Source organism: Pseudomonas sp. TH31 (assembly GCF_016650815.1).
Classification (GTDB): domain Bacteria; phylum Pseudomonadota; class Gammaproteobacteria; order Pseudomonadales; family Pseudomonadaceae; genus Aquipseudomonas.
The window spans coordinates 343,997-401,667 of record NZ_JAEKEZ010000014.1; the positions used below are offsets into that span (position 1 = coordinate 343,997).

Below are 57,671 nucleotides of genomic sequence, written 5' to 3' on the forward strand. Positions count from 1 at the left end.
TCGCCTCATATTGCCCGCCGCCCTCCCGGCCTTCATGGCCGGTGTACGCCTGGCGCTGGCCGCCGGCTGGACCTCATTGCTGGCCGTCGAGCTGCTGGCATCCAGCGAGGGCATCGGTTACCTGATGGTCTGGGCCCGGCAGTTGTTCATGCTCGATATCGTCTTCGTGGTGATCGTGGTCATCGGTTTGATCGGCGTGGCGATGGATCGCAGCATCGGCTTGCTGGATAAAAAACTGGTGCACTGGCCGCACCCGGCCACTGCCGAAATCCGCCGTGGGCCGAAGTATCAAGGCTGGCAACGCCTGCAACCGTGGCTGCTGCCCTTGGCGCTGCTGGCGTTGTGGCAACTGACCACGGATCAGCAGTGGATCGACGCAAACATCCTTGTCAGCCCTTTGGCGGTACTGGAAACCACCTGGCATGGCCTGCTCGACGGCACGTTGATCAGCGGCATGGCCCTGAGCCTGGGCCGCACCCTCGGCGGTTTGCTGCTCGGCGGTGGCCTCGGATTTTTGCTGGGCTTGCTACTGGGGCTTTCGCACACCAGCGAACGCCTCCTCGGCCCGACCCTCGCCGCCATTCGCCAGATTGCGATTTTCGCCTGGGTACCGCTGCTCACCGCATGGTTCGGTTTGGGGAGTTGGCCAAGTGGGTGTTCGTCGCCCTCGCCGCGTTTTTTCCGCTGTTCATCGCCACCCAGCGCAGCGTCGCCAACCTCTCGCCGCAACTCAATGAAGCCGCTCAGGTGCTGCGTCTGAATCTCGGCCAACGCCTGCGTCGCCTGGTCTTGCCGGGCGCGGCGCCGGGGATCTTCGCCGGCCTGCGCCTTAGCTTGATCTACGCCTGGCTTGGCACCATCGGCGCCGAATATTTCATGCCGTCCAATGGCGGCATCGGCAGCCAGATGATCGGTGCCCAGCAACTGCTGCGCATGGACCTGATCATGGCCGGCATGTTGCTGGTGGGCCTGACCGGCGCCCTGCTCAACCTCATTGGCCAACGCCTGGAAATCCGCGCTACCCGCTGGAGACACGCATGAACGCACCGATTGTCAGCTTCAACCATGTCGGCAAATCCTTCGACGTCGACGGCTTCGAGCTGGAAGCGATTCGCGAATTCAACCTGGAGATTGCCGAGGGTGAGTTTGTCGCCATCGTCGGCTCCAGCGGCTGTGGCAAATCGACTTTGTTGCGACTGCTGGTGGGGCTCGATACGCAGTTTCGCGGGCAGATCACCGTGGACGGTAAAGCGGTGACCGGCATCGGCAGCGAACGCGGAATTGTCTTTCAGGAACACCGCTTGTTTCCGTGGCTGAGCGTGGCCGACAACATCGGCCTGGGCCTGGTCAACGAACCGCTGAGCGCTGTGCAAAAGCAAAAGCGCGTGGACGACTTCATCGAGTTGGTCGGCCTCAGCGACTTCACTCGCGCCTATCCACACCAACTCTCCGGCGGCATGGCGCAACGGGTCGCAATCGCCCGCGGCCTGGTCGCCAGCCCGCGGATTCTGCTGCTGGACGAACCTTTTGGCGCCCTCGATGCGCTGACCCGGCAGCAGATGCAGGACGAGCTGCTGGCGATCCGCGCCCAGGCCAAAATCACCACCATTCTGGTGACCCACGATGTGGAAGAAGCGATCTTCCTCGCCGACCGCGTGGTGGTGATGGAACCGCGCCCCGGACGGATCAAGCAAGTGGTCGACATCGCCCTGCCCCATCCGCGCCAACGCAGCAGTTTCGACTTCCACCAGTTGCGTGAAGAGCTGCTGCACGAACTCACCAGAAACGACCACTACCAACCGCTCGTGCCGGTACAAATCCGCGATCTGCCACTGTCCTTCATTGCCTGCTGAACAGGAGACTTTTGATGCCGCAACGTCCCAACTTTCTGGTGATCCTGGCCGATGACCTGGGCTTTTCCGATATCGGCGCGTTCGGCGGCGAAATCGCCACGCCGAACCTCGATGCGTTGGCCAGCAACGGCCTGCGCCTGACCGATTTCCACAGCGCACCGACCTGCTCGCCGACCCGGTCGATGCTGCTCACCGGCACCGACCATCACATTGCCGGCATCGGCACCATGGCCGAAGCGCTGACCCCGGAACTGATCGGAAAACCGGGTTACGAGGGTCACCTCAACGACCGCGTGGTGGCGTTGCCGGAGCTGCTGCGCGAGGCCGGTTACCAGACGCTGATGAGTGGCAAGTGGCACCTGGGCCTGACCGCCGAACTGGCCCCCCACGCCCGGGGTTTCGAGCGTTCGTTCTCGCTGCTGCCGGGCGCCGCCAACCATTACGGTTTTGAACCGACTTACGATGAGCAGACGCCGGGCCTGCTCAAATCGACCCCGGCGCTGTACATCGAGGACGACCAATTCATCGATGAGTTAGCGAAGGATTTCTATTCCTCCGACGCCTTCGGCGACAAGCTTTTGCAGTATCTGAAGGAACGCGATCAAACCCGACCGTTCTTCGCCTATCTGCCGTTTTCTGCACCGCACTGGCCGTTGCAGGCACCGGCCGACGTGGTCGAAAAATACCGTGGTCGCTACGACGCCGGCCCCGAAGTGCTGCGACTTGAGCGTCTGGAAAAACTCAAATCCCTGGGGTTGATCGATGCCGATGTCGAACCGCATCCGCTGATCCAGCTCAACGCACAATGGGACGCCTTGAGCGACGAACAACGGCAGGTTTCCGCGCGGGCCATGGAGGTTTACGCAGCGATGGTCGAGCGCATGGACTGGAACATCGGTCGTGTCGTCGACTACCTGCGCAATCAGGGACAACTGGACAACACCTTCATCCTGTTCATGTCGGACAACGGTGCCGAAGGCGCGCTGCTGGAAGCCTTCCCGAAATTCGGCCCGGAGCTGCTGACGTATCTGAACCAGCATTACGACAACAGCCTGGACAACATCGGCCGCGCCAACTCCTACGTCTGGTACGGGCCGAGCTGGGCGCAGGTGGCGACTGCGCCGTCACGGCTGTTCAAGGCGTTCACCACTGAAGGCGGGATTCGGGTGCCGGCGCTGGTGCATTACCCGCAATTGTCGCTCAAGGGGCAAATCAGCCACGGGTTTGGCACGGTGATGGACGTCACGCCGACGATTCTCGATCTGGCCGGCGTGCGGCATCCGGGCAAGCAGTGGCGCGGCAAGCCGGTGGCGCAGTTGCGCGGGAAGTCGTGGCTGGGGTTTCTGTCGGGTGAAACGGCTCAGGTGCATGACGAGCACACGGTGACCGGGTGGGAGTTGTTTGGCCGGCGGGCGATTCGGCAGGGGCAGTGGAAGGCGGTTTACATTCCTGGACCGGTGGGGCCGGCGACCTGGCAGCTGTATGACTTGGGGAGTGATCCGGGGGAGATTCATGATTTGGCGGTTAGTCAGCCAGAGAAGCTCAGCACGTTGATCGAACATTGGCAGACTTATGTGGATGAGACCGGGGTGATTTTGAGTGAGTCGCCGTTTCAGTCGGATTGATGTTGCCTGAGCGACTGCTTTCGCGAGCAAGCCCGCTCCCACATTTGATCTTCGGCGACCACAAAATCTGTGAACAACCGAGATCCCCTGTGGGAGCGGGCTTGCTCGCGAAGAGGCCCTCAACCACACCCAATCAAGCCCTGGCTGTGCGCACCTCATCCCCCACCACCTCGTCCTTGCGCACAAACCGGTTCGCCCGGCCAAACGTCCCGAAATCATTAAACCGAACCCCCATCTCGTGCATCACCTTATGCGCCACCGGCACGGTCATCTGGCGGATGTAAAACGGTTCCTTCACCACAAAATGGTGAATCCCGTGACTGCTGCCGAAGTTGAAGCAGAACGCTTGCAAAGGCCACATCCACCAAGGGTTCAGCACCTGGGTCTGTTGAATCACATTCCCCAGTTCCACATCACCGTAGTAATGCATGTTCGAACTGACAAAGTGCAGGCAGAAGGTGCGCAACACGTTCGGTCCGATGATCACCACCGCCGCGATGTCGATCACCTGCATCACCGACAACGTGGTCGCCGACCATGCAATCGGTGCACCGAGCAAATGCGCGATGCCATTGGCCGCATGAAAGCCGAGAAACACATACCACGCGCCCCAATGCACCAGCGCCAGCGGCGCGTAGACCTTCAAGGTGCGCTTGATGATGCTGAATTTGTGCGCCCAGGTCTTGGCCCGCAACAGGCGGATAAACGCCGACATCACGTTGTCGCCAACCATCAACAACCGGGCAATGCCCCAAGGCTCGCCGTTGGTGATCGCTCGTTCTTCCATGTCGGTTTCCGTGCCGGAGACCTTGTGGTGGTTGAGGTGCAGATGGCGGCGAATCCACGGGTTGATCGTGCTCGGCCGCGCCAGCCAGACCAGGCCCATCATCAGGTTGTGCGGCAGGCGTTGCTTGCGAAAGTACAGGCTGTGGATCAGGTCGTGCTCCAGTTCGTGGGTCAACGAGGCAAAAAAGGCGTTGAGCAACAGGCACGCCCACCAGGCCATGTGGCCCGTGATGTAGAGCGCTGCCGAACCGATCATTCCGGCCAGCGCAAAGGCCAGAATGCCCGCGCCCAAGGCGTCCTGATGGTTGAGAATCGGGTAGCGTTTTCGAAGCTCAACGCCTTTAGCCAGCACCACTTCGCGAATATGTGCTGATCGCTGGGCTGCATTCAGTCGCTGGGGACTTGCAGAAGTACCGTCCATGCTTCCATCCTCTGGTTATTGATGTTCACATCCTGCCTTGTGATGCCTCACAAGATGGTAGCCGTGAACGCCAACCTGTTGACCGGAAGCGCCAATCACCATGAGTGAACCGACCTCCCTCGCCAGCTGGACCCGCGCCCTGCGCAAGCAACTCGATGCGTTGGGCCTCGACAGCACCGCCCTGTGCCAACAGGCGGGGCTTGACCCGCAGTTGATGGACGACCCGAACGCCCGTTACCCGTTGTCCAGCACCACGCGCCTGTGGGAAATCGCCGTGCAGGTCAGCGGCGACCCGGCGATTGGCTTGCGGGTGTCGCGCTTCGTCAGCCCGACCACGTTCCACGCGCTCGGTTATGCGCTGGTAGCCAGCGGCAGTCTGCGGGAAGTCTTTGAGCGCATCGTGCGTTATCACCAGGTGGTCAGCGATGCCTTGGAACTGGAATTGACCCGCGCAGACGACCGCTACCGTTTCCGCCTGAAAGTCCCGCCCGGCAGCCCGGCCCCGGCCTTCGAAGCCATCGATGCCTTCGCGGCGATTTACGTGCGCACCTGCCGCAATCGCCTGGGCCGCGAGTACGCCCCGCTGGCGGTGTACCTGCGCCGCCCCGAACCGGCGGACCCACACCAATGGCACAAGGTGTTCCGTTCGCCAGTGCACTTCGGCGCCGACGAAGATCGACTGGAATTCTCGCTGGTGGATTTCGACAGCCATCTGGACGACGCCAACCCGGAACTGGCCGAACACAATGAAACCGTGCTCAAACGCACCCTGGCCCAGCTCAAACCGCTGACCTGGGAGCGCAAGGTGCGCGACGCCATTGAAGAACAACTGCCCGAAGGCGAACCCAGCGCCGAACGCATCGCCCAGGCCCTGCACCTGAGCTTGCGCAGCCTGCAACGGCACCTGGCGGATGAAGGTTGCCGCTTCGACACGCTGCTCAACGAAAGCCGCGAGAATTTGGCGCTGCTGCACCTGCGCGATCCGCAGTGTTCATTGAGTGAGGTCAGCTATTTGCTGGGGTTTGCCGATACGAGCAGTTTTAGCCGAGCGTTCAAGCGTTGGACGGGGATGACCCGGGGGCAGTTTCGGGATGGGTTGCGGTGACGGATCCAGAAGGTGTGTTAAATGGACGGGCCTCTTCGCGAGCAAGCCCGCTCCCACATTTGATCTTCAGTGAACACAAAATCCACCAACAACACAAAACCACTGTGGGAGCGGGCTTGCTCGCGAAGGCGATCCTCAGTTCACCACAGTTTCCACTTGGCCGATTTGCATCGCATACGATGCAAATTTATCCAAATCATGGAAATGCATTGTATTTAGTGCATTTCGAAACGAAGAGTTGGCCAATTCTGGCCTGACTTCCAGTCATCAACGCCCCCGATCACGCCGCAACAACTTGCGCACCCGCGCCACCAGTTCGCTCACGGCAAACGGCTTGAGCAGGTAGTCATCTTCATGCAGCTCCAAACCGCGCAGCCGATCCTCGATGCCGTCCCTGGTGGTGAGGAACAGCACCGGGGTTTCGCCGAGCTTGCGGATCTGTTGCAGCAACTGCCAGCCGTTGAGGCCCGGCAGCATGACGTCGAGAATGATCAGCTCGTATTCGCCAGACTCGATAAAGCGCCGGCCGTCCATGCCGTTGAGTGCCACATCGACTGAATAGCTCGCCTCATTCAGGCCGTTGGCCAGGAGTTTGGCGGTTTCAGGTTCGTCTTCCACTAACAGGACACGCATGGCACACCTCGATTATTCAGGAGTACAGGCTAGGCGCGTTCGGGCGCAAAGCCCATCAATTACCGCCAGATTTTAAAAGATCGTCCGAAGGCTCGGGCCGCGTTCGGACGATCTTTTGCTTTAAACCACCGCCAATGCCCGCAACCGCTCGGCGTCCAGAATCTCGATCTCGCCATAGCCCAGGCCGATAATCCCTGGCCCTGTAATTCCTTGAGCAGTTGGTTGGTGGTCTGGCGCGACAACGAGAGCATCGACGCCAATTGCTCCTGGGGCAGTTGCAGCACCCGTCGCGGCGGGTCGATTTCGCCATAGCCCTCGGCGATCATCAGCAAGCGGTGGGCCAGGCGGGCCGGGGCCGGCAGCAGGCTCAACTGTTCGAGGTTGATGAAGGTCAGGCGTAGTTTGTGGCTCATCAGCAACGCCAATTGCCGCCAGTACAGCGGGTGTTCGTCGAGCAATTTCAGCAATGCCGTTTGCGGGATATGCAACAGGCTGCATTGGCCCACGCCATAGGCATCGTGGGTCCGGGGCTGGCCATCGAACAGACAGATTTCGCCGAACCAGTGCGGCGGCTCGACCAGACTCAGCAGCGCTTCTTTGCCCTGCTCGCTCACCGCCCCGATGCGGATCGAGCCTTCGAGTACTGCGTACAGACCGCACGGCGGATCGCCACGCTTGAACAGCCGCTGCCCCGCCGTCAACCGCCGCACCCGGGCAGCCGCCAGCAGACTATCCTGAAAGGAAACGGGTAGATGACTGAACCACTGCCCACTCATCAGGCGTGGACGCCAGACCTGCATATCCATGAAGACTCCTAGAGATTGTCGCCTGGCTGACAGAGCGAGCGCCGAACCCGGGGCATGATCAGTCACCCTACAGGAGGAATAACAATGAAAAGCCTCGTTGACCATCTCAGTCAATACGCCGCCTACCACCGTGACCCGCGCAATATCGCCAGCCACTTTATCGGCATTCCACTGATCGTGGTGGCTGTGGCGGTTTTGCTGTCGCGGCCGCAATGGGTCGACGGCTGGGTTTCACCGGCGGTGCTACTGGCGTTGTTCTCGGCGTGGTTTTACCTGCGCCTGGAACTGCGTCTTGGGGGGCTGATGACGGTGTTGCTGGGCTTGTCGGTTTGGCTGGGGCATGTGTTGGCGCAGCAAGGCACGATGCTCTGGTTGAGCAGCGGCGTGGCGATGTTCGTGATTGGCTGGGCGATTCAGTTTGTCGGCCATCACTATGAAGGGCGCAAACCGGCGTTTGTCGATGATGTGACGGGGTTGATTGTCGGGCCGTTGTTTGTGGTAGCGGAGTTGGCGTTTTTGCTGGGGATGCGGCATGACCTCAAGGAGCAGATCGAGGCGCGGGTGGGTGGTGTTCGGGTCAATCCGAAAAACGCGGCGGCTTAGGCCGCTTTAAAGATCGCAGCCTTCGGCAGCTCCTACGGGGATGTATGTCGGCCACAAATTCGTGCTCAACCGAAATCCCTGTAGGAGCTGGCGAAGCCTGCGATCTTTTGATCTTGGAGGTTAGGCTTTCTGCCAGACCTTGGGCTTGAAGAACAACGTCTCACCCTTGGCCAATCCGACCAGACTGTCGTGATCCTTCACCACTTCTGCCTCGATCAACTCGCTCTGCCCTTCGACCTTCAACGTCACCCGTGTGGTGGCGCCCAATGGCCGGATATCGCGCACTTGCGCCGCGTGGTGATCCTCCAGCTCGTGCCGCGACAGCGATACTTCGTGCGGGCGGAACAACACGTGATTGTCGTCACCCAAGTGCAGACGGTTCGAATCACCGAGGAAGTGATAAACGAAATCGCTGGCCGGGTTTTCGTAGACGTCGCCCGGTGAACCGATCTGCTCGATCACCCCCTTGTTCATCACCACGATGCGATCCGCGACTTCCATCGCTTCTTCCTGGTCGTGGGTCACGAACACGGAGGTCAGGTTGATGTCTTCATGCAGCCGCGCCAGCCAGCGACGCAGTTCTTTACGAACCTTGGCATCCAGGGCGCCGAAGGGTTCGTCGAGCAACAGAACTTTCGGCTCCACCGCCAATGCGCGGGCCAGGGCAATACGCTGGCGCTGACCGCCGGACAGTTGCTCCGGGTAGCGATCCGACAACCAGTCCAGTTGCACCATGTTCAGCAGTTCGTGAACTTTGACCGCGATCTGGCTTTCGCTCGGGCGCTGGTTTTTCGGTTTCATGCGCAGGCCGAACGCGACGTTGTCGAACACCGTCATGTGGCGAAACAAGGCGTAGTGCTGGAACACGAACCCGACGTTGCGATCACGCACGTCGTGGCCGGAGACGTCTTCACCGTGGAACACGATGTTGCCCTGATCCGGGGTTTCCAGGCCGGCGATGATCCGCAGCAGCGTAGTCTTGCCGCAGCCGGACGGACCGAGCAGCGCCACGAGTTCGCCGCTCTGGATGTCCAGGCTGATGTTGTCCAGCGCCTTGAACGCGTTGAAATTCTTGCTGACGTTACGCACTTCGATCGACATGACTTATTCCTCCGCGGCGCTGGCGCGCAGGCGGTTAATACGGTTTTCGCTCCACTGCTTCAGCAGCAGGATGAAGAGCGCCATGATCAGCAACAGGCTCGCTACAGCGAACGCGGCCACGTGGTTGTATTCGTTGTAGAGGATCTCGACGTGCAGCGGCAGGGTGTTGGTCACCCCGCGAATGTGCCCGGAAACCACCGACACCGCACCAAACTCACCCATCGCCCGCGCCGTACACAGCACCACGCCGTAGATCAGGCCCCATTTGATGTTGGGAACGGTGACGTGCCAGAACATCTGCCAGCCATTGGCGCCGAGCAGGCGCGCGGCTTCTTCCTCCTGGGTGCCTTGTTCCTGCATCAGCGGAATCAGTTCACGCGCTACAAACGGCACGGTGACAAAAATTGTCGCCAGTACGATGCCCGGCAAGGCGAAGACGATCTGGATGTCGTGATCCTGCAACCACGGGCCGAACAGGCCCTGAGCACCGAACATCAGTACGTAGACCAAACCGGCGATCACTGGAGAGACCGAGAACGGCAAGTCGATCAACGTGACCAACATACTTTTTCCACGGAACGAATATTTACTCACGCACCACGCGGCGCTGACGCCAAACACCACGTTCAGCGGCACCGAAATCAGCACGGCGATCACCGTGAGTTTCAACGCCGACAAGGCGTCCGGTTCAAAGATCGCGGTGAAGAACGCGCCGAGGCCAAGCTTCAAGCCCTGGGACACAACGATAAACAGCGGCAACAGCAGAAACAGCGCAAAGATCAACCAGCCGAGGCCGATCAGGACGAGCCGCGACGTCGCACTGCCACGGCGGGCGGCGTTGGCCGAAGAGGCGGCCGCAATAGACGATTGGGACATGGTTCGCGCCTCCTTATGGGGTTTCGATGCGCCGCTGCAGCAAGTTGATCAGCAGCAACAGGACGAAGGAAACCACCAGCATCAACACGCCAATGGAGGTAGCACCGGTGTAATCGTATTGGTCGAGCTTGACCATGATCAGCAGCGGCAGGATTTCGGTTTTCATCGGCATGTTGCCAGCGATGAAAATCACCGAACCGTACTCCCCGACGCCACGGGCAAACGCCAGGGCGAAACCGGTCAGCCAGGCGGGTAGCAGCGCCGGCACGAGGATATAGCGGAACACCTGCAACGGCTTGGCGCCGAGGCACGCGGCAGCTTCTTCGATTTCACGCGGGATGTCGGCCAATACCGGCTGCACCGTGCGCACCACGAACGGCAACGTGACGAAGGTCAGCGCCAGGGTGATGCCGAGTGGGGTGTAGGCGATCTTGAAGCCCATGTCCGCCGCGAACTGCCCGACCAGACCGGTCGGCGTGTACAGCGCAGTCAGCGCGATACCGGCGACGGCAGTGGGCAAGGCGAACGGCAGGTCGATCATCGCGTCGATGATCTTGCGGCCCGGGAAGGTGTAGCGCACCAGCACCCAGGCGAGCAACGTGCCGATGATGCCGTTGATGATCGCGGCGTACAGCGCCGTGCCGAAGCTCAGCTTCAACGCCGCCAGCACGCGAGGCGCGGTGACGATGGCGTAGAACTGATCCCAGGTGAGTTGGGCGGCGTGCACGAACATCGCCGCCAGTGGAATAAGCACAATCAGGCTGAGGTACACCAAGGTGTAGCCCAGCGTCAGCCCGAAGCCGGGTATGACGGGGGAGATACGACGCGACATAAAAGTCCCTGGTTGAAAATTTCGATCCGCTAAACGCCTTCATGTGGGAGCGGGCTTGCTCGCGAAAGCGGTGTGTCAGTCAGCATTTCTGTCGACTGACACTCCTTCTTCGCGAGCAAGCCCGCTCCCACATGTTATGCGCCTGAGCTTGAGGCTCGTTGTGTAGCTCGAATCAAGTTACTGCGCCTGGTAAATCTGGTCGAACACGCCACCGTCATTGAAGAATTTCGGTTGGGCAGTTTTCCAGCCGCCGAAGTCTTTGTCGATGGTCACCAGGTCCAGTTTCGGGAACTGCCTGGCGTACTTGGCCGCTACGTCCTTGTCACGTGGGCGGTAGAAGTTTTTCGCCGCGATTTCCTGGCCGGCCGGGCTGTACAGGTGTTTGAGGTAGGCTTCAGCGATCTCGGTATTGCCCTTTTTCTCGGCGTTCTTGTCGACCAGGGCCACCGGTGGCTCGGCGAGGATCGACAGCGAAGGCACGACGATCTCGAACTTGTCGGCGCCGCCGTCTTCTTTCAGCGCCAGGAACGCTTCGTTTTCCCAGGCCAGCAACACGTCGCCCTGACCGTTGTTGACGAAGGTAATGGTCGAACCGCGAGCGCCGGTGTCCAGCACAGGCACGTGCTTGAACAGGGTTTGAATGTAATCTTTGGCCTTGGCTTCGTCACCGCCGTTGGCTTTCAGGCCATAGGCCCAGGCCGCGAGGAAGTTCCAGCGTGCACCGCCAGAGGTTTTCGGGTTCGGAGTGATGACCGACACGTCGTTCTTGACCAGATCACCCCAGTCCTTGATGCCTTTAGGGTTGCCCTTGCGCACCAGGAACACGATGGTCGACGTGTAAGGCGTGCTCGCATCCGGTAGACGCTTCTGCCAGTCGGCCGGCAGGGTCTTGCCGAGTTTGGCGATTTCGTCGATGTCACCGGCCAGGGCCAGGGTCACCACGTCGGCCCGCAGACCGTCGATCACCGCCCGGCCTTGTTTGCCCGAACCACCGTGGGATTGCTGGATCTTCACGTTGTCGCCAGCGTGGTCTTTCTTCCAGAAGTTGATGAATTCGGCGTTGTAGTCCTGATACAGCTCACGGGTCGGGTCGTACGACACGTTGAGCAGCTCGTAATCCTTGGCAACCGCGGAGCCCGCAAAAAGGGCGCTGGCCAGCGCGGCCAAAGCGAAATGACGAATCGACGACATGGTGAAAGCTCCTGGAGTTCTGGTTGTGTTGGCTTTTCTTATGATTTCTGGAATCGCGGTTGCCGGTTGGAAAAGATCGCAGCCTTCGGCAGCTCCTACGCGCCTGTGGGCGCCGCCGAAGGCTGCGATCTTTTGAACTTTCTTTTGATTTTCGCTTCAGCTCGGTTTGCTAACCGGGTTCTGCAAGCGGAATTTCTCTTTGCGTTCGATCTGGACCACCTGGGCGTTGTGCACGGTGATTTCCACTGCGCCGAAACGCAGATCGCGCAGGGCGCTCTGGATCTCGCGCAAAATGGTTGCTTCGTCCTGGCCGTCAACGCTACGTAGGGATGCGCTCATGGTGCTGCTCCTTAGTCTGAGAGGTTGCCTGGCAGTGTCGGCACTGCTTGCGGCGTGAGGGCAATAGTAGATAGGCGCGGATATTCTTAAAAAGACTATTTAAGAATGTTTATATAACCAGAAGGTATTATTTGCTGGGACAAGGGCTTGCGGCGCGGTTGGCCGTCTCAAGATCAAAAGATCGTCCGAACGCGGCCCGAGCCTTCGGCAGCTCCTACAGGGGTTGATGTACAACCGGATATTCACCGCCCCTGTAGGAGCTGCCGAAGGCTGCGATCTTTTCAGCATTCAACCAATCACCGGAGCCGAGCCCAATCCAGTTGCTCAGCCGGCACCGGCCTGCCAAACCAGTAACCCTGCCCCAGATCACAAGCGTGTTCGAGCAGGAATGCCGCTTGCTCCACTTGCTCGATCCCTTCGGCATGCACCTGCATCCCCATGCTGTTGGCCAGCGCGATGATCACCCGCACAATCGCACCGTCATCCTCGTCCCACGGCAACCCGGCGACAAAACCCTGATCGATCTTGAGCTTCTGCACCGGCAAACGCTTGAGCCGCAGCAGCGACGAATACCCGGTGCCAAAATCGTCGATGGCCAGCCGAACACCCAGCTCACGCAAGCGGTGCATTTGCTCCAGCGCCACTTCCGGATCGTCCATCACCGCACTTTCGGTGACTTCCAGTTCCAGATACGCCGGATCCAGCCCGGTTTCGTGCAGCACCTGCGCCACCTGTTGATACAACTCGCGGCGGGCAAACAACCGTGAAGACACATTCACCGCGACAAACGACAGCACCACACCTGCCTGCTGCCATTGGCACATCTGCTGACAGGCTTGGCGCATGACCCAGGCATCAATCTCGGAAATCAGCCCGGTACGTTCGGCGACCGGGATGAACTCGGCCGGCGATATCAACCCACGCTGCGGATGCTCCCAGCGCACCAGTGCCTCGACGCCGATCAGGTGACTGGTTTTGAGGTCATGGACCGGCTGGTAGTAAACCCGCAGCTCCTTCAGTTCCAGCGCGCGGCGCAGTTCGAAGGCGATCTCGACCCGCTGCTGGGCATGGGCGGTCAACTCTTCGGTGTAGAGCGCGTAACCATCACGGCCGGCGCTCTTGGCCTTGAACAGCGCCGAGTCGGCATTGCGCAGCAGTTGCTCGGCACTCAAGGCATCGCCGGGGAACAGGCTGATGCCGATGCTGGTGTTGATGAACAACTGATGCCCATCGATCTCGAACGGCTGCTTGATGCCATCGATGATCCGTTGCGCCAGCGCCGCCGCTTGTACCAGTTGCGGACAGTTTTCGGCGAGTACCGCGAACTCGTCACCGCCCAGCCGCGCCAGAGTGATGCCCGGTACGAACAGGCCTTTGAAACGCACGGCCACGGCCTTGAGCAGTTGGTCGCCGATGTTGTGCCCGAGGCTGTCGTTGATCATCTTGAAATGATCCAGGTCGATCATCAGCAACGCGCAACCACGCTTGTGCAGTTGCGCCGAGGTCAGCGCCTGTTCGACGCGATCGGTGAACAGCAAACGGTTGGGCAAGTCGGTCAACGGGTCGTGGTGGGCCAGGTGGGTCAGTTCGTGCTCTGAGTTCTTGATCGCGCTGATGTCGGAAAATACCGCCACGTAATGACTGAGCCGGCCCAGATCGTCATGAATGATACGGATGGTCTGCCATTGCGGGTAGATTTCGCCACTCTTGCGCCGGTTCCAGATCTCCCCGCTCCACTCGCCGCCGCTACCGAGCATGGCGAACATCGCCTGATAGAAGGCCGGCGGGTGGTGACCGGACTTGAACAGACTCGGCCGTTGGCCCATGACTTCCTCACGCCGATAACCGGTGATCTGCATGAATGCGCGATTCACATGCACGATCAGGCCGTTGCTGTCGGTCACCAGCACCCCTTCGCGGGTGCAATCGAACACGGCGGCGGCCTGGCGCAGACGTTCCCGGTCTTCATTGCGCTCACGCAATTTGGCACCGATCCCCAGGCAGCGGAACAATTTGGCCCGGGCGAGGAAGATTAATCCGGCGCTGAGCAGCACCCAGGCGTAACCGTTGATCAGTTGCCATCGCAACAATTCGGTGGAGCTATCGAAGAAACTGTTCAATAAATAACCACTGAACTGGAGCCAGACGACTGAAAGCACCAGGTAGAGCAGCGCTGCACGCAAGGCATCGCGATATGTTGCAGTCATTCGGCCATCCATGTCCCTACAAAAGGGTTGGAATTATAGGTGAAAGAAACATCCGGCCACTCTTATCTGAAAGGGCGACTGGTTTTATCTGTGGGCTTAGTGATAATGCAACGGCTGTTTTTTTATTTATCGAGGGCCCTATAGCCTATGTGGTACGAAGGTTTTCTCGGCTTGTCGCCCTGGTCACTGGTGGCAGTCACCCTGCTGATGACCCATGTGACCATTGTTGGTGTCACGGTCTATCTGCATCGCTATTCAGCCCATCGCTCCCTGGAGCTCAATGCCGGCCTGAAACATTTCTTCCGTTTCTGGCTGTGGCTGACCACGGCGCAGAACACCCGTGAGTGGACCGCCATCCACCGCAAGCATCACGCCAAATGCGAAACTGTCGATGACCCGCACAGCCCGGTCATCAAGGGCCTTTCTACTGTTTTGCGCAAGGGCGCCGAGTTGTACCGCGCCGAAGCGCAAAACCCGGAGACCCTGCGTATCTACGGCAAGAACTGTCCCGAAGACTGGATCGAACGTAACCTCTACAGCCGTTTCCCGTTGTTGGGCGTGGCGATCATGGGCGTCATCGACCTGCTGCTGTTCGGCACCATCGGCATCACCATCTGGGCCATCCAGATGATGTGGATCCCGGTCTGGGCCGCCGGCGTGGTCAATGGCCTGGGCCATGCCATCGGCTACCGCAACTTCGAATGCCGTGACGCGGCAACCAATCTGGTACCTTGGGGCATCCTGATCGGCGGCGAAGAACTGCATAACAACCATCACACCTACCCTAACTCGGCAAAATTGTCGGTGAAAAAGTGGGAGTTCGACCTCGGTTGGGCCTGGATCCAGGTCTTCAGTTTCTTCCGTCTGGCCAAGGTTCAGCGCGTTGCGCCGATCGCCCACCGGGTCGAAGGCAAGGGCAATCTGGACATGGACACCGCCATGGCCATCCTCAACAACCGCTTCCAGATCATGGCGCAGTACCGCAAGCTGGTGATCGCGCCGCTGGTCAAGCAGGAGTTGGAAAAGGTCGATCACTCGGTCCGGCACCAGTTCCACCGGGCCAAGCGTTTGCTCTCGCGCGAAACCAGCCTGCTGGATGACAAGCACCATATCCGCATCCAGAACATGCTCGAGCACAGCCAGGCGCTGAAGGTAATTTACGAGAAACGCCTGGCCTTGCAGCAGATCTGGGTCAAGACCAGCTCAAATGGTCACGATATGCTTGCCGCTATCAAGGATTGGGTACACGAAGCCGAAGCCAGCGGGATTCAATCCCTGCGCGACTTCGCCGACCAGCTGAAAACCTACTCCCTGCGCCCTGCTGCTGTCTGACGCCGTTGATCGGTGCGCCCCGTTCGCGGGCGCACCCGTCGGAACTAAGCTCCAAATCCCCTATCTCAAAGACACTTCGCCATCCAGGCGGGCCGGGACCTGTTATCAATTCTTTCCCACACCAAGCGTGATGCGCCTGCTGTGGCACAAGAAATAATCGATAAAAGGCTCACGTTGTGGCCGCTTTCGAACCTCCGAGCGGCGCACGCCCTTTGAGATTTGTGCCGATGGTCACTAAAAACCTACAAGACTCATCCCACCCGCAGTGGCCCGAAGCCGCGCAAACGCTGATGGCGCTGATGCATGCCCAAGGTGAAGTCGCACGCTTGAGCGAACGCGAACAATTGTTCAGTTCCCTGCTGGTCAGCGTCAACGCGGTGCTTTGGGCATTCAACTGGGAAACCCGTCAGGTGATCTACGTCAGCCCTGCCTATGAACGGATTTTCGGACGTTCCGCCGGCTTGTTACTGGCCGACTACAACCAGTGGCGCGACAGCATTTACCCCGACGACCTGGACTACGCCGAGCGCAGCCTGGCCGAAGTGCTGGTCAAAGGTGCCGTCGAAGACCGCGAGTACCGCATCATCGCGGCCGATGGCCAGGTGCGCTGGCTCAGCGACAAGTGCTTCATCAACCGTCAGGCAGAGCCAGGGCAGCCGGTGATCATCGTCGGCATTGCCGAGGACATCACCGAAAAGAAGCAAATGGAAGCCGAGCTGCAACGCTTGGCGACCACCGATGTACTCACCCAAAGCAGCAACCGCCGACACTTCTTCGAATGTGCCCATCGCGAGTTCGAACAGGCACGGCTGCAAGGCGCGCCGCTGGCATTCCTGCTGCTGGACATTGATGACTTCAAGAAGGTCAACGACACCTACGGCCACCCGGCAGGCGACACTGTGCTGCAACGTATCGCCGAGAGCGGTCGCGCGACATTGCGCCGGGGTGATCTGTTCGGGCGAATCGGCGGGGAAGAGTTCGCGGCGCTATTCCCAGGTTGCGCGCCGGACATGGCCATGCAAGTGGCCGAGCGCCTGCAACGGGAGATCCAGCGGTTGAGTTTCAGCCATGATGAGCAGACCTTCGGCATCACCGTCAGCCAGGGCCTGACCCGCCTTACCTGCGACGACCAAAGCCTCGACAGCCTGTTCGCCCGCGCCGATGCGGCGATGTATGAAGCCAAGCGCCAGGGCAAGAACCGGATTATCTGCGCCTGACAGGCCCGACACAAAACCCCATGTGGGAGCGGGCTGGCTCGCGAAGGGATCGTGTCAGTAGACTTCAATATTGCCTGATACGACGCCTTCGCGAGCAAGCCCGCTCCCACAGGTTTTGCGGTGACCTTACTTTTTGCGCAAACGCATCAATTCCGGCAATCCGATCTTAAGCAGCCGCGCCGTCCGGCTCTTCGACAGTTCCTCAATGCCCTCGTGCTCGGTCAGGCGCGCCAGTTGCGCGGCCATGTTCATCACCAGCGCTTCACGCGAATAAACCCCGCCACCGAGATGGTAGACCGCTGCAATCAGCTCTCGCAGCTCCAGCGGCAGACGCCAGCGCGTGCGCAGCGCCGAACCGTAGCCCGCGCCGAATTCGGCCAATGCGTCGCCGACCTCTTCCCATTCATCCAGCTCGCCGCCGGCCTGCTTCCATTCCTGCAAACAGCGCAGCAACGCCAGATCGCCGAGGCGATGCAACATCCCCGCGCAATAACAACGCTCCTGGTCCAGGTCCAGCAAACGCGCGAGGGTCCGGCCATATTCGGCCGTGCGTAGCGACAAACCCCAATAACGCTCGGCATAGTCCGCCAGCAGCGGATCACTGAGCCGCGCGCAGCGCTTGAGGGCCAGGCCCAGAATCAGGTTCATGCTTTGTGCGGTGCCCAACCGATGCAGCGCCTGGGACAGGGTTTGCACCGCCGCGCCATGATGCTGGGCCGCACTGTTGGCGGCGGCGATCAGCACCGCAGTGATTTGCGGATCATTGCGCACCTCAGCTTCCAGCAGCGTCAGATCGAGGCCATTGGGGTTAAGGCTGCGTTTGACCGCCAGTTGCACATCGGTCATCAACGGCGCGCCGTCCGTCTGCTCACGTCGACGTTCCAGGTACACCGACAAGGTCATGCCCGGCGCCAGCGTCGGTGCCTCGCAGGACACTTCTTCCCCGGCGTTCAGCAGCAGTTCCTGCAGTCGGTGAGTCAGGTTTTCCATGTCCAGGGGTTTGGTCAGATACGCGGTGGGTGCCAGAGGCAAGGCTTCACGCACACTGGCACTGTCGTTGCGGCTGCTCATCAGAATGAACGGCAACGGCGGATTGCGTTTGCGCTGACGCACGCTACGCAAGACGTTCAAGCCATCGACACCGGGCAATTCCCAGTCGACGATCACCAGATCGTAAGGCACGGTCGCCAGCAGCTCCATCGCCTGCTGGCCGTCGGCACACAGATCCAGCCGTGCGTCGCAGCGCACATTCAACAACACCTGCTTGAGCAGGTCGCGGGACCAGGGGTCGGCCTCGGCAATCAGCACACGCGGTACAGCGGGTAAAACCACAGCGGTCATTCGCACACTCCAACGGCAATGCATGAACCTTAGTCAATGCTGGCCATTCGATACAACGCATTTATCCCTGATGTGTTTCAAGACCATCAAAAAACCCGCCGAAGCGGGTTTTTTGTCGATCGGGTCACACTTAGAGTTCGGAGAAACACTCTTCGATGATCGCCAGACCTTTGTCCAGTTGCTCGTCCGGCGAAGTCAGCGGTACCAGGACGCGCAGAACGTTACCGTAGGTGCCACAGGACAGCAGGATCAGACCCTTGTCACGCGCCTTGGCCACAACCGCTGCCACTGCAGGTGCGTTCGGCTTGTGGCTATCGCCGTCGACGAACAGTTCGACCGCGATCATTGCGCCCAGGGCACGGACTTCGCCGATCACCGGGTACTTGGCCTGGATGGCCTTGAGGCCAGTCACCAGACGCTCGCCGACAGCCTTGCAGCGATCCAGCAGGTGTTCTTCTTCGAACACTTCCATCACGGCCAGGGCCGCGGCGCAGGCGATCGGGCTACCCGCATAAGTGCCGCCCAGGCCGCCTGGAGCAATCGCGTCCATGTATTCGGCCTTGCCGCACACACCGGCCAACGGGAAGCCGCCAGCGATGGATTTGGCGAAGGTGGTCAGATCGGCAGCAACGCCCATCTGTTCCATGGCGAAGAACGTGCCGGTACGGCCGGCGCCAGTCTGCACTTCGTCAGCGATCAACAGAATGCCGTGCTGGTCGCACAATTCACGCAGACGCTTCATGAACGCTTTAGGCGCGACGTAGAAACCGCCTTCGCCCTGAACCGGCTCGATGATGATGGCAGCGATGTCACGCGGCTCGGCGTCGTTCTTGAAGATGCGTTCGATGCTGGCGATCGAATCATCGACGCTCACACCGTGCAGTTCATTCGGGTACAGCGCGCGGAAGATGCCGCCTGGCATCAGGCCCATGCCGGCCGAGTAAGGCACGACTTTACCGGTCAGGCCCAGGGTCATCATGGTGCGACCGTGGTAAGCGCCGGTGAACGCAATCACGCCGGCACGGCCAGTGGCGGCACGGGCGATTTTCACAGCGTTCTCTACCGCTTCGGAACCGGTGGTCACCAGCAGGGTTTTCTTGGCGAAATCACCAGGCACCTTGGCGTTGATTTTTTCGCACAGTTCTACGTACGGTTCGTAAGCCAGCACCTGGAAGCAGGTGTGAGTCAGCTTGTTCAACTGCGCGGTCACGGCGGCGATGATTTTCGGGTGCAGGTGACCGGTGTTCAGCACGGCGATACCGCCGGCGAAGTCGATGAACTCGCGACCTTCAACGTCGGTCACGGTGGCGTTCTTCGCCGACTCGGCGAAAATCGGGTGAATCTGGCCAACACCGCGTGGTACAGCGGCTTCACGGCGTTTCATCAGGGATGCGTTAGTCTTGCTCATAAAGTCCTCATTCACCGCTCATCGGGCGGCGTGGTTCAAGGAAAATGCGGCGGGGAGGCAACTACGGCAGCATGCGATGATCGACTGCCACAGCTTTCCCGGCCACAGAGAAAATTCCGTTTGAAGCACGCAAAGGGACAGCGCTCTCGTGCCCTTTGCGTTTGAAGCAATGCCTGGCCGAGCTTAGATGCCCAGGCAGAGGTATTTGATTTCCAGGTAATCTTCGATGCCGTACTTGGAGCCTTCGCGGCCCAGGCCCGACGCCTTGATGCCGCCGAACGGCGCGACTTCGTTGGAGATCAACCCGGTGTTGACGCCGACCATGCCGTATTCCAGGGCTTCAGCCACACGGAACACACGGCCCAGGTCACGGGCATAGAAGTACGAAGCCAGACCGAACTCGGTGTCGTTGGACATCGCGATCACTTCGGCTTCATCTTTGAAGCGGAACAGCGGCGCGAGTGGGCCGAAGGTTTCTTCCTTGGCCACGGCAGCGTTCTTCGGCACGTTGACCAGAATGGTCGGTTCGAAGAAGTTGCCTTCCATCACCTTGCCACCGGCCAGAACGGTTGCGCCTTTGCTGATCGCGTCAGCAATGTGCTCTTGAACCTTGGCCACGGCTTTTTCGTCGATCAGCGGGCCCGTGGTAGTGCCTTCTTCCAGACCGTTACCGATCTTGAGCTTGGCCACGGCCACTTTCAGCTTCTCGGCGAACGCGTCGTAGACCGAATCCTGAATGTACAGACGGTTGGCGCAGACACAGGTCTGGCCGTTGTTGCGGTACTTGGAAATGATCGCGCCTTCGACGGCCTTATCCAGGTCCGCGTCGTCGAACACGATGAACGGCGCGTTGCCACCCAATTCCAGGGACACTTTCTTGATGTCCTTGGCGCATTCCGCCATCAACTGACGACCGATTTCAGTCGAGCCAGTGAAGGACAACTTACGCACGATCGGGTTGCTGGTCAGCTCGCTGCCGATGTCGCCGGCGCTGCCGGAAACAACACTGAACACACCGGCAGGGATGCCGGCACGCTGGGCCAGTTCAGCCAGGGCGAATGCGGAAAACGGAGTTTGCGAAGCAGGCTTGAGCACCATCGTGCAACCGGCGGCCAGGGCCGGACCGGCTTTACGGGTGATCATCGCGGCCGGGAAGTTCCACGGGGTGATTGCAGCGGTCACGCCGATTGGCTGCTTGATCACGATCAGGCGCTTGTCTGGCTGGTGGCCCGGAATCACGTCACCGTAGATGCGCTTGGCTTCTTCGGCGAACCACTCGATAAAGGAAGCGGCGTAAACGATTTCGCCCTTGGCTTCGGCCAATGGCTTGCCTTGTTCGAGGGTCATCAGGCGAGCCAGGTCGTCCTGGTTTTCGATGATCAGTTCGAACCAGCGACGCAGCTTGTTCGCACGGTCCTTGGCGGTCAGGGCACGCCAGGCCGGCAGCGCTTTGTCAGCGGCTTCGATTGCACGGCGGGTTTCGGCCGCGCCCATTTTCGGCACAGTACCCAGAATTTCGCCCGTTGCCGGGTTGTTGACCTTGATCGTCTGACCATTGTCCGCATCGACCCAAGCGCCATCGATAAAGGCTTGCTGGCGGAACAACTGGGTGTCTTTAAGCTGCATGTCGGCTTTCCTTAACAGCACCGCGGCCAGCGCGGAGCGAATTATGATTGTAGAAAGGCGCCCTATAGGCTGCCGTCAGGGAAATCATTCACCGGGCTGAAGCACATAAATAGCGCACTGATTGAAACTCGTGCGGTTCAGCACCCAGACAAGAGCGTTTGAAATCTCAAACGAATCCTAGGATCAAAGGGGGTAAAGGACAATAGGCTGTTCGAAAAAAAGAACGAAAACGCCGCATTTGCCTATTTTTTCTGATCAACGTAGCAAACGGCTGTTACAGGTTAAAAAACACAGACGATTCAGCAGCATGGACGCCCGCAACGCATATGAGTATCATGGCGCCCGCTTGCACCAGTAGCTCAGCTGGATAGAGTACTGCCCTCCGAAGGCAGTGGTCGTGGGTTCGAATCCCGCCTGGTGCACCATATAGTAGAAACGAGAAAGCCTCAGGCCGTTAGGGACTGGGGCTTTTTTGTGGGTGTTGTTTAGGAGATCAAGGTGAATCAGCTTGATTTTGGCGAGCTGCATCACACCACGAAGCACAACCTCGACTCGCATTTATAGGCGGCATAAGTCGATGGCTAGCGGGTTAAAGAGGCAGTTGTAAACTAAAAGTTGACGACTGTGGTCGACGCGAAGGGTGCCGCTCGCTTGCAACATCACGCGGTTCTGTCCTTGGATTTAGCTTAAAGGGACTCGGATCGATCGATGCCTTTAGAAAAATGACTGCTCGGTACATGGAGCAGGGCAACGAAAAACCCCTGAGCAGTATCAACGCTTAAGCACATCAACCGACAGGGGCAGAGTTGTTGATGATCATAGGAATGAGAACTTCTCGGCAACTGCTGGCTAATCCGACGCAACCGACAAGGAAAACTTGACGGTTCGATTGAGTGCTCGCGTCTGTAGTGGTCTAATGAAACCGGACACCCATTTAGGCGAGAATACTCGCCAGATCGAGGTGTCAGATGACCAAACAACGCCGCTCCTTTACTGCTGAATTCAAACGCGAGGCTGCTGACCTCGTGCTCAAGCAAAACTACAGCTACATCGAAGCCAGCCGCTCACTCGGCATTGGTGAGTCAGCGCTGCGCCGCTGGGTTGACCAGGTTCAGAAAGAGCACCAAGGCGTCACTCCGCAGAGCAAGGCGCTGACCCCAGAGCAGCAGAAAATTCAGGAACTGGAAGCCCGGATCGCTCGGCTTGAGCGAGAAAAATCCATACTAAAAAAGGCTACCGCGCTCTTGATGTCGGAAGATCACGAGCGTTTGCGCTGATTGATCAGTTGAGTGCCCATGAGCCGGTTGATTGGCTGTGTAAGGTGTTTGAAGTCACCCGCTCGTGCTACTACGCCCAGCGCCTGCGGCGCCGCACTCCCGATGTTGAACGGCTTCGGTTGCGTAGCCGGGTCAGTGAGCTGTTCTCGCAAAGTCGCAGCGCTGCGGGCAGTCGCAGCATCCTGTCACTGATGCGTGAAGATGGTGAGCAACTCGGTCGATTCAAAGTGCGCAGTTTGATGCGTGAGCTTGATTTAGTCAGTAAACAACCCGGCTCACATGCCTATAAACGAGCGACAGTAGAAAGACTTGATATCCCGAATACCTTGAACCGTGAGTTTGATGTGCCAGCCCCCAATCAGGTCTGGTGCGGTGACATCACCTATATTTGGGCACAAGGAAAGTGGCATTACTTGGCTGTCGTTCTGGATCTCTGCACGCGCCGGATAGTGGGCTGGGCACTGTCGGAAAACCCGGACGCCGAACTCGTGATCCGAGCCCTGGATATGGCCTACGAGCAGCGTGGCAGGCCTTCGGATCTGCTGTTCCACTCGGATCAAGGGTCCCAATATGCAAGCCGGTTGTTTCGCCAGCGGTTGTGGCGATACCGCATACGCCAGAGCATGAGTCGCCGGGGAAATTGCTGGGACAATGCACCGATGGAGCGAGTGTTCCGGAGTTTGAAAACTGAATGGATACCGACCTTAGGCTACAGAACTGCGCAGGAAGCACAGCGCGACATCAGCCATTTTTTGATGCATCGGTACAACCGGATTCGGCCTCACCAATTCAACGGTGGGCTGGCGCCAGCTCGGGCCGAAGAAAAACTTAACGTCGTGTCCGGGATTAGTTGACCACTACACGTCAGACTCAGGCACCCGCTGGCTTTCTTATATTTCTTGGGTAGCTCTTGGGCGATTCTTGGGTAGTGTCTTGGGTAGTTTCTTGGGTAATCAGCGGCTACCGGTGCCCTGACAATCGCCGTTGCCATTCACTCAATATCCAAGGTTGCAGGAGATCTGCCTGCGCGATACCCTTCCGCCGTCGCTGCCAATTCAGCGACCGGGCTTGGTAACCCGAGAGTTAAGCGCAACAGCGCCCCCATCAAATTGCAGGCGTTTTTTGATTTCTGCAATTTTGAGTTATGGCGGCTGTGCGTGGGACGTCTTCGGACGTGCCGGATTCCTTGACTCCCGGTTTACCAACCTGCGCACAGCTGCCACCCATTCGCTTGGTAACGGAAAAGTGGCAGTTCCACGTCAAGGAGCTAGACCATGCGCAATAGAAATCCGTACAAAATTCGTTTTACCCCTCAACGCGATTTTGAATCGCAATCCCATCGCACCTCCATCAATGGAGGTGGCAAATGACCGATCCATCAGAGCTCAAAACCATCGGTTTGACGCCTGCCATCTACTGCTCGAATCAAGCGGTGTTCCACGTCACTCGCGGCGTGCCTCTTGGCGATGCGTTAGCCATGGCTTCCGACTTTCTGTTCCTTGCCAAAGCACTGTCCAAAGATGCTGCCTACGACAGAGAAAACGATCGTCACGCCTGGGCTGCGCATTATTTGACAGCACTGAGTAAGGCATTGGTTGATGATGTGGTGAAAGTGCTGACGCGAGGACCCGCGTCGCGGAAAGAAAAACCACAGAATAGCGGCAACTCACAATGCAAATTGCAGGTCCTGATAATGTCAGGAACTGCAATTTTAAAGAGTACCGCTACCTACTTACCGATTTGTTCAGCTTCAATGTCGTCGATGAGCGCATAGAGTTCAGCAAACACAAGATCTGCAGCCATTGCAGGACGCTGGTCATTTCGGCTAGCCAAGATCGCATCAGATAGCTCCCCGGCCTCCAGTCGATCCGAGAGCTGCTTGATTAACGGCTTACGTTCCATGTCGAGTCCCTAGGCACAAAGACATCAATTTATAACCGTTTGAGTTGGACGTGTACGTGGCTCACAAAAAAACCGCCGAAGCGGTTTTTTATTCAGTTGTCCAATCGAACTCGTCGTATTCATCGTCCTCGTCGTCCTCGTCGTCCCCCACCTCAAACACCTCGTCATCAGCGATGTCTTCCTCAGGGACGGCTTCTTCCTGCTTGTTCAGCAGAAACTCCTTGCGACTCTCAGTAATTCCCCGCCTCAGCGCTTCGCCCTTGACCGGGCAGTTGAGCATTTGGGCGATGCGGTCGATTTTTTCGCCACGGCTTCCTCCAACGCATCGACTATGGCTCGATAGTGCGCTCATTCAAGGGCCGATGCCAATTCGCCGGTTAAACCATCAGCGGTGATAACGCCGCACCACGCTGCTGTTTTTCAGCACGTGATCTTTGATCTTTTCCAGCAATTGCGCGCGGGTCAGGCCGGCGGGCAAGGCGTCCGGCGCCAGGTCCAGTGCGTAGATCTGGATGACGTAATGGTGCGCGCTATCGCCAGTCGGCGGGCAAGGGCCGACATAGGTCGTGGTGCCTTTGACGTTGGTGCCGCCGACGCCCTCGAAAGTGGACTTGGTGCCGGCACCGGCCGGGATTTGGTGGGTGGTCGGCTTGATGCCGTAATGCACCCAGTGATCGACGCCCTGACCTTTCTGGCCATCCGGGTCATGCATGACGATGGCGTAGCTGAGGGTGCCTGCCGGGCCAGCGTTCCAGTTCAGGGCCGGAGACTGGTTGTGACCGCCACAACCAGGCGCGTCGCTGGCAGCGGCCGAGGTGAACAGTCGATCGTCGGTGACGCCAGGGATGTTGAGGGTGAAACGCTCCTGGGCCTGCACGGGCAATTGCACGCAAAGGGCGACTGCAACGGCCGCCAGCCAAGGGTTCAGAGAGGTCAATCGGGTCATTACCAGAGCACCTTGTGCGGGTTAGGCCGTCGTCGGCTGGCAGACTATAGCCGTACCGTTCGCCCGTTGGCAGTGGCAATTGGGCGGAACCTCGGGATAAGGGCGAAACTCAATAGAGAAACACCTGCCTGGAGAGCGCTCATGGCACTGCACCGCGTTGCCCGTTTCGCCGATGTGCCGGAAAACCGGGGTTTGAAGTCCGGATCGAGAACACCAAAATTCTTCTGCTGCGAGTCGGTGATCAATTGCGCGCCTTCCAGGGCGAATGCCCCCACGCCGGGGCGCCGCTGGCCGACGGCGCGCTGTGCCACGGTCGGCTGATCTGCCCCTGGCACAAGGCAGCCTTTCGGATCGAGGATGGTGCGCTGTGTGAACCGCCGGCCCTGGACAGTCTCAAGCGCTACCCACTTGAAGTGCGTGCAGATGAAGTCTGGGTCGATGATCAGCCATTCGCAGACGCACACACCCCGCCGGCGGATGATGAGCGAACCTTTGTGATCGTCGGTGCCGGGGCCGCAGGTACTACGGCAGCTGCGGCATTGCGCGAAAAAGGCTTCGGTGGGCGGGTGCTGCTGATTGATCGGGAAGCCGATGCCGGCTACGACCGCACCGTGTTGAGCAAATTCGTGATCGCCGGGGAGATGCCGCCGGAAGAAGTCCCGCCCCTGCGCGACGAGGGCTTTTATCGCGAGCAACGCATCGAACGAATCCGGGGCGAAGTGGCGAGTCTGGATGCACCGAACAAAACCCTGCACCTGGCCGATGGCCAATCCCTGAGCTATGACGCCGCCTTACTCGCTACCGGCGGTATACCCAAGCCTTTGGAGCTGCCCGGCGCAGATCTGCCGCAAGTCTTTGTGCTGCGCTCGAAAGACCAGGCGCGGCAGATTCTCGATGCGGTTAAACCCGGTCAGCGGGCGGTGATCATCGGGGACAGTTTTATTGCATTGGAATCGGCTTCGTCTCTACGCCAATACGGGCTGGACGTCACGGTGCTCGCCCGCCACGCCGTGCCCTTCGCCGCCCAGTTCGGCGAAACCGTAGGCAAGGCGATTCGCGCGCGGCACGTCGCCCACGGCGTGGTCTTTCACACCGACGGTGAAGTCGCGTCCATCGAAGGCACCGACCGGGTAGAAGCGGTGCTGTTGGACAATGGCCAACGTTTACCGGCGGATCTGGTGTTGGTCGGGATTGGCGTCACCCCGGCCACTGCGGTGTTTGCCGAGCTGACGAAGGAAAAAGACCAATCGCTGAAAGTTGACGGCGGGATGCGCGTGACCGATGGGCTCTGGGCTGTCGGCGATATCGCGACCTTTGCGCTCAACGGCCAGCCCCAGCGAATCGAGCATTGGCGCCTGGCGCAGCAACAGGCGCGGATCGCTGCTGCAAACATGTTGGGCGGCGATGAGCATTATCTCGATGTGCCGTTTTTCTGGACCTGGCACTTCGGCAAAAACTACGACTACCTTGGGCATGCTGATAGTTGGGATGAAGTCGAGTTCAAGGGCGATCCGTACCATCCGCCCTTTATCGGTCTATTCGCCAAGCACGGTGTTTTGGTGGCGGCGGTGGCCTGCGATGAAGAACGGGCGATGGCGATGCTGGCCGAGCGGATGAAGCAGCCGCTGGCGGTGGATGAGGCGTGGCGATTGGTCCGGGATGTCTGAAATGAAACCCGTAGGAGCAATGGCGATCTCAAGGACACCATCGCCCGCCCCTTGTAGGAGCTGCCGAAGGCTGCGATCTTTTGACCTTCAAGATCAAAAGATCGCAGCCTTCGGCAGCTCCTACAGGGAGATTTTCCAGTCTTAGAGGCGGGTGACCGGCTCCCTGTTTTCGTCATCTTCAGACGGCAAACGGATCACCAACGGATGTTCCAACGGCGCCAGCGGCGGCGGTTGCAGCGCCGGATTAACCGGAACGTAGTGGCTGATCACATGGCTGACGTCGCCATCCTGATTGTTGTGAATGGTCATCGAGCCCGGGGTGCGCAGTTTTTCCAGACGATCGCCGGTCAACTTGAAGCTTTTGCTCAACCCGTGATCGTCCACAACCGGTGCCGGCAGCCGACGCTGGGCGAAGCTTTTGCTTTTGCGGTGCTGATAACGCGCCCAGGAAATCAGGATCACCGCGTTGAACAACGCCACCCACAGGTAGATTTGCAGCGTACCTAGGGCGTCGAAAAATGACGCATCGATACGCGGGCCGTCATGCGTGTCGATCAGAGGCAGGAGACCGCGCACCAGCAAATACAGCAGGCCGATCCAGGCCAGTACCGTGAAAAAGGCATCGATCACGATCAGAAATGGACGCTGCCGGGTTCTGATGATTTTCATTTGATGACCTCTTCCTCATCGTCATTCAGCGGTTTTATGCCCCGGTCCGGGCTGACCCAACGCGCACGTTTCTGATGTTGGCCAAACAGCACTTTTGGAAAGCTGACCAGGGTGGTGAGCAAACTGATGAACCAGAACACCAACGGGTACCAGACGACCCAGAACATGGTTTTCCACAGACCCTTCTCGTAACGCCGGTCAATCAGAATGCTGATTGCGAACTGCAACAGGCAGACCAGCGCCAACAGCAGCCCGGTAAAGGCCGGTGGCATTAAGTGATGCACGGCGATGGCATCCGGCATATCAACAAACTTGCCCGTCGCCCAGAAGATCACTGACAGCAGGAAGGTGAACGCCCAACCGGTGGACAGGCAATATTCGAACAGCAGCGGCCACAGGTAACGATGGCGGTACTGCCAGATGCCGCGAATGTTTTTGAACAGCACTTCGGCGCCGCCCTGGGCCCAGCGCAAACGCTGCTTCCACAGGCCGCCTAGAGTTTCCGGCATGAGGATCCAGCACAGGGCGCGGGGCTCGTAGAAGATGCTCCAGTGGTCCAGTTGCAGTTTCCAGCTGATGTCGATGTCTTCAGTGATCATGTCCGGGCTCCAGTAGCCGACCCGGTTCAGGGCCGTGCGCCGGAAGGCGACGATCACCCCGGAGACAGTAAAGATCCGCCCAAAGACCCGCTGTGTGCGCTTGATCAAGCCAATGATCGACGAGAACTCACCGACCTGAACCCGACCCACCAGCGTCGAACGAGTGCGGATTCGCGGGTTGCCGGTCACCGCGCCGAGGCGCGCGTTATCGAGCATCGGTGCCACCAGGTAGGCTGCGGTATTCGGCGCCAGCAGCGCGTCACCGTCGATACACACCAGATACTCGCTGCGTGCGGCGATGGCCCCCATGCGCAGGGCCACGGCTTTGCCCTGGTTTTCCGCCAGGTGCAGTACCCGCAACCGAGGGTCTTGTGCGGCCAGTGCATCGAGTACGGCGGCGGTGTTGTCCTTGGAGCCGTCGTTGATCGCGATCACTTCGATATTCGGATAATGCTGGGCCAGCGCCGCGTGGATGGTGTCGGCGGCGTTCTCGCCTTCGTTGTAGCAAGGGATCAGGATCGAAATCATCGGTTCGCCGGCCAGCGGTGGCGGCAAGGTGTCATCCTTCCAAGGCCAGTGCCGCTCCCAGTGCAGCCAGAAATAAAGGCCGCCGGCTATCCACAAGCCGGACATGAACAGTGGATAGAAAAACACGAAGTCCATCAGGAATTGCCCGGTGAGCAGGAAGATCAGCCCAAGGGGTATCCCGAGGACGATCGCCAGAACCAGCATGGCCAGCAGTCTATCCAGCATGTTATGGATTCCACTTGTCGGAGAGAGCAGGCCGCACGGTTTTCACGTCCGGCTGGTTCTCGAGGAAGTTATCCGGGTAGTAGCCGAAGCTGGTGGCGCCCTGCCGCTTGAGGCGGCCCATCCAGTCGCTCAGCTGCGCGCCATCGATGTCGGAATCGGTTTTTTCGTCCAGTCCCTGGCCTGCAATTCGAACACCGTGCGCTGCAGCGCGCCGGGGCGAGACTTGACCGTAGCCACCAACGCTTCGAGCCATGGCCCGGATTGCGCCTGGCTTTGTTTTTCCATGAGTGGCATCGCCATCGGCGCCGTCCAGTCGTAGGTGCCGAGGAAGTCGTCGAGGTTCTGCGCGAACCAGGCTTCGCTCTGGGGATTGAGCATCGGTTCGGCAAAGATATTACGCGCGGTCAGCACCTGCGGGCCGCGAATGGCGCGAACCTTGGCGGTGAGTTCTTTGGTGAAGTCGATCAGGTAGCGGCTCTTGAACCGCGTCCAGCGTTGCAGCGCCGCCGGATCGTCCCGCAACGCGGCAATCGAGCCCGGCAGGCCGTTGGCGGCATACACCTTGAGCGCTTCGGGGCCGGCGTCTTCGAAGTCCGAGAGCACCGCATCGTCGTGGTAGAGGATGCCGTCGACCGAGGTCAGGCGGGCGACGTCTTCGTAGATTTCACCAATCAGGCGCCGCACGTCCGGGTCAAAGGGCGACAGGCGTTTGTACTGGTCCGGGTCGAGCGACGTAGTGCCGGTTTTCGGGTCCCAGCGTGTCACACGCGGCAGTTTCGAATCCAGGGCAAAACTCAGCACCGGCATCCAGGCGAAGACTTTGACGTGGGCCGGGTGCGTAACTGCCAGGCCACTCGGTCGAAAATATCGGCGCGCACCGGCAGATGGCGGTTAGGGAAGTACAGCGAGTGCACCAGGCCATCGCCTTGCGGATCGGCGAAAGCTTGCAGGAACACCGTGTTGGCGCCCATGTCGGCCATGCGCTGGATCAGTTTGCCGAGGTTGATTTCCTGCTGGGCCGGGTCCGGATCGTAGACGTTATCCAGGTCCACATGCACCACGCGCATCGGTGCATCGGACTGCACCGCGACGATGCTGTTGGCGAAGTGCTCGCCGTCCGGATCGGAAGCCACCAGAAAGCGCGGGCTGCTCATCAGGTTGTCGAGGGCATCGAGGCCGTCGTCCAGGGTCAGGGCCATTTGATAGCCCTGGTCATTGATAATTTGCAACGTGCTGCCGTCCGCCGTGCCGTAAGGCCAGACCCAGACGCGCGGCTTGTAACCGACGACCTTGCGGATTTTCTCCGAGATGGTCACGACATCGGTGCGCATGCGCGCCTGGAAAGCTTCTTCCGTCTCGTAGCGGCCGGTGCTGGCATCATAACGCCGAGTCGCTGCCGCGGGTTGCAGGTTGCCCTGAGGGTTGGCGAGGATGCCCTTGTGGCTGGCGTCGGTATGGGCGGCGATTTCCACCAGCCCGGACTTGGAGATTTCCCGCACCTGCTCCCAGGTCAGGAAGTCCGAACGCGGACGCATTTGCCCGGCGAAATCCACCTGCTGGTTCGCCGGGGTATCGATCCATACGCCGACCGGGGCCAGCAACGCATGCCAGTTATAGGCGCGCAGCACCGGCAGCACGCGGGTGTAGAAGCTCGCATAGCCGTCGTCGAAGCTCAGCAGAATCGCCTTGGGCGGCAACTGCGGACCGCCGCTGTGGGCCGCCAGGATCTGATCGATGGTGACCGGTTTGTAGTCGTTCTCCCGCAGCCACGCCAGTTGCTCGATCATGCGTTCGGTACGCACGGCCACCACCGCTTGATCGGGGTCGCGGTCTTCAACGTCGTGGTAGGCAATCCCCAGCACGTGGTTTTTCGGCCACGGTGTTTCGTTGGCTGCAACAGGACGCTCGGACGGCGGCGCGAACGCCGGGGCTTGCTGGGCACAGGCGCTGACCAGCAGCACTCCCAGCAGAAGGATGAAACGCGAGATAAAAGGCATCTTCAAACTCTTCTAGAAGCGGTAAGTGAGGTCGACGAGCAGACGCAGATCGGTTTCGCGATCGCCGTCATAAGGCCGGTTGATCACCGTCAACAAGCCGCCCACCTCGAATACATCGTTCCAGCTGTAGCGCTGGCCGTAGCCCAGCAGGCCGACCCCCCCGGTGCCGTAATCACGCTGGCTGTAGGTGCCCGCACCGGCCTGGAACTGTTGGCTCCAGGAGGTTTCGTAGCGGTGATACAGAACGTGATTGACGTTCACCGTCGGCAGCACGCTGAAGTCGGATTTGGGGTTGAAGTACGGTACGTCCTCGGACATGGAGTTGTGGCTGGTGCCGACTTCCAGGCCGAGATCGACTTGCACCTTCGGCGCGGTATAGACGCCCTCGCGCCCGGTCAGCAAGGCTTCGACGCGGTTGTTGCCGTCGCTGAAATGCGAGGGCTGACCGCCAGTTTCCATTCGCGGCTTTCATTGGCGCGCCAGCGGATGAAACCGCTGCCGCCATTGGACGTCACATCGCTGTTCAACGCTCGCAGCGGGGTATCGGCCGAGAGGTAGGCGAGGCTGCCGCCGTATTGCCAGTGATCGTTAATGTCGCGGGCAATCGACAGGCGCGCGCCTTGCTTGTCGCCATAACCGAAGTTGTGATTGGAAACCTCCGCCTCCAGGGTCATGTCGCGGGTGCGGCGCTCGACACCGAGCCGTTGCGTGCGATCACGACCGGTGCCTTCCTGGAAATCTCCCGTGGCGTAGCCGACACCGGCGAATACGCGCCAGTCTTCATCGATGGGCGGGCTGTAGAGCACGGTTTCGATGCCGAAATCCTTGCTGCCGGCCACCGCACCGGCCCCGCTGCTGCCACCGCCGTAACTCTTGCCGCCGTAGGTTTGCACCCGCAGCTCGGCCATGTCGTGCACGTCGCGCTGACGATCCAGACGCTGCACCTGGCGGTTGTTGGGGAAACGCGCGACCACATCGTCGGTCAGCGCCTCCATCTGCCGCCATTCCTGCAAGTCCATGGCGGTGTGGGCCTGAGCAACTTCCAGCCCGATGTCCCGCGGGACCATGCTCTCGGTTTCCTTGAGCTGGCTTTCCGCGCGGCGCGGCCAGGCTCGAGCGAGGTACAAGTTAGCCTGGGCCAGGCGCAAGCCAACGTTGCCCGGCGCCTGATCCACCAAAGTCTGTAAGCGCTGCTCGCCCGACGGCAAGTCGGAACCATAGGTGCCGGCCTGTGCAGCGAGTTGCTGGGCGTCCATCCATGAATCATTCGGGTTACCGAAGGGCAGCCCCTTGAGTTCGACCCGCGGGTTCTGAGTCTTGGCCAGATTCTCCGCCACGGTGCGCGCTTCTTGCGGGTGGTCGCTTTCAAGCAATGCGTAATACAGCGCCGTGGTGTCTTCGACACGATCGGCAGGGTCGGTATCTGGCGCCGCCAGCACTTGGCGATACAGGTCGGTAGCGATCTCGGGCTCGCGTTGATCCAGATAAGCACCCGCCACCCAACGCATGGCGTAGGTAGGAATCTTCACGCCTTCGCCGAGCAGCTTCTGATATTCGCTGATGACTTCAGCGGTGCGCGCACGAGCCTTTAGTGCGCCCATGCGATCAATGCGCCAGCGAGTCACGTCATCGTGAGCCTTCGGATCCTGGGTCCAGGTGGTCAACAACTGGTCGTAACCGCTCAGCGCACGGTCGGCAATGACGTAGCGTTCTTTCTCGCTGCGGGTGGCGAACTCGGCCATGCGTACCTGTTCGGCGGCCAAATCACCTTCGATGATCCGCAGTTGCACCGGATCAATCAGCCCCGGCCGTTGGCGGGCCAGGCGCAGGGCCGGTTCCGGCAGGCGCGCACGTTGCAGGGCAAAGACGTATTCCCGGGCCACATCAGGCTTGCTCCCGGCTCGGATGAAGGCTTGGTCGTATTCAAACAGGGCGTCGTAGGTGGCACCGGCGCGGGTCAAGGCATAGGCCAGCGCCAGACGACGGGAAGGGTCGTCCGGTTTGGCAGCCACCAGCGCTTTGGTGCGGGTCACAGCTTCGTCGGGTTTGCCGGCGTCCGCCTGGGTCATGGCCAGACCGAGTTGCAAGTCCGGGTTCTGCGGTTCCAGCGCCAGGGCCTTGTTGTAGACCTCGGTCGCCGAGTCCCAGCGCTTGAGGTTGCGATAGGCGCGGGCGGTGGCGGTCAACGCCTGAACCGGCAGTGCCCGATTGCGCCCCTGGGTCTCATAGACCTGCACCACTTCGGCGTCGAGCCCAGCCCAGCCGGCGATCTGCAAATGGTCGCTGACCTGGCCGTTGGTGGCCTGGCTCACCGGTACCTGACGCAGTACGGTCAGCGCAGGCGTGTAGTTGCCCGCACGAGCATCACGGACCATCTGGTCGTAGGGCGTATCGGCAAACGCCAGCATGGGCCAAAGCAGCTGGCTGCAGAGCGCGATGCGCAGCAACGGGCTAAACCTACGAGGAACATCGGGACGAGAAAAACGCGGCATTCGTCAGCATCCTTACATGGCCAGCCGGGTCGCAATGCCCTCCTTGCCCATTCGTAACGGAGAGCCGGAATGAGAACCCGGCCAAACTTTATCAAGGCAGTCTTGCACGCAAGCGTAGACCATTATTCAGAACACAATATTTATTCAGATTCGTTACATTCCCGGCTTCACGTCCCGGAAATACTCAAACGCCAGACAGCAAAACGCCCGGCGTCTGTTTGCGCAGAGGCCGGGCGTCAGTGTGTAGCGCGAAGGTTACTGAACGACGCCTGCACCCCCGAGTTTGCCCATCACGAAGCCGACAAATTCTTCGACGGTCATTTTCTGGCCGTTGAATTCAACTTGATTGTTGGCGTAATGCAGTTTGCTGACGACATTGGTGCCGTCCAGTTTGGCCAACTGGGTGCCGATGGCCATGCTGGCGAACATGTCGCTGGTCGCCGTTGCCTGGTCGACGATGACCTTGGCGTCAGTCTGGCCATCCGCTTGTGCTTGCAGGCTGAGCAGGTCAACGAGCATTGGCTTGGACACTTTCAGGTTGATGTCCAACAGGGCAATCAACTGACGGACCAATTGATCCGGCGGCAGGTCCATGGAAGCCGGTTTGGTCAGGTCGACCACCAGGTTGGCACGGCTTTCACCGTTGGCGGTGTTGAATGACAGGTTCTCCAGCGCGAATTGCGGGCCGGCGGCCAGCAGTTTTTCCAGGCCGGACTTGACCTGCGCCTCTTCGGCCGGGGTCAGGTTCAGCTCTGGCGCGGGTTCACCGGCGGCAGAGGCGGCGGCCGCAGCCTGCTCGTACGGTTGCAGCTTGGTCTGGTAAATCTGCATCAGCGACAGGGTCGACGGGATGTCGAGGTTCTTCAGGCTCATGGCCATTTGTGCCGAGCCGACGGTTTTGCCGTTAAATGTCAGCTCGCCAACTTTGTAATCGGCACGCCCGGAAGCGTTGGTGCCCGATTCTTCAGTCTGGTTCTTCATCTCGAATTTGTTGACGCCGACGATCGACTGCTTGGCGCCGAAGGTGGTCTTGCTACTGGTCAGCTCAATGGTGTTTTCGCCGGTGTAGTAGCCGTAGGTACTTTTGACCAGGTTGCTGGCCAGGGTCAGGCCGTTCAACTCGACCGATACCGGCGCCTGCTCTTCAGACACGGTGGTCAGTTTCAGGCTGTCCATGTAACCGCTGGCTTTGACTTTCTGCGCCTGGGCGCTGGCGGCGATGTCCATGTTCAGCCCGGAAAACTTCAGGCTGGACTTGTCATCCAGGGCCGTTTCCAGCGGCAGCAGTTCGAAAGTACCGTTGGTAGAGTTGTCATAACCAATGTTGACCACGCCTTTGACCGGCGACAGGCCATTGGCGGCAGCGAACCATTTTTCCGTGAGCGGAGTTTTTTCCAGTTCGAAGTAATTGGTGGCCATGACCGGCAACCATTTCAACGACACCAGGCGCGAGAACGGCAGTGGGCCGTGCTCTACGTGATCGACGAAGAGCAATTCGACCGGTGCTCCACCGAACATATCGCCTTCACCCTTGAGGCGGTAATGAGCCGTGCTGCTGAAAACACCACGATCCACGGACACCAGTTCCAGGGATGCCGTGCCATTGGAACCCACCAGCGCAGTTTGCAGTTCTTTGTTGGCGTCAACGACGGAGGCGTTCAGCACGCCTTCCAGTTTAGTGCCGGTGTACCAGGCACCGCCGGCGCTGATTGCACCGATGGCAACAACAATTCCAAGAAGCACGCCTGCTGATTTATTCATGAATGACCCGATCAATGTCCGTTGTTGAAAGTGTGGTCGTCTTCCCTGAACCCATGACGGGTTGCGGTCACGACTGCGCTAAAAGTCCGAAGGAGATTAGCATTTGCCGGGCGGGAGGGCTTAATGATTAAAGGTGAAAGAGTGTCTATGGACACCTTGCAGAGGGCGAGAGTTTCGGCGGTCATGCAATCGCCATCGCGGGCAAGCCTCGCGCCTACAGAGGGTAACGTTCTCCTGTAGGAGCAAGGCTTGCCCGCGATGGCGTCAGCCCATACAGCAACAAATCAGGAATACTGAACCTCAATCTCATCCAACTGATGATCAAAGCTCTTGAGCTGCGCTGTCCACGTATAGACCAGCACCTCAAAATCCCGATTGATCACCGCCCCGCCTGTCACTTCCGCGCGCGGGTCGCAGAAGTCCAGTTGATAGCGTTCGCGGGCCATGGCGTTGGCGACGTCGGAGAGTTCGCGGGCGTTGTTGAGCCAGTGCCAGCCTTCTTCGCTGACTTGCTTGTCGAGGGCCAGGCATTGGGTTTTCAAGGCTTCGAGGCTTTTTTCCAGCGGCGTGCCGGTGAGTTCGCCCATGACTTCCTGGAACGTGCGCCCCGGTTGCCAGTAGCTGCCCCAGAAATACCGGTCAAACACCGTTTCGACCCGGCGCAGCGCGACTTTGGTGTCCCAGATCAGTACCAGGGTCTTGCCTTGTTCGAGGTGTCTTTTTTTGATGCGCGTGCCCTGGATCGACGCCCAGGCCACCACCACGATGGACATCACGGCAATCAGTGCTGACGCGCTGTCGAGGAACACCAGTGCCTTGTCGATCTGGTGGGCGAGCATGATGCCGTAGAAATAGGTGGCCGACAGCAAGACCAATGCTGCAATAGCGCACCAGAAGCCGGGAGCATAAGGGTTTTTCATTATTAGAGTCCCCATGACCAACGCGAGCCTTGATTGATGAGATCGCCGCGCGATCTCATCAAGTCAAAGCATAGCAACGGCCTCAGGGTTTGCCGGGCTGTGACGCTTGCGTTCGTCCGCTTTCCCAACCACCGCCCAATGCGAGGAACAAATCGATCTGGCTCATCGCGACCTGGGTGTTGGCCGACGCCAGTTGCGCCGTGACATCGGTGTAAGTGCGAGTGGCTTGCAGGTCCGCCAGGAAAGACGCGCGGCCGGCCGTGAAGAAGCGGTGGGTCTGGTCAGCCGCCAGTTTTGCCGATTGCTCGGCGTCGGCCAGTGCATCCCGGCGTTGCAGCAGCGCGGAGTACTGGGCCAGGCCGGTTTGAGTCTCGCGGATCGCGTTGAGCACCACGCCGTCGAAGTGCGCCAGCGCGCCTTGGGTCGACGCTTCGGCTTCGCGGATGCGTGCCCGGGAGCCGTTGGACGGTACGGTCCAGCTCAGCAACGGACCAAAGCCCCAGCGATTGGTCGCCGGTTGGCCGAGATGTTCCAACAGACCGACCGTGCCAACCGTCGCGCCGATGCTGATGTCCGGGTACAACTCACCCGTGGCGATGCCGATGCCGGCCGTCGCTGCAGCCAATCGGCGTTCGGCCTGACGGACGTCCGGACGGCGCTTGAGCAGCGTTGCGCCGTCACCCACCGGTAGCAATTGCGCAATCTTCGGCAACTCGGCGCAGCTGTCGGTGCCGGCCGGCAGTTGATCCACCGGTTTGGCCAGCAGCATCGACAAACGGAACAACCCGGCCTGACGCGCCGCTTCATAGCGAGGCATTTCGGCGCGCAAGGATTTGAATTGGGTTTGTGAGCGGGTGACCTGGGTTTCATCGCCGCGCCCGGCATCGCGCAGGCGCTGGGTCAGGGTGGTGCTCTGGGCTTGCAGGTCGAGGGAATGCTGGGCAATTTCCCGCTCTTCGTTGGCCGCGCAGACTTGGGTGTACGCCCTGACCACGTCGGCCACCAGGGTGATGCGCGCCGTGTCGCCTGCCGCTTGAGTGGCATCAGCATTGGCCTTGGCCGCTTCGATGCCGCGCTGCAACGTGCCAAACAGGTCGAATTGATAAGAGGTGGTAATGCCGATATCACCGACGTTGGCCACGGGCACTTTTTCCGTCAGCAAGAACGCTTCACCGGACTCCTGCAAACGCTGGGCCCCCATCTTCACGCCACCGCTCCAGCCTCCCGCCGCCTGGGCTTCGTCGACCTGAGCTCGCGCCTTGGAGAGGTTCGCTGCCGCCACGCGCAAATCAGTGTTGGAGGCCATGGCCTGCTGCACCAATTGGTCGAGACGCGGGTCCTGATACAGGCGCCACCAATCGCCGGGCACCGGCGCCGAGACGACATCTTTGTCGCTCGCCGCCAAATTGCCCTGAAAGTCGTCACGGTGAACGGCCGCTTCGCCCGGCAAGTGATAATCCGGCCCGACCACCTGACACGCCGACAGCAACAGGCCTAACCCGGCCACCGCCAAAGCCGAGGCTTTGCTCATTTCGCGGGCTCCTCGGTTTTGTCGTCAATGATCGACACCGTCGCGGTGCGCCCGGCAATCATGCGGAAGTCCGCCGGTACGTCGTCAAAAGCGATTCGCACCGGAATCCGCTGGGCCAGCCGCACCCAACTGAATGCCGGGTTGACGTTCGGCAGCAGGTTGCTGCCGCTGCTGCGGTCGCGGTCCTCGATGCCGGCGACAATGCTTTCCACATGCCCGCGCAGGCGAGCGCGGTCGCCGATCACTCGGATATCAACGCCTTGGCCGATGTGAATGCCGTCCAGTTTGGTTTCTTCGAAATAACCGTCGATGTGGAACGAATTGCTGTCCACCACCGACAATACCGGCCGCCCGGCCGTCACGAATTCCTGGGCACGCGGCGCACGGTCGTTGATGTAGCCGTCCACCGGGCTGCGGATCACCGAGCGATCGAGGTTGAGTTGGGCGCTGTCCACTGTCACCAACGCTTCGGACAAGGCCGATTGCGCACGGGCGACTTTCGACAGGCTTTCTTCAAGCTGTTCGCCGGGCACCAAATTACCGAGGCCACGGTTACGCTTGGCCTCGCGCTGAGCCTGGGCCAGGGTTTCTTCGCGGTCAGCCACGGCTGCTTTCGCTTGGCGCAGGGCCAGCTTGAAACGGTCCTGGTCGATGCTGAACAGCACTTGGCCACGTTGCACCAACTGGTTGTCGCGCACCTCCACTTGCTGGATCAGCCCGGACACGTCCGGGGCGATCTGCACGATGTCGGCACGGATGTGCCCGTCCCGGGTCCAGGGCGCATACATGTAATACATCACCATGCGCCAGACCACGACGACAGCGAAGGTCACGATCAGCAAGGTCAGCAGCACGCGACCAATGGTCAAAAAAGGTTTTTTCATGTCATCAGGTATCGACTGAGTGAGTCCACGGCGCCGAGGAGCAAAGCGTAGAGAGCCACGTTGAACAATGCCCGGTGCCAGACCAGACGGTAAAAGTGCAGGCGCGTGAGCACCCCGTGCACCAACAGGTACAACACATACGTAATGCCCATCAGCACCAGCAGCGTGGGCAGGAACACCCCGCTGATATCCAGATCACCGATCATAAAGGCGCTCCATCGATGCCATGGGGAAGCGGTTCTTCGAGTTCGCCGGTGCCGACGAATTCAACGCCGGGCAACAACGCTAGACGCAGACCGCTCAAGGCGTGCAGCAAATGTAGACGGGCCTCGTCATCGCACTCGGTGTTCAAGGCACGGCGGGTACGGTCCAGGGTCATCAACAAGGGGCTCGGCGCCGGCAAACGCTCGCCTGCCTTGAGGCAGGCCTTGAAGTACTCGCCGACTTCGGCCACCACTTGTTGCAGCAGCACTTGCGGGACACCGAGCACTCGCGGTGTATAGGCGAGCAGGTCAAGCAGGTTCAGGGCGACACGCAGCTCCCGCAGGGCGACGCCGGTGTCCTGGCCGGTCAAACCCAGGCGCGGCAGGTGCTGCATCAACCGGTCGAGCATCTGCACACCCAGCTTGCGGTGTTCGGACAGTGTGGCCGGCTCGGTCAGGCTGACGATGTCGCGCCAGCTGAATCGAGTCAGGCGTTTGGCCGCCAGTTCCGCGCCGAACGGCCGGGCAATCAGGGTCCAGACGAAGGCAAACAACAGCCCGATCGGCCCCGCCAGGTTGGAGTTGGCGAAACTGAGGAAATCCGCGTCGTAGGCGCCCTGGATGCTGATGAAGGACGAGGTGTTAACCAGCGTCAGCAGCATGCCCAGGTAAAACTGCGGCTTGACCGTCAGGGTGCCGATGCAAATAAACGGTACGGCAAACGCCAGCACCAGCATCGGGAAGTCATGCAGGTTGGGCAGCACCAGGAACAGATACAGGCTGGCGAACAACACCGACATCGCTGTCCAGAAAAAGAACCGGTAGATCTGCGGCGCCGGGTCGTCCATCGAGGCGAAAAAGCTGCACGCCACCGCCGCGAGAATCACCGCGCTACCGCCGTCGGTCCAGCCGAGCAGAATCCACAGCACCGAGGCAACAATGATCGCGCTGACCGTGGACATCGCCGAATAGAGCATCAGCCCGCGGTCGAGAAACGGTGTCAGGCGACCGAGGCGCCAATGCCGATACACCGCGCGCCAACTGTCCTGGCTTTCGCACTGAATGGCGTATTGCAGGCTGCGGCAGTCTTGCCACAAATCGATCCACTCGCCGAGGCGGTACAAAGCGTTGGAGAACAGCAGTTGTTTGCGCTCATCCAGCGCTTCAGCGCCTGGTTGCAGGGCTTGGAGCTGATCTTTCAGCGATTGCCAGCGTTCGAGGTCGGCGTCTTTGTGCCCGAGCCATTCGGTGGTTGCGGCCAACAGCGGCGCGAACTTATCCACAAGCTCGGGAGTGCGGCGCTCAAGCGCATAGAGCGCGTCATCGAGGGCATCGATCACCGGCAGCAAGTGGATCATCCGCCCGCGCAGTTCCTTGGTGTTGCGCACCGTTTGCGGCCGCGAGCCCTCGTGGGGCAATTGGCCGATCATCAATTCCAGGCTGTTGAAGGTCGCCACCATGGCTGAACGCAGGGTGCTGACTTCTTCAGGCTGCACGTTGCGGGTAAGAAAGCGCAGGCTGTAAGTCGAGGCGTCGGTGAACCATTTGTTCACCGCGTCGTTGAATACCGGCGCCAACCGCCGAGGCCAGAACATGGCGCCAACCACCGCCGCCACGGCGATGCCGAGGAAGATTTCTTCGGTCCGCGCCTCGGCGATGTCCCACACCGCCAGCGGGTTATCCAACACCGGCAGGGCGATCAGCGGCAACGTGTAACCGGCGAGCATCAAGGCGTAGCTGTTGGCGGTGCGCAGGTGCAAGGACAGGAACAACAACGTCCCGGTCCACAGCGCGATAATCACCACCAGCACATACGGACTCTGGACAAACATCGGGACGAAAAACACCGCCGCCGCTGCGCCCATAAAAGTGCCAACGGCGCGGTAGAGCGCCTTGGAGCTGGTCGGGCCGACAAACGGGCTGGAAACGATGTAAACCGTCGCCATCGCCCAATACGGACGCGGCATCTGCATGAGCATGGCGATGTACAGCGCGGTCATTGACGCGGCGAACGTACGCACGCCGTAGAACCAATCCCGCGCGGGGGGAACGCCTGTCCAAAAACCGCTCAAGGCTGGATCACCGACAGATGATTGGCGGCTTCAAACGCTCTTAGTACACGCAGCGCCGCCTCAAGATCGCTCTGGTCGATGCCTTCGAGCACTTCATGGCGCAAACGTACGAGTTCGACTTCAACCGCTTGCACCAGCTCGCGACCAGTGTCGGTCAGGCTCAGGCATTTGGCGCGGCGGTCATGGGCGTCTTCGGTGCGGCACACGTAGCCAGAGTTGCACAACTGATCGAGCAAACGCACCAGGGACGGGCTCTCCATCCCCGCCGCCTGCGCCACCGTCACCTGCCGCACACCCTCCCCCAAACGCCCGATCATCAACAATGGGACGGCGCAGGCTTCGGAGATTCCATAATTGACCAGCGTGGTCTGGCAGATCTTCCGCCAATGCCTGGCGGCCACCACCATGGCACTGCTGATGTTCATCTGGAGAGCGTCGAGGTTTTTTGGCACGGGGGAATGACACACTGTTAGTTTGCTAACTATCAATATCGCATTCGAGGGGAAAGCTGGTCAAGTTTTGAAACAAATTGGATCAACGACAGAGTAGCTACCTTCCGATGGGCCACATTCAGAAATGTCTTCATACCGGTTTGGCACAACGGATTGGTTGCGCATCATGAGTCTCACACCTAGAATCTCCCAAAACGGGAGAATTTCGATTCGTGCGAATAATTGCCAAAGGGACTTTGAGGATTTTCTGGGAAAGTAGCCCGGCATACACCGACGCCGTAACGCCTCTCTCAGAGTGGTATCGACACATGGAGAAGTCGTCATATCGCACTCCCCAGGAAGTAAAAGCCGAGCTAAGGACTGCCAGCGTTTTAAAAGGTGGGCGTGTGGTATTCAATATTGCCGGCAACAAGTATCGAGTGATCCTGGCAATTGACTACGAACGGCAATTGGGATTTGTGCGCTTCGTCGGCACGCATGCTCAATACGATCAGATCAATGCGGAGACTGTGTAATGGACATCAAACCTATCCGAACAGACGAGGACCTCACCAATGCGCTTTTGCGTATTGAGCAGCTGTGGGGAGCGGCTTTGGACTCGCCTGAGGGTGACGAACTCGAAATACTGGCCTTGCTGGTAGAAAAATATGAAGACGAGCATTTTGCGATTCCGGCTTCCGACCCTATCGAGGCGATCAAATTTCGCATGGACCAGCAAGGTCTGACTGCCCGGGACCTTGAAGCCTTCATCGGCCCCAGCGGTCGCGTGTCAGAAGTACTGAATGGCAAGCGTCCGTTGAGCCTGAAAATGATCAAGCGCCTACACGATGGATTGCGCATTCCTTATGAGTGCCTGTTTGCCGAGGTGGTTTGAAATTGGCCGGATCACCCTCCTTCAAACAAAGGAGGGCAGCGGCGAGGAACAGCGCGTATAAAGCTCTGAAAACAGCACGTGAGTGGTTTTCTAATCAGATTTCTTCATCACTTTGTAAGTTTTTTGCACATTACCGTCGTTTTACAAAGATTTTTACACCCCCCGCCCCTTCCTCAACAACACATCCAACTGATCCACCACCTCCGCCCAATCCGCGTCATCCAGAATCTCATCGCGCAAAAACGCCGCTTGGCTCTCGCTCCAGAAAAACGCGTCCGCCAAATGCAATTCCGGCTTGAGCGGGGAGTGAGTGGCAATGAATTGGTCGATGCTGACCGGGTCGTTGTCCAGGCCGAGTTGTTTGAACAGGGACGGCAGGCTGTGGGTTGGGGATTCCATGTTGGGCTCCTGGGTGGCTGAAAATTGTTCGCGGGCAAGCCTCGCTCATACAGGGATCTGCGGTCCATTGTAGGAGCAAGGCTTGCCCGCGAAGGCGGCGTCACTGACACCGTAAACCTAATGACTCAACTCGCAAACCTCCGCATGCGGCACCATTTTCAAAAACTCCGGCATGCTCATGTGCACCAGGTTGTGGTGGTTGCCGGCCTCCAGGTAGATGTCTTTCTGCCGGGTCAGCAACGGGTCGATGACCATGTCCAGCCCATAGGACTCACCCAACGCCGGCACAGCGCCACGTTCACAGTCGTTGAACAGGTGCGCCAGGGTGCTTTCCCTCGTGATCTGCCATTCGCCGCTGCCGCGCACCTTACTCAGGTCGAGGTGGCGACTGGCGGGCAGTACCGCCATCAGGTAATGACCGTGATGGTCATCGAGGATCACCGATTTGGCCACCCGTTCGGCAGGAATGCCCGAGACCCGCGCCGTTTCAAGGCTGCTGGCCGAGTGCGGGTGGGTAACGATGTCGAATTCGCATTGAGCCTTATTGAGGCTGTCCTGCACCGTTCTTGCCATACGCATGATGCACCTCGGTGTCCGCTGCAACGACAAACGGACGATGGTTAAACCCGTTTTCTTCCATTGGAAGTCTAGGTCGGCTGGCGCAAACCGGCGGGAAATCTGCCCACTGGAAACCACGCACCGCTGATCAAAATTCAGACGAGCCCAGGCTCAACTAGACTGTATACAAGGAACCCCATGACTCTCCCGGAGGGTCAAGTGAACACTCGTTGTTGTGCCATTGCGTTGCTGTTGGCCTTGAGCGGATCGACGTTTGCGGCGGACGGCGTTGTCCTGTTCATTCCCGACCCGCTTGGCCTGTGGCTGATCGTGTTCGGCATTGCGTTTCTGGTGGCCGAGGCGACCTTGCCCAATTACGGCGTGATCGGTCTTGGCGGTCTGGTGATGTTCGTGATCGGCGCGGTGATTCTGACCAACGCCAGCGTTCCGGTACCGTTGATGATCGGCCTCGGTCTGGTCAGTGCCTTACTGTTAGTCGCCCTGCTGATCCGCGCCCTGAAAACCCGCCCGCGCCGCCTCGTCAGTGGCGATGCCGGTTTATTGGGCAGCGTGACGCCGGTCACCGGTTTGCAAGGGACAAACGCCTACAGCGGCTGGGTGCAGTTGCAAGGGGAACGCTGGCAAGTACTCAGCGCCACACCGCTGCAACCGGGCCAGCATGTCCGCGTCGTGGCGCGCAAAGGATTACTGCTACAAGTGGCCGCGGCTGACGCGGCGCCGGTTGGAGAATAGTCATGGGCCTGCAAGTCGGTTTTGCCGCGCTGCTGCTGTTGGTGATTGCACTGGCGGGGTCGACCTTCCGCATCCTGCGCGAATACGAGCGCGGGGTGGTGTTCCAGCTCGGACGCTTCTGGCAGGTCAAGGGCCCAGGCCTGATCCTGCTGATTCCGGTGGTCCAGCAAATGGTCCGCGTCGACCTGCGGACCATCGTCCTCGATGTGCCGCCACAAGACGTGATCACCCGCGATAACGTCTCGGTGAAGGTTAACGCCGTGCTGTACTTCCGCGTGCTCGACCCGCAAAAAGCGATCATTCAGGTCGAAGACTTCCTCATGGCCACCAGCCAATTGGCTCAAACCACATTGCGGGCGGTGCTGGGTAAACATGAACTCGATGAGCTGCTGGCCGAACGGGAGCGACTGAACGTTGATATCCAGCAAGTACTCGATGCCCAGACCGACAACTGGGGCATCAAGGTTGCCAACGTCGAAATCAAGCACGTGGACCTGAACGAGTCGATGGTGCGCGCCATCGCCAAACAGGCCGAGGCCGAACGGGAACGACGGGCCAAGGTGATTCACGCCGAAGGCGAATTGCAGGCCTCGGAAAAACTCATGCAAGCCGCGGAAATGCTTGGACGGCAGCCCAGGGCCATGCAGTTGCGGTACATGCAGACGTTGAGTTCGATTGCCGGGGACAAGAGTTCGACGATTGTCTTTCCGTTGCCGATTGAGTTGCTTAAGGGGATGGCGGATTTGTCTTCGAAATCTTAAAAGATCGCAGCCTTCGGCAGCTCCTACAGACGGTGTTTCAACCGGAAACGGCGGCAACCCACGCCCCGTAGGAGCTGCCGAAGGCTGCGATCTTTTGATCTTCCCCGCAGACGCCAACGTCCGGCAGCCCCGCCGGAGATTTCCTTCAAGTTGTAGCGGCTTTGGTGAACTTGTTCCGGCCCAAGCCCAGGTCTAGTCTGGGTTTGTCACTGAATAATCGGTGACACGGACGTGCAAGTCCGACGAAACTGTTTAGGTCGCAATTGCCTTATCTATCAATGAGCATTTACAGCTCACTGCTTTATGGCGGCTGCGCGCAGGAGATCCTCGGATCTGCTGGGTGTCCTAAACAGTCCCGGTCTTGCACACCTGCGCTCGGCCGCCACCCCATTCGCGTGCAAGCGAACGGTGACGGCTCCCACTTACTGTTTAGGATTTTTTATATGCACAAAATTACGCCCAATCCTCCAGATAACTCTGGAACCGACTCCCCCGAAGCGCTCGACGCAAAAAAATGAAAGAAGCCGCCGACCGCGCCTTCGCCCACTACTTCCCCCGCCCCACGAAAAACCCGCCAAATCCCGCAAAGGCAAACTCTTCAACGTGTCCGCCGACATCGACACCGAAGCCGTGCTCGCCAACGCCTCCGAAGACCTGCTGTCCATCAGCGCCATCGCCGCCGACCTGGCCGACGATGTAGACGGAACGCGCCGCTCAGTAGCCCTGGCACTCAGCCGCATGGCCGACGGCGTGCAATTGCTGGTCGAGCGAGCACTGGATGATTGGGAGGCGTTGAAGCTGATGCGGGCTCAGGCCAAGGTTTAGCCCAGGTAGATTTGTGCTGAATTGACCACCGCCATCGCGAGCAGGCTCGCTCCCACAGGGGATCTCAGTCGCTCACAGAATTTGTGTTCACTGAAGATCAACTGTGGGAGCGGGCTTGCTCGCGAAGGGGCCATCAGCTTCAACATCAATGTGACTGACATACCGCTTTCGCGAGCAAGCCCGCTCCCACATGGGGATCTCAGCCGTACGCAGAATCTGTATTCACTGAAGATCTCCTGTGGGAGTGAGCCTGCTCGCGATGGCGTCAGACCAGCCGATTATTTTCTAGCGCTTGATACGGCAATCGGGCCCAACGCTCAATCCGCTCGCGCAACAGTGCCGAAGCTTCAAGTCGCTTGCTATCACTGTCCCCGACAAACACTTGCGACGGTTGCTTGGCATGCTGCCCGACCGCCTCAAACACCTGCTCACGCTGCACTTCATCCAACCCGAAAAACTCAGCCAACCGCCCGGCCAGTGCCCCCGGCAATTCGCTGTAGTTCACCGCCAACCCGCCAAACTCCCGGCAATGGGCCAACCCCGAATCCAGCAACCGCCCCAACCGCCGCGCAATGTAATCCTCGCGACTATCAAATGGCTGTTCATCGTCCAACCCACTCGCGCCAATCATCCCCGGCACCATGTGCATGCCCGCGCGCCGCAGATGTGAAACGGCAATTTCCAGCGGATCGCGGTACACAAACAACCAAGGCGTGTCGGGAAAGGACTCGCGCAACAGCGGTAATTCAGCGATGTTCCAGGCATCGAGCTTGATCACCATTCGTTGCTCCACATCGCGCCGACGCTGGCCATAAGCGGATAACAACCCTTCGATGCCGGCACGCCGCTCGGCTACCGGCAAACCGCTACGCAGCAACGCGTCCAGCGATGGCGGTTCGCTGATGACGATGTGATTATCGAGTCGGGCGAGCATCTGGCTGATCAGGGTCGAGCCGCAGCGCGAAGCGTGAAAGATAAACGCACTTGGCGCCAAACCGGGACTGCTCACCTGCCAGTCGCCGAGTGCAGCCAACGGCGTCTGTCGGCGAAACGCCTGGTTGAACGGCAACCGCAGCGCATCGTCCACGGCATCGCGAAAAAACGGCTGATGCAGCGGCGAGTCGCCAAACCAGCACCAATCGACCTGCCACTCGCCGGCCTGTTGCCAGACCCGAATCGGCAACCAGCCGTCCAGGTTCAGGCGTTCCATTGTTCATTCCATTGGCGACGACCATTGCGCATCGCCGCACGCAGTTCTTCGCACGAGAACACCAAGCCTCGCTCGGCTGCCAATTCCAAGGTTCGGACGATAAAAGCTTCAGTGTCCGACATGCCCTGCAACGTTTTCGCGAGCTGCGAATCGCTGGCCACTAAACGCTGAAACTGCACCAGCGACTGATCACCCACGCCAGGCAGCGGCGTGGTCGAAACACCGTCGACAATCGCTTGCTCCAGCCACACCCGGGGCGGCAATCGAGCACCAGATGAATCCGCGCACAACGATCACGATTGTCCACGCGATGGGGCCGCGACAAATCAAGAAACCAGCATTCTCCCGCCGACATCGGCATGCGCTGACCGTCGAGCAAAAAATCCACATGAGGTGGGCTGAGCAGTGGAATGTGCAACCGCAGATCGGCGTCCGGCTCGCCCAGGTCATAGTCACGATGCTCATGAATCTGCCCCCCCGGACCGAGCCGCAACAGGCGCGCAGAAACAATCTCCAGTGGCAGATCCCGCAATCCCTGGTGCCACCTGGCATCCCGCCGCCAGGGTCCGCGCAGCAACGGTTCACCGCGCCCCGGCGCCAGTTCGGTCAACGCATCCGCCGCCGAAATCAGCGCCACGCCGCTCCAGTCGCCGGTGTAGTAGGCGCTATTGAAATGACCGTGCCACTCGTTTTCGCCAATTGCCGCCAATGCCTGCAGCAGCAACGGTAAATCCACCGTCACTGGCAGGCGAGAGAACGCCGTTCGGCTCATCGCTTTGGCAGCAACTTACTGAGCCGGAGCACGAGGTGGCACTGGCACCGCAATGTCGCCCGACGCCCACGCGGCTTCGCGATTGGCCAACGCGGAGGCGATGGACTGGACCTGGGTGGATTGCACTTCATCCGGCATCGGGTCGAGGCCGGCACTGGCGAAGATTTGCCCGTAAGCGTTACGCAGATCGGCGTACGACAGATCCCGACGCAGATCCGCCTGCAAGGTGTTCAGCTCACCCTGGATCAGGTCCAGCTCACCGATGCCGGCGGCCTGATGACGGTTACGCAACTGCTGCAGAATCTGCCCGTCGATGCTCGACAGTTCCTGGTTGGTCTGGAACTGATGCATCGCTTCCTGATAGTTGGCGTTGGCCACGTAGAGCTGGGCCAGCACGGCAATCGACATCGCCTGACGACGGGCCTTGGCGACTTCTTCGCCAGCCTTGGCCACGTCGATCGCCGCCGGTGCGGAGATCACGTTGAACAGGTTCCAGGTCAGCTTCACCCCGTAGTCTGCCCATTTGTCGTTGACCAAAAACGAGTTGCTGTCGTAATGCCCGCCTGCCGAAAACTCCAGCCCCGGCAACAGCCGCAGCATGGCTTTACGGGTTTCTGCGGTGCTGATGCGCGTCTGGTAATCCTGCTCGCGCAGTTCCGGACGGCTGGCCAGGGCTTCATGTTCGAGGCTGGCCATGCCGACCTTCAATTGCGGAATCGAGTAATCATCCGGGGTCGCCAATGTCAGATCGGTGCCCATCGGCAGGTTGATCAGGGTCGCCAGTTCGGTTTTGGCCAGGGACAGGGCCCGGCGCTGCTCTTGCAACTGACGGGTCGCCTCGATCAGCGAGCGCTGATAACTCAACGCTTGCACCGGATCGCCGATGCGTTGCTCGCTCATGCTCTGGCTGTTGGTGCGCGCCGTGTCGACCCGTGCCATCAGGCTGTCGATCTGCGTGAGCAGACGTTCAGCGGCCACCGCTCGCCAATAGGCCGAGCGCACGTCCTGGACGATGGTATTGATCACCTTGCGCCGGCGTTCCTGAACGATCAGGCGCTGGTCGCCCTGCTGCTTGGCGCTGATGTAACTGACGCCGAAGTCGAGAACGTTCCAGACCATGGTCAGGTCGGCGACTTTACGGTCGCGGTCCTGGGAGGTCGACGGTTCCAGGGATTGGGTGCCGGTGCGCACGCTCTGGCTGCTGGAGGCACTGACGTTGTTACGCCCGGCGTAACCGGCGTCCAGTGCCATGCGCGGCAGCATGTCGAAACTGGCGAGGTCGAGTTGGCGCTTGGCCAGGGCCTCTTCCATGATCTTGAGTCGACCTTCGAGGTTGTATTTCACCGCACGGGCCATGGCCTGGTGCAAGGTCAGCGGACCACTGAGGGGTTCCTGACCTGAGTACATGCTCTGCAAATCGCTTTTGGCGCGCTGCTCACTGACGCTACGTTCAATCGGTTCACTGGTGACTGCACATCCGCTGATCGCCAGCGCCAGCAAGCTGGCGCCGAATAACTTATGACTTCTTTTCATCCTTGGATTGCCCCTGGGTGCCACACAGAATTAAGTTTTTCAGGCCTGCATTTCCCTGATGCCGACCTGTTTGAATGCCGCCGCCAGGCTGTCGACCTGACGTTGTTCAGTGTCTTTGAGCTGTTGCAGTTGCTGGGCTAGGCTCGGCGCGCCAAACACGCCGCGCAGCCCTTGGGAAACATCCCCGCCGCGGATCGAATGATTGCCGAAGCTATTGAGCGAATCGCGCTCGGTGCTGGTGCCCTGATTGAACAGACTCGACAACGTACTGGTGCCGAACACCCCGCCATCGCCACCGCCAAAACCAAGGAAGCCGTGCCCCGAACCATCGCCACCACTGTCGCTGCTGCTGAATACTTGCGCGATGTAGCTTGGCGCCAGCGCCCCGCGACTCATGAAAATATCCCCCAGTGGCCGGATGCCGTTGCCGATCACCCGGTTTTCGAACAACGGGGCAAAGGTCAGTGGCGAGCCAAGGTCACCTGTAGGTGCGGCGAAGATGATCGGCTGCAGCGGCAGGTTTGGTTGATCAGACACTGTGACCGGTTCAGTGATACGGAACTGCGGATCGGCCGGTACGTCGACAACGATGGATGTCGGCGGAACAATGATCGCTACGGTATTGATCGCAAAGTTGTTCGACTGGCTGATACCGCTGCCGGCGTTGCCCGAACCGTCACTGATACCCGCCATGTTCAAGCTGATCGCGTTGTTGCCGTTGCTGAGGTTGCTGGTCGGCGTCAGCGTCGCGGTCCAGGTTTTGCCGCCGTCGTTGCTCGCCAGGTTGGACAAGGTGCCGTTGGCTACGTTGATGTCGGATAAGTCGAAACCCTTCACCGCTTCATTGAAGGCAAACGTCACCAGCGAGGTCTGGCCCACGCCCAGGGTCGGGTTGGCCACCACCACCGTCGCGGTCGGCCGCTCACCGTCGATCACGTAGTTGTTGGAAACCGCCACACCATTACCGGTGTTGCCGGACAGGTCGCTGACGTTGCTGGTGTCCAGCGCAATGAAATTGCTCGGGTCAGTGATGTTTGCCGTCGGCGTGAAGGTGGCGGTCCAGGTTTTGCCACCGTCGCCACTGGCCAGGTTGGTCAGTTCGCCGTTGGTCACACTGAGGTCCGACAGGTCGAAATTGTTCACCGCCTCGCTGAAGGTGAACGTCACCAGCGTGGACTGGCCGATGCCCAGGTTCGGGTTGGCGACCACAATCGTCGCCGTCGGCCGGGTGGCATCGAGCGCGTAGTTGTTGGAGATCGCGATCCCGGCGCCGGCATTGCCTGCGGCGTCCGTCACGTTGCTGTTGTCGAGCAGGATCAGGTTAGTGGTGTCGTTGATGTTTGTCGTCGGGGTCAGCGTGGCAGTCCAGGTTTTGCCGCCGTCACTGCTGAGCAGGTTGGACAGGTTGCCGTTGGCGACGCTGAGGTCCGACAGGTCGAAGCCCGAAACCGCTTCAGTGAAGGTGATGGTGACCGTGGTGGTTGCACCGATACCCAGGCGAGAATCCGCCACGACAATGGTCGAGGTCGGCCGTGCGGTGTCGATGGCGTAGTTGTTGGAGTCGGTCACGCCCACGCCGCTGTTGCCCGAGGCGTTGGTCACGCCAGTGTTGTCGAGGCTGATCAGGTTGGTGGTGTCCGTCACGTTGACGGTTGGCGTGAAGGTCGCGGTCCAGGTAATGCCGCCGTCACTCGACGACACATTGCTCAAGGTGCCGTTGGCCACAGTCAGGTCAGCGTTGGTGAAGCCGCTCACCGCTTCGCTGAAGGTGATGGTCACCCCTGACGTTTCGCCGGCCTTGAGGGCATTGTCGGCGACCACGATGGTGGCGGTCGGGATTTGGGTCTCGACCACATAGTTGGCGGAGTCGGTGTTGCCCGCACCGGCATTGCCGGCCAGGTCGGTGACACCCGTGTTGTTCAGCGTGATGAGGTTAGTCGCATCGGTCACGCCCACGGTCGGGGTGAAGGTTGCGGTCCAGGTGATGCCACCGTCGCTGCTGCTGACCGCACTCAACGTGCCGTTAGGAACGCTCAAGTCGCTGTTGTCGAAACCGCTGACCGCCTCACTGAAGGTGATGGTCACCAACGAGGTTTCGCCCGGTTTCAGGGTGGTATCGCTCAACACGATGGTCGCGGTCGGACGCTGGCTGTCGATCACATAGTTATTGGAATCGGTGGTGCCCGCGCCCGTGTTGCCGGCCAGATCCTGTACGCCGGTGTTGTCCAGCCGAACGATGTTGCTGGTGTCGGTAATGCCGGCCAATGGCGTCAATGTCGCGGTCCAGGTAATCCCGCCGTCGCTGCTGCTGACGTTGCTCAGGGTCGCGTTATCGATCAACAGGTCGGCGTTGGTGAAACCGCTGACCGCTTCGCTGAAGGTGATGGTCACCAGGCTGGTCTGACCCAGGCCCAGTGCCGCATTGGCGACCACGATGGATGCGGTGGGACGCTGGGTATCGATGGCGTAGTTGTTCGAATCGGTGGTGCCGGCACCGGCGTTGCCCGAAGCGTTTTGTACGCCGCTGTTGTCCAGGGTGATCAGGTTGCTGGTGTCGGTGATGGCGTTGTTCGGGGTGAACGTCGCCGTCCAGGTGATGCCGCCGTCGCTGCTGCTCACGGCGCTCAATGTGCCGTTGGCGATGGTCAGGTCGGCGTTAGTGAAACCGGTCACCGCTTCAGAGAAGGTAACGGTTACCAGGGACGTTTCGCCGATGTTCAGTGCGGTGTCAGCCACCACAATCGTGGCCGTCGGCAGCACGGTATCGATGGTGAAGTTGGCCGAGTTGGTGATGCCGGTGCCCGCGTTGCCGGCGAGGTCGGCGACCCCGCTGTTGTTCAGGCTGATCAGGTTGCTGGTGTCCTTGACGCCGACCGTCGGTGTGAAGGTTGCGGTCCAGGTAATGCCACCGTCGCTGCTGCTGACCGCACTCAACGTACCGTTGGGGACACTCAGGTCGCTGTTGTCGAAACCGCTGACCGCCTCGCTGAAGGTGATGGTCACCAGCGACGTTTCACCCGCGCTGAGCGTGTTGTCGGCGACCACGATGGTGGCAGTCGGACGCTGGCTGTCGATCACGTAGTTGTTGGAATCAGTGGTGCCCGCGCCAGCGTTGCCGGCCAGGTCCTGTACGCCGGTGTTGTCCAGCCGAACGATGTTGCTGGTGTCGGTAATGCCGGCCAATGGCGTCAATGTCGCGGTCCAGGTAATGCCGCCGTCGCTGCTGCTGACGTTACTCAGGGTCGCGTTATCGATCAGCAGGTCGGCATTGGTGAAACCGCTGACCGCTTCGCTGAAGGTGATGGTTACCAGGCTGGTCTGACCCAGGCCCAGTGCCGCATTGGCGACCACGATGGATGCGGTAGGACGCTGGGTGTCGATGGCGTAGTTGTTCGAATCGGTGGTGCCGGCACCGACGTTGCCCGAGGCGTTTTGCACGCCGCTGTTGTCCAGGGTGATCAGGTTGGTCGCGTCGGTAATGGAGTTGGTCGGGGTGAATGTCGCCGTCCAGGTAATGCCGCCGTCGCTGCTGGTGACCGCCGTCAGCGTACCGTTGGCAATCGTCAGGTCGGCGTTGCTGAAACCGGTCACGGCCTCGGAGAACGTAATGGTCACCAGCGACGTTTCACCGATGTTCAGCGCGTTATCGGCAACCACGATGGTGGCTGTCGGAATCACCGTGTCGATCGTGTAATTGGCCGAGTTGGTGGTGCCGCTGCCGGCATTGCCGGCAAGGTCGGCCACGCCAGCGTTGGCCAAGGTGATGACGTTGGTCACGTCATGCACGCCAACGGTTGGGGTGAACGTCCCGGTCCAGGTGATACCGCCGTCGCTGCTGCTCACCGCACTCAACGTGCCGTTGGCGACGGTCAGGTCGGCGTTGGTGAAACCGGTCACCGCCTCGCTGAAGGTAATCGTCACCAGCGAGGTTTCGCCAGCGCTCAGGGTCGGGTCTGCCAGGACGATGGTCGCGGTAGGTCGAACCGTGTCGATGACGAAGTTGTTGGAATCGGTGCTGCCGCTACCGCTGTTGCCCGCCAGGTCGCTGACCCCGGTGTTGTCGAGGGTGATCAGGTTGGTCGCGTCATTGGTACTGCTGCTCGGCGTGAAGGTCGCCGTCCAGGTGACGCCCCCGTCGCTACTGCTCACCGCCGTCAACGTGCCGTTGGCGATGGTCAGGTCGGCGTTGGTGAAACCGGTGACTGCTTCACTGAAGGTGATCGTGACCAGGGAGGTGTCGCCGATTTTCAGTGCATTCTCCGCCACCACGATGCTGGCCGTCGGCCGCACGGTGTCGATGGCGTAGTTGTTCGAATTGCTGGTGCCGACGCCGACGTTGCCGGAGGCGGCGGCCTGTACGCCGGTATTGTCCAGGGTGATCAGGTTGGTCGCGTCGGTAATGCTGGCGGTCGGTGTGAATGTCGCCGTCCAGGTAATGCCGCCGTCGCTGCTGCTCACCGCCGTGAGCGTACCGTTGGCGATGGTCAGGTCAGCGTTGCTGAAACCGGTCACGGCCTGGCCGAAGGTGATGGTCACCAGCGACGTTTCACCGATATTCAGGGCGTTGTCGGCCACAACGATGGTCGCGCTCGGACGGACGGTGTCGACGATGTAGTTGCCAGAGTTGGTGGTGCCGCTGCCGGCATTGCCCGCCAGGTCAGCCACGCCGGCGTTGGCCAGTGTGATGACGTTGGTCGCATCGTTGACGCTCGCTGTCGGCGTGAACGTCGCGGTCCAGGTAATCCCGCCATCGCTGCTGCTCACGGCCGTGAGCGTACCATTGGCAATGGCCAGGTCGGCGTTGGTGAAACCGGTCACCGCCTCGCTGAAGGTAATCGTCACCAACGAGGTTTCACCGGCACTCAGGTTGCTGTCGGCGAGCACAATGGTCGCGGTCGGGCGCTGGGTGTCGATCACGTAGTTGTTTGAATTGGTGGCGCCTGTGCCGGCGTTGCCCGCCGTGTCGGTGACCCCGGTGTTGTCCAGGGTGATGATGTTGGTGGTGTCGTTGATGCTGGCGCTCGGCGTAAGCGTGGCGGTCCAGGTGATGCCACCGTCGCTGCTGCTGACGGCACTCAACGAGCCGTTGGCAATGGTCAGGTCGGCATTAGTGAAACCGCTGACCGCCTCACTGAAAGTGATGGTCACCAGCGACGTCTGGCCGATGGCCAGGGCCGTATTCGCGACCACGACGGTCGCCGTTGGCCGAACGGTATCGATCGCGTAATTGTTGGAGTTGGTGGAACCCGAACCGGCGTTGCCCGACAGATCGGCGACACCGGTATTGTCCAGGGTGATCAGGTTGGTCGCGTCGGTGATGCTGGCGGTTGGCGTGAAAGTGGCCGTCCAGGTGATGCCGCCGTCGCCGCTGCTCACCGCGCCCAACGTGCCGTTGGCAATGGTCAGGTCGGCATTGGTGAAACCGCTGACCGCCTCACTGAAGGTGATGGTCACCAGCGATGTCTGGCCGATGGCCAGGCTGGTGTTGGCGACCACGATGCTTGCCGTTGGCCGAGCGGTATCGACCCCGTAGTTGTTGGAGTTGGTGGTACCCGTGCCGGCGTTGCCCGACAGATCGCTGACCCCGGTGTTATCCAGCGTCACGACGTTGGTGGTGTCGGTAATCGAGTTGGTCGGCGTCAGCGTGCCGGTCCAGGTGATGCCGCCGTCGCTGGTGCTCAGTCCGCTGATGCTGCCGTTGGCCACGGTCAGGTCGGCGGTGGTAAAACCGGTCACTGCTTCGTTGAAGGTGATGGTCACCAGCGAGGTTTCACCGATGGCCAGTGCCGTGTCGGCGACCACGATAGTCGCGCTCGGCCGGACGGTGTCGATGGCGTAGTTGTTCGAGGTGGTGGTGCCAGCACCGGCGTTGCCTGCCGTGTCGTTGACCCCGGTGTTGTCCAGGGTGATGACGTTAGTGGTGTCGGTGATGCTGGCGGTTGGCGTGAAGGTGGCCGTCCAGGTGATGCCGCCGTCACCGCTGCTCACCGCGCCCAACGTGCCGTTGGCGATGGTCAGGTCGGCATTGGTGAACCCGGTGACCGCTTCGCTGAAGGTGATGGTCACCAACGAGGTTTCGCCAACGATCAGCGAATTGTCCGCGACCACGATGGTCGCGGTGGGCCGCACGGTGTCGACAATGTAATTGTTGGAATCGCTGGTGCCGACGCCCACGACACTGCCGGTGACGCTTTGCACCCCGGTGTTGTCCAGGGTGATGACGTTGGTAGTGTCGGTGATCGACGCGTTCGGCGTGAAGGTCGCGGTCCAGGTCACTCCGCCATCGCCGCTGCTTACCGCGCTCAGGGTGCCGTTTGGAATCGTCAGGTCGGCGTTGGTGAAACCAGTCACGGCAGTGCTGAAGGTGATGGTCACCAGCGAGGTTGCGCCGATGCTTAACGTCGGGGCGGCCACCACGATGGTCGCGGTGGGCGGCTCGATGTAATTGTTGACGAGAGTGCCGTCGTTGCGCAGGTTGGTCGCCGCTGTCGGGCTGCTGCCGCTGGCGCCGCCCCCGACGCACCGCCGCCGGTGCCACTGCCACCGACGTTGCCGCTCAGGGCCGCGAAGTTCGCTGCGGTCATGATCAGCGTGCCTTTGTTCCAGATCCCGCCGATGCCCTGGCCTGCGGTACCGCCAGGATCAGCACTGCCGCCGTCACCCGCCAGCCCGCCGCCGCCACCACCGCCGCCACCGGCCGCAATGTTGCCGGTGATGTGTGAGGTACCGATCACGGTCAAGGTGCCGGCGTTGTAGACGCCGCCCGCTGCCGAGCCGCCGATGCCGCCGACCTTGTCCCAACCGGAGCCGCCACCGCCGCCACCGACGGTGATGGTGCCATTGGTGGCCGAACCGCCATGACCACCGACGCTGTAGCCCGAGGTGCCGGAAGTGCCGCCGGCACCACCGGTGCCGTTGAGGGCGCCGCCACGGCCACCGAGATGGACCGAGTCATAACTGCCGCCGATGCCGCCCACGCCGGAACCGCCTGCGGTCCCGAAATACGTTGGCCGGCCCTGTGCCGTCGTGTTGCCGCCGCTGCCGCCGCCCGAGCCGCCAACCCCGCCGCCGCCGCCACCGCTACCGCCGCCATAAATCGGCGTCACGCCACCGCCGCCGCCACCACCGGACGCCGCGTTGGCGGTCACTGTGACGTTTTTCAGGGTCAGGTTACCGGCATTCAAAATCCCGCCGCCCAAGGCATCACTGGCGGTGAAACCACTATTAGCGCCATTGCCGGCGGCCAGGCCTTTGGTGATGGTCAGGCCATCCAGCAGCACCGTGCTGCCGGAGGCGACTTCAATGACACGGGTTTTGTATTGGCCGCTAAGGGTCACGTCCGCCACGCCGTCATTGTTCAAATCACCATCAATGGTGATGTTCTTGTTGACCAGCAATTCGGTGTTCAGGTTAACGGTCATGCTGGCGCTGAAGGTAACAATGTCGCCGTTCTGCGCCAGCGCCAGTTCGGCCCGCAGGGAGTTGGTGCCGCTGTCGAGGTTGTTGGTCGCGGTCCAGGTGGCCAGGCCCCATTGGTACGCACTCATGGACTGGGTCGAGAGTACGTTGACGCTGTCGATGGTGCCGGTGGCGATTTCCAGGTTCCAGTCGCCGCCCACGCCGGTGCGGTTGCTGGAGGCGGCAACATCGCGGCCGGTCAGGTTGGCTATCGAGTCGACAAAACTCAAGCCCCGATCACCCTCGGCGGTGTAGCAGGCGTAGATCAGGATGTCGCCGCCGACGTTCATGTCCTTGCCGATTTGCGCCAGCACCGCGCTGCGCGCGCCGACGTTATCGGCTGACAGGTAGGTGCTGCCCAACCACAGATCCCCGGCGTTGCCGTGGCCAATGATTTCCACCGTGCTGACACCCTGGTGGCTACCGAGGTAGTCAGCGATTTGCTGCAAGCCGTCCTTGCTGCCATCGAGTTGCACCACCTGGGTGCCGGGCGCGACGCCTTTGAGCAGGCTGTCTGCGTCTTTGACCCGCGAGTCGACGAACACCACGCTCTGCCCAGGTACCGCGACCGGTGTCGCGGCGGCTGGCGTGGCATCGGCCTGACCGTGAGTGTCCTTGCTGGCCACCGGGTGATCGGCGTTCGGTACCTTGGCGGCATCGGCAGTCGGATGGCTTTCAGGCTGGGCGGCATCGGCTACCGTGGCCGCCACCGCGCCGTCGAACAGCATGCGCGGCTCCAGGGACATGATCATGGGCGCGGCCAGTGCCCTTGCGCCTTCGGTAATCCGCGACTTGCCTTTGCTCAACCACATGCTGCTCACCCGAACTCGAACTTTCTTGAGGCATCAATGAAAACGCCGCGATCAACTGATCGCGGCGTCGGCTTTCATACGAATGACATTGGCGGCGCTGGCTGAGCCATCGAGCCAAAAGGACAACTCTGCGTATTGCTTGAACAAATCCGGCGGCAGGATGGTGCGCCTGGTTTGCAGTTCAACCTTGGGTTTGACCTTGTGCAGGCCCGCGATCCCGAGGCCTTGATCGAATGCCGGCGCGTCATACGCCAGGTTGTTGAAATCGTGCTCGAACCACGGCTCTTCG

40 protein-coding genes, 1 tRNA gene and 8 pseudogenes (2 of these 49 running past the window's edge) are annotated in these 57,671 nt (G+C 60.2%); 16 read left to right on the forward strand and 33 right to left on the reverse strand.

Features of this window, described 5'->3' with window-relative positions; all coding sequences use genetic code 11:
- From JFV26_RS11980 to JFV26_RS11990, 3 genes and pseudogenes are all read left to right on the forward strand, one after another.
- Nucleotides 1-1,041: pseudogene (locus JFV26_RS11980) on the forward strand (ABC transporter permease) (it extends 557 nt beyond the left edge of the window).
- Entirely contained in the window at nucleotides 1,038-1,853 is an 816-nt protein-coding gene (locus tag JFV26_RS11985) for an ABC transporter ATP-binding protein (RefSeq protein ID WP_201192477.1), read from the forward strand. Before JFV26_RS11980 ends, JFV26_RS11985 begins: the two are co-directional and overlap by 4 nt.
- A 14-nt stretch (nucleotides 1,854-1,867) precedes the next feature.
- Entirely contained in the window at nucleotides 1,868-3,478 is a 1,611-nt protein-coding gene (locus JFV26_RS11990) for an arylsulfatase (protein WP_201192479.1), read from the forward strand.
- A gap of 133 nt (nucleotides 3,479-3,611) precedes the next feature.
- On the opposite strand, the gene JFV26_RS11995 is transcribed toward JFV26_RS11990, so the two are convergent.
- A complete protein-coding gene (locus tag JFV26_RS11995; protein WP_201192481.1) occupies nucleotides 3,612-4,685 on the reverse strand; it encodes a fatty acid desaturase in 1,074 nt (357 codons plus the stop codon).
- Between the two features lie 100 nt (nucleotides 4,686-4,785).
- Between JFV26_RS11995 and JFV26_RS12000 the strand changes: the two genes are divergently transcribed.
- Nucleotides 4,786-5,790: an AraC family transcriptional regulator gene (locus tag JFV26_RS12000; protein ID WP_201192483.1), complete on the forward strand. Its 1,005-nt coding sequence runs from the start codon at nucleotides 4,786-4,788 to the stop codon at nucleotides 5,788-5,790.
- A gap of 267 nt (nucleotides 5,791-6,057) precedes the next feature.
- Here JFV26_RS12000 and JFV26_RS12005 read toward each other — a convergent pair whose 3' ends face one another.
- Nucleotides 6,058-6,423, reverse strand: coding sequence for a response regulator (locus tag JFV26_RS12005; protein ID WP_201192485.1), 366 nt, complete (start codon nucleotides 6,421-6,423; stop codon nucleotides 6,058-6,060).
- Between the two features lie 120 nt (nucleotides 6,424-6,543).
- Nucleotides 6,544-7,229, reverse strand: a pseudogene (locus JFV26_RS12010) (Crp/Fnr family transcriptional regulator).
- Nucleotides 7,230-7,313: 84 nt separating this feature from the next.
- Between JFV26_RS12010 and JFV26_RS12015 the strand changes: the two are divergent.
- Nucleotides 7,314-7,832, forward strand: coding sequence for an Mpo1 family 2-hydroxy fatty acid dioxygenase (locus tag JFV26_RS12015; protein WP_201192487.1), 519 nt, complete (start codon nucleotides 7,314-7,316; stop codon nucleotides 7,830-7,832).
- 120 nt (nucleotides 7,833-7,952) lie between these two features.
- On the opposite strand, the gene JFV26_RS12020 is transcribed toward JFV26_RS12015, so the two are convergent.
- From JFV26_RS12020 to dibA, 6 genes are all read right to left on the reverse strand, one after another.
- Nucleotides 7,953-8,933 carry a sulfate/molybdate ABC transporter ATP-binding protein gene (locus JFV26_RS12020; RefSeq protein WP_201192489.1) on the reverse strand — a complete coding sequence of 327 codons (981 nt, stop codon included), beginning with the start codon at nucleotides 8,931-8,933 and terminating at the stop codon, nucleotides 7,953-7,955.
- A gap of 3 nt (nucleotides 8,934-8,936) precedes the next feature.
- Complete coding sequence (gene cysW, locus JFV26_RS12025) at nucleotides 8,937-9,809, reverse strand: sulfate ABC transporter permease subunit CysW (protein ID WP_201192492.1); 873 nt, start codon at nucleotides 9,807-9,809, stop codon at nucleotides 8,937-8,939.
- Nucleotides 9,810-9,822: 13 nt separating this feature from the next.
- Entirely contained in the window at nucleotides 9,823-10,641 is an 819-nt protein-coding gene (gene cysT / locus JFV26_RS12030; RefSeq protein ID WP_201192494.1) for a sulfate ABC transporter permease subunit CysT, read from the reverse strand.
- A gap of 177 nt (nucleotides 10,642-10,818) precedes the next feature.
- On the reverse strand, nucleotides 10,819-11,832 hold the full coding sequence (locus tag JFV26_RS12035) for a sulfate ABC transporter substrate-binding protein (protein WP_201192496.1): 1,014 nt from the start codon (nucleotides 11,830-11,832) through the stop codon (nucleotides 10,819-10,821).
- Between the two features lie 156 nt (nucleotides 11,833-11,988).
- Nucleotides 11,989-12,171, reverse strand: coding sequence for a sulfur starvation response protein OscA (oscA, locus tag JFV26_RS12040; protein WP_201192498.1), 183 nt, complete (start codon nucleotides 12,169-12,171; stop codon nucleotides 11,989-11,991).
- A gap of 296 nt (nucleotides 12,172-12,467) precedes the next feature.
- On the reverse strand, nucleotides 12,468-14,378 hold the full coding sequence (gene dibA / locus JFV26_RS12045; protein ID WP_201192500.1) for a phosphodiesterase DibA: 1,911 nt from the start codon (nucleotides 14,376-14,378) through the stop codon (nucleotides 12,468-12,470).
- Nucleotides 14,379-14,525: 147 nt separating this feature from the next.
- Between dibA and desA the strand changes: the two genes are divergently transcribed.
- A complete protein-coding gene (gene desA / locus JFV26_RS12050) occupies nucleotides 14,526-15,710 on the forward strand; it encodes a delta-9 fatty acid desaturase DesA (RefSeq protein ID WP_201192502.1) in 1,185 nt (394 codons plus the stop codon).
- A 227-nt stretch (nucleotides 15,711-15,937) separates the two neighbouring features.
- Complete coding sequence (locus JFV26_RS12055) at nucleotides 15,938-16,927, forward strand: GGDEF domain-containing protein (protein ID WP_201192504.1); 990 nt, start codon at nucleotides 15,938-15,940, stop codon at nucleotides 16,925-16,927.
- Between the two features lie 126 nt (nucleotides 16,928-17,053).
- Here JFV26_RS12055 and JFV26_RS12060 read toward each other — a convergent pair whose 3' ends face one another.
- The 3 genes from JFV26_RS12060 to gabD form a co-directional block, all read right to left on the reverse strand.
- Nucleotides 17,054-18,268 (reverse strand): response regulator, encoded by a 1,215-nt coding sequence (locus tag JFV26_RS12060; protein WP_201192506.1) that lies wholly within the window; start codon nucleotides 18,266-18,268, stop codon nucleotides 17,054-17,056.
- Between the two features lie 130 nt (nucleotides 18,269-18,398).
- On the reverse strand, nucleotides 18,399-19,676 hold the full coding sequence (gene gabT / locus JFV26_RS12065; RefSeq protein ID WP_201192508.1) for a 4-aminobutyrate--2-oxoglutarate transaminase: 1,278 nt from the start codon (nucleotides 19,674-19,676) through the stop codon (nucleotides 18,399-18,401).
- A gap of 183 nt (nucleotides 19,677-19,859) precedes the next feature.
- Entirely contained in the window at nucleotides 19,860-21,302 is a 1,443-nt protein-coding gene (gabD, locus tag JFV26_RS12070) for an NADP-dependent succinate-semialdehyde dehydrogenase (RefSeq protein WP_201192510.1), read from the reverse strand.
- Nucleotides 21,303-21,650: 348 nt separating this feature from the next.
- Between gabD and JFV26_RS12075 the strand changes: the two genes are divergently transcribed.
- The 3 genes and pseudogenes from JFV26_RS12075 to JFV26_RS33455 form a co-directional block, all read left to right on the forward strand.
- Nucleotides 21,651-21,727: transfer RNA gene (locus tag JFV26_RS12075), tRNA-Arg, on the forward strand.
- Between the two features lie 543 nt (nucleotides 21,728-22,270).
- A protein-coding gene (locus JFV26_RS12080) for an IS3 family transposase (protein ID WP_201191726.1) occupies nucleotides 22,271-23,433 on the forward strand; the annotation gives its coding sequence in 2 pieces (ribosomal slippage) (nucleotides 22,271-22,526 and nucleotides 22,526-23,433; 1,164 coding nt in all).
- 512 nt (nucleotides 23,434-23,945) lie between these two features.
- A pseudogene (locus tag JFV26_RS33455) lies at nucleotides 23,946-24,221 on the forward strand (DUF3077 domain-containing protein); the annotation flags it as partial.
- Between the two features lie 348 nt (nucleotides 24,222-24,569).
- Here JFV26_RS33455 and JFV26_RS12090 read toward each other — a convergent pair.
- Both JFV26_RS12090 and JFV26_RS12095 read right to left on the reverse strand, forming a co-directional pair.
- On the reverse strand, nucleotides 24,570-24,833 hold the full coding sequence (locus tag JFV26_RS12090; RefSeq protein ID WP_201192514.1) for a hypothetical protein: 264 nt from the start codon (nucleotides 24,831-24,833) through the stop codon (nucleotides 24,570-24,572).
- Between the two features lie 33 nt (nucleotides 24,834-24,866).
- Nucleotides 24,867-25,427 carry a YbhB/YbcL family Raf kinase inhibitor-like protein gene (locus tag JFV26_RS12095; RefSeq protein ID WP_201192515.1) on the reverse strand — a complete coding sequence of 187 codons (561 nt, stop codon included), beginning with the start codon at nucleotides 25,425-25,427 and terminating at the stop codon, nucleotides 24,867-24,869.
- Nucleotides 25,428-25,568: 141 nt separating this feature from the next.
- Between JFV26_RS12095 and JFV26_RS12100 the strand changes: the two are divergent.
- A pseudogene (locus JFV26_RS12100) lies at nucleotides 25,569-27,094 on the forward strand (FAD-dependent oxidoreductase).
- A 141-nt stretch (nucleotides 27,095-27,235) separates the two neighbouring features.
- On the opposite strand, the gene pgaD reads toward JFV26_RS12100, so the two are convergent.
- The 11 genes and pseudogenes from pgaD to JFV26_RS12155 all read right to left on the reverse strand — a co-directional run bounded on the left by pgaD (nucleotide 27,236) and on the right by JFV26_RS12155 (nucleotide 41,400).
- The gene (gene pgaD, locus JFV26_RS12105) at nucleotides 27,236-27,763 is read right to left on the reverse strand and encodes a poly-beta-1,6-N-acetyl-D-glucosamine biosynthesis protein PgaD (protein ID WP_201192517.1); all 528 of its coding nucleotides are present in this window, start codon (nucleotides 27,761-27,763) and stop codon (nucleotides 27,236-27,238) included.
- Entirely contained in the window at nucleotides 27,760-29,115 is a 1,356-nt protein-coding gene (gene pgaC / locus JFV26_RS12110) for a poly-beta-1,6-N-acetyl-D-glucosamine synthase (RefSeq protein ID WP_201192519.1), read from the reverse strand. Before pgaC ends, pgaD begins: the two co-directional genes overlap by 4 nt.
- A 1-nt stretch (nucleotide 29,116) precedes the next feature.
- Nucleotides 29,117-31,112 (reverse strand): annotated as a pseudogene (gene pgaB / locus JFV26_RS12115) (poly-beta-1,6-N-acetyl-D-glucosamine N-deacetylase PgaB).
- 12 nt (nucleotides 31,113-31,124) lie between these two features.
- Nucleotides 31,125-33,604 (reverse strand): annotated as a pseudogene (gene pgaA, locus JFV26_RS12120) (poly-beta-1,6 N-acetyl-D-glucosamine export porin PgaA).
- 255 nt (nucleotides 33,605-33,859) lie between these two features.
- Nucleotides 33,860-35,365 (reverse strand): YdgA family protein, encoded by a 1,506-nt coding sequence (locus tag JFV26_RS12125; protein WP_201192521.1) that lies wholly within the window; start codon nucleotides 35,363-35,365, stop codon nucleotides 33,860-33,862.
- A 284-nt stretch (nucleotides 35,366-35,649) separates the two neighbouring features.
- Nucleotides 35,650-36,285: an NADH:ubiquinone oxidoreductase subunit N gene (locus tag JFV26_RS12130; protein WP_201192523.1), complete on the reverse strand. Its 636-nt coding sequence runs from the start codon at nucleotides 36,283-36,285 to the stop codon at nucleotides 35,650-35,652.
- Between the two features lie 82 nt (nucleotides 36,286-36,367).
- Nucleotides 36,368-37,816, reverse strand: a complete 1,449-nt coding sequence (locus tag JFV26_RS12135) for an efflux transporter outer membrane subunit (RefSeq protein WP_201192525.1) — start codon at nucleotides 37,814-37,816, stop codon at nucleotides 36,368-36,370.
- Nucleotides 37,813-38,700 (reverse strand): efflux RND transporter periplasmic adaptor subunit, encoded by an 888-nt coding sequence (locus JFV26_RS12140; RefSeq protein ID WP_201192527.1) that lies wholly within the window; start codon nucleotides 38,698-38,700, stop codon nucleotides 37,813-37,815. Before JFV26_RS12140 ends, JFV26_RS12135 begins: the two co-directional genes overlap by 4 nt.
- On the reverse strand, nucleotides 38,697-38,906 hold the full coding sequence (locus tag JFV26_RS12145) for a DUF1656 domain-containing protein (RefSeq protein ID WP_008059581.1): 210 nt from the start codon (nucleotides 38,904-38,906) through the stop codon (nucleotides 38,697-38,699). The genes JFV26_RS12140 and JFV26_RS12145 overlap by 4 nt, the downstream gene beginning before the upstream one ends.
- Nucleotides 38,903-40,975, reverse strand: coding sequence for an FUSC family protein (locus tag JFV26_RS12150; protein ID WP_201192529.1), 2,073 nt, complete (start codon nucleotides 40,973-40,975; stop codon nucleotides 38,903-38,905). The genes JFV26_RS12145 and JFV26_RS12150 overlap by 4 nt, the downstream gene beginning before the upstream one ends.
- Entirely contained in the window at nucleotides 40,972-41,400 is a 429-nt protein-coding gene (locus JFV26_RS12155; RefSeq protein ID WP_201192531.1) for a MarR family winged helix-turn-helix transcriptional regulator, read from the reverse strand. Before JFV26_RS12155 ends, JFV26_RS12150 begins: the two co-directional genes overlap by 4 nt.
- Before the next feature lie 239 nt (nucleotides 41,401-41,639).
- Between JFV26_RS12155 and JFV26_RS12160 the strand changes: the two genes are divergently transcribed.
- Both JFV26_RS12160 and JFV26_RS12165 read left to right on the forward strand, forming a co-directional pair.
- Nucleotides 41,640-41,942, forward strand: coding sequence for a type II toxin-antitoxin system HigB family toxin (locus tag JFV26_RS12160; RefSeq protein WP_201192533.1), 303 nt, complete (start codon nucleotides 41,640-41,642; stop codon nucleotides 41,940-41,942).
- Nucleotides 41,942-42,301 carry a helix-turn-helix domain-containing protein gene (locus JFV26_RS12165; protein ID WP_201192534.1) on the forward strand — a complete coding sequence of 120 codons (360 nt, stop codon included), beginning with the start codon at nucleotides 41,942-41,944 and terminating at the stop codon, nucleotides 42,299-42,301. Before JFV26_RS12160 ends, JFV26_RS12165 begins: the two co-directional genes overlap by 1 nt.
- Nucleotides 42,302-42,454: 153 nt before the next feature.
- Here JFV26_RS12165 and JFV26_RS12170 read toward each other — a convergent pair whose 3' ends face one another.
- Nucleotides 42,455-42,700 carry a DUF2789 domain-containing protein gene (locus JFV26_RS12170; protein WP_201192536.1) on the reverse strand — a complete coding sequence of 82 codons (246 nt, stop codon included), beginning with the start codon at nucleotides 42,698-42,700 and terminating at the stop codon, nucleotides 42,455-42,457.
- A 117-nt stretch (nucleotides 42,701-42,817) separates the two neighbouring features.
- Nucleotides 42,818-43,279, reverse strand: coding sequence for an aminoacyl-tRNA deacylase (locus JFV26_RS12175; RefSeq protein WP_201192538.1), 462 nt, complete (start codon nucleotides 43,277-43,279; stop codon nucleotides 42,818-42,820).
- A gap of 198 nt (nucleotides 43,280-43,477) precedes the next feature.
- Here JFV26_RS12175 and JFV26_RS12180 point away from each other — a divergent pair, with 198 nt between their 5' ends.
- From JFV26_RS12180 to JFV26_RS12190, 3 genes and pseudogenes are all read left to right on the forward strand, one after another.
- The gene (locus JFV26_RS12180) at nucleotides 43,478-44,011 is read left to right on the forward strand and encodes an NfeD family protein (RefSeq protein ID WP_201192540.1); all 534 of its coding nucleotides are present in this window, start codon (nucleotides 43,478-43,480) and stop codon (nucleotides 44,009-44,011) included.
- Nucleotides 44,012-44,013: 2 nt separating this feature from the next.
- On the forward strand, nucleotides 44,014-44,772 hold the full coding sequence (locus JFV26_RS12185) for a slipin family protein (RefSeq protein WP_201192542.1): 759 nt from the start codon (nucleotides 44,014-44,016) through the stop codon (nucleotides 44,770-44,772).
- A gap of 443 nt (nucleotides 44,773-45,215) precedes the next feature.
- Nucleotides 45,216-45,597: pseudogene (locus JFV26_RS12190) on the forward strand (DUF6124 family protein).
- Nucleotides 45,598-45,862: 265 nt separating this feature from the next.
- Here the strand turns inward: JFV26_RS12190 and JFV26_RS12195 are convergent.
- The 6 genes and pseudogenes from JFV26_RS12195 to JFV26_RS12215 form a co-directional block, all read right to left on the reverse strand.
- Nucleotides 45,863-46,807 carry a sulfotransferase family protein gene (locus tag JFV26_RS12195; protein WP_201192544.1) on the reverse strand — a complete coding sequence of 315 codons (945 nt, stop codon included), beginning with the start codon at nucleotides 46,805-46,807 and terminating at the stop codon, nucleotides 45,863-45,865.
- Nucleotides 46,795-47,579 (reverse strand): annotated as a pseudogene (locus tag JFV26_RS12200) (aspartyl/asparaginyl beta-hydroxylase domain-containing protein). Before JFV26_RS12200 ends, JFV26_RS12195 begins: the two are co-directional and overlap by 13 nt.
- A 15-nt stretch (nucleotides 47,580-47,594) precedes the next feature.
- Nucleotides 47,595-49,112, reverse strand: a complete 1,518-nt coding sequence (locus JFV26_RS12205; protein WP_201192546.1) for a TolC family protein — start codon at nucleotides 49,110-49,112, stop codon at nucleotides 47,595-47,597.
- A gap of 39 nt (nucleotides 49,113-49,151) precedes the next feature.
- Nucleotides 49,152-55,529, reverse strand: coding sequence for an Ig-like domain-containing protein (locus JFV26_RS12210; protein WP_342215446.1), 6,378 nt, complete (start codon nucleotides 55,527-55,529; stop codon nucleotides 49,152-49,154).
- The gene (locus tag JFV26_RS34440) at nucleotides 55,508-57,382 is read right to left on the reverse strand and encodes a DUF4347 domain-containing protein (protein WP_342215447.1); all 1,875 of its coding nucleotides are present in this window, start codon (nucleotides 57,380-57,382) and stop codon (nucleotides 55,508-55,510) included. Before JFV26_RS34440 ends, JFV26_RS12210 begins: the two co-directional genes overlap by 22 nt.
- A gap of 51 nt (nucleotides 57,383-57,433) precedes the next feature.
- Nucleotides 57,434-57,671, reverse strand: partial view of a sulfotransferase gene (locus JFV26_RS12215; protein WP_201192548.1) — the final stretch only. The gene runs 608 nt beyond the window's last position; only the last 238 of its 846 coding nucleotides appear in the window; the start codon falls outside the window, past its right edge; the stop codon is at nucleotides 57,434-57,436.

Excerpts from the sequence above, each read along its gene's own strand:
- JFV26_RS11985 (WP_201192477.1), top strand. The coding sequence starts at position 1,038 with ATGAACGCACCGATTGTCAGCTTCAACCATGTCGGCAAATCCTTCGAC.
- JFV26_RS11990 (WP_201192479.1), top strand. The coding sequence starts at position 1,868 with ATGCCGCAACGTCCCAACTTTCTGGTGATCCTGGCCGATGACCTGGGC.
- JFV26_RS11995 (WP_201192481.1), bottom strand. The coding sequence starts at position 4,685 with ATGGACGGTACTTCTGCAAGTCCCCAGCGACTGAATGCAGCCCAGCGA.
- JFV26_RS12000 (WP_201192483.1), top strand. The coding sequence starts at position 4,786 with ATGAGTGAACCGACCTCCCTCGCCAGCTGGACCCGCGCCCTGCGCAAG.
- JFV26_RS12005 (WP_201192485.1), bottom strand. The coding sequence starts at position 6,423 with ATGCGTGTCCTGTTAGTGGAAGACGAACCTGAAACCGCCAAACTCCTG.
- JFV26_RS12015 (WP_201192487.1), top strand. The coding sequence starts at position 7,314 with ATGAAAAGCCTCGTTGACCATCTCAGTCAATACGCCGCCTACCACCGT.
- JFV26_RS12020 (WP_201192489.1), bottom strand. The coding sequence starts at position 8,933 with ATGTCGATCGAAGTGCGTAACGTCAGCAAGAATTTCAACGCGTTCAAG.
- cysW (WP_201192492.1), bottom strand. The coding sequence starts at position 9,809 with ATGTCCCAATCGTCTATTGCGGCCGCCTCTTCGGCCAACGCCGCCCGC.
- cysT (WP_201192494.1), bottom strand. The coding sequence starts at position 10,641 with ATGTCGCGTCGTATCTCCCCCGTCATACCCGGCTTCGGGCTGACGCTG.
- JFV26_RS12035 (WP_201192496.1), bottom strand. The coding sequence starts at position 11,832 with ATGTCGTCGATTCGTCATTTCGCTTTGGCCGCGCTGGCCAGCGCCCTT.
- oscA (WP_201192498.1), bottom strand. The coding sequence starts at position 12,171 with ATGAGCGCATCCCTACGTAGCGTTGACGGCCAGGACGAAGCAACCATT.
- dibA (WP_201192500.1), bottom strand. The coding sequence starts at position 14,378 with ATGACTGCAACATATCGCGATGCCTTGCGTGCAGCGCTGCTCTACCTG.
- desA (WP_201192502.1), top strand. The coding sequence starts at position 14,526 with ATGTGGTACGAAGGTTTTCTCGGCTTGTCGCCCTGGTCACTGGTGGCA.
- JFV26_RS12055 (WP_201192504.1), top strand. The coding sequence starts at position 15,938 with ATGGTCACTAAAAACCTACAAGACTCATCCCACCCGCAGTGGCCCGAA.
- JFV26_RS12060 (WP_201192506.1), bottom strand. The coding sequence starts at position 18,268 with ATGACCGCTGTGGTTTTACCCGCTGTACCGCGTGTGCTGATTGCCGAG.
- gabT (WP_201192508.1), bottom strand. The coding sequence starts at position 19,676 with ATGAGCAAGACTAACGCATCCCTGATGAAACGCCGTGAAGCCGCTGTA.
- gabD (WP_201192510.1), bottom strand. The coding sequence starts at position 21,302 with ATGCAGCTTAAAGACACCCAGTTGTTCCGCCAGCAAGCCTTTATCGAT.
- JFV26_RS12090 (WP_201192514.1), bottom strand. The coding sequence starts at position 24,833 with ATGAGCGCACTATCGAGCCATAGTCGATGCGTTGGAGGAAGCCGTGGC.
- JFV26_RS12095 (WP_201192515.1), bottom strand. The coding sequence starts at position 25,427 with ATGACCCGATTGACCTCTCTGAACCCTTGGCTGGCGGCCGTTGCAGTC.
- pgaD (WP_201192517.1), bottom strand. The coding sequence starts at position 27,763 with ATGAAAATCATCAGAACCCGGCAGCGTCCATTTCTGATCGTGATCGAT.
- pgaC (WP_201192519.1), bottom strand. The coding sequence starts at position 29,115 with ATGCTGGATAGACTGCTGGCCATGCTGGTTCTGGCGATCGTCCTCGGG.
- JFV26_RS12125 (WP_201192521.1), bottom strand. The coding sequence starts at position 35,365 with ATGAATAAATCAGCAGGCGTGCTTCTTGGAATTGTTGTTGCCATCGGT.
- JFV26_RS12130 (WP_201192523.1), bottom strand. The coding sequence starts at position 36,285 with ATGAAAAACCCTTATGCTCCCGGCTTCTGGTGCGCTATTGCAGCATTG.
- JFV26_RS12135 (WP_201192525.1), bottom strand. The coding sequence starts at position 37,816 with ATGAGCAAAGCCTCGGCTTTGGCGGTGGCCGGGTTAGGCCTGTTGCTG.
- JFV26_RS12140 (WP_201192527.1), bottom strand. The coding sequence starts at position 38,700 with ATGAAAAAACCTTTTTTGACCATTGGTCGCGTGCTGCTGACCTTGCTG.
- JFV26_RS12145 (WP_008059581.1), bottom strand. The coding sequence starts at position 38,906 with ATGATCGGTGATCTGGATATCAGCGGGGTGTTCCTGCCCACGCTGCTG.
- JFV26_RS12155 (WP_201192531.1), bottom strand. The coding sequence starts at position 41,400 with ATGAACATCAGCAGTGCCATGGTGGTGGCCGCCAGGCATTGGCGGAAG.
- JFV26_RS12165 (WP_201192534.1), top strand. The coding sequence starts at position 41,942 with ATGGACATCAAACCTATCCGAACAGACGAGGACCTCACCAATGCGCTT.
- JFV26_RS12170 (WP_201192536.1), bottom strand. The coding sequence starts at position 42,700 with ATGGAATCCCCAACCCACAGCCTGCCGTCCCTGTTCAAACAACTCGGC.
- JFV26_RS12175 (WP_201192538.1), bottom strand. The coding sequence starts at position 43,279 with ATGCGTATGGCAAGAACGGTGCAGGACAGCCTCAATAAGGCTCAATGC.
- JFV26_RS12185 (WP_201192542.1), top strand. The coding sequence starts at position 44,014 with ATGGGCCTGCAAGTCGGTTTTGCCGCGCTGCTGCTGTTGGTGATTGCA.
- JFV26_RS12195 (WP_201192544.1), bottom strand. The coding sequence starts at position 46,807 with ATGGAACGCCTGAACCTGGACGGCTGGTTGCCGATTCGGGTCTGGCAA.
- JFV26_RS12205 (WP_201192546.1), bottom strand. The coding sequence starts at position 49,112 with ATGAAAAGAAGTCATAAGTTATTCGGCGCCAGCTTGCTGGCGCTGGCG.
- JFV26_RS34440 (WP_342215447.1), bottom strand. The coding sequence starts at position 57,382 with ATGTGGTTGAGCAAAGGCAAGTCGCGGATTACCGAAGGCGCAAGGGCA.